46 protein-coding genes and 2 tRNA genes are annotated in these 57,671 nt (G+C 71.6%); 40 read left to right on the top strand and 8 right to left on the bottom strand.

Annotated features, from left to right (window positions below):
- The first annotated feature begins 23 nt into the window (after positions 1–23).
- From OCT49_RS10075 to OCT49_RS10050, 6 genes are all read left to right on the top strand, one after another.
- Positions 24–2,069, top strand: coding sequence for a hypothetical protein (locus OCT49_RS10075; RefSeq protein ID WP_283851544.1), 2,046 nt, complete (start codon positions 24–26; stop codon positions 2,067–2,069).
- A gap of 141 nt (positions 2,070–2,210) precedes the next feature.
- Positions 2,211–3,437: a glycosyltransferase family 2 protein gene (locus OCT49_RS10070; protein WP_283851543.1), complete on the top strand. Its 1,227-nt coding sequence runs from the start codon at positions 2,211–2,213 to the stop codon at positions 3,435–3,437.
- A gap of 147 nt (positions 3,438–3,584) precedes the next feature.
- Positions 3,585–4,655: a glucose-1-phosphate thymidylyltransferase gene (locus OCT49_RS10065; RefSeq protein WP_283851542.1), complete on the top strand. Its 1,071-nt coding sequence runs from the start codon at positions 3,585–3,587 to the stop codon at positions 4,653–4,655.
- Positions 4,652–5,638 carry a dTDP-glucose 4,6-dehydratase gene (gene rfbB, locus OCT49_RS10060; protein ID WP_148835122.1) on the top strand — a complete coding sequence of 329 codons (987 nt, stop codon included), beginning with the start codon at positions 4,652–4,654 and terminating at the stop codon, positions 5,636–5,638. The genes OCT49_RS10065 and rfbB overlap by 4 nt, the downstream gene beginning before the upstream one ends.
- 32 nt (positions 5,639–5,670) lie before the next feature.
- Positions 5,671–6,519, top strand: a complete 849-nt coding sequence (gene rfbD, locus OCT49_RS10055; RefSeq protein ID WP_502963457.1) for a dTDP-4-dehydrorhamnose reductase — start codon at positions 5,671–5,673, stop codon at positions 6,517–6,519.
- Between the two features lie 156 nt (positions 6,520–6,675).
- The gene (locus tag OCT49_RS10050) at positions 6,676–7,470 is read left to right on the top strand and encodes an O-methyltransferase (RefSeq protein WP_283851540.1); all 795 of its coding nucleotides are present in this window, start codon (positions 6,676–6,678) and stop codon (positions 7,468–7,470) included.
- 113 nt (positions 7,471–7,583) lie between these two features.
- Here the strand turns inward: OCT49_RS10050 and rfbC are convergent, their stop codons facing one another.
- Together rfbC and OCT49_RS10040 are read right to left on the bottom strand one after the other, a co-directional pair.
- Positions 7,584–8,183, bottom strand: coding sequence for a dTDP-4-dehydrorhamnose 3,5-epimerase (gene rfbC / locus OCT49_RS10045; protein ID WP_283851539.1), 600 nt, complete (start codon positions 8,181–8,183; stop codon positions 7,584–7,586).
- An 86-nt stretch (positions 8,184–8,269) separates the two neighbouring features.
- Positions 8,270–10,312 (bottom strand): glycosyltransferase family 2 protein, encoded by a 2,043-nt coding sequence (locus tag OCT49_RS10040; RefSeq protein WP_283851538.1) that lies wholly within the window; start codon positions 10,310–10,312, stop codon positions 8,270–8,272.
- Between the two features lie 440 nt (positions 10,313–10,752).
- On the opposite strand from OCT49_RS10040, the gene proB reads away from it, so the two are divergent.
- The 5 genes from proB (at position 10,753) to OCT49_RS10015 (ending at position 16,072) form a co-directional block, all read left to right on the top strand.
- The gene (gene proB, locus OCT49_RS10035; protein WP_283855742.1) at positions 10,753–11,838 is read left to right on the top strand and encodes a glutamate 5-kinase; all 1,086 of its coding nucleotides are present in this window, start codon (positions 10,753–10,755) and stop codon (positions 11,836–11,838) included.
- 142 nt (positions 11,839–11,980) lie between these two features.
- Entirely contained in the window at positions 11,981–12,505 is a 525-nt protein-coding gene (locus OCT49_RS10030; protein ID WP_283851537.1) for a DUF8830 family protein, read from the top strand.
- An 85-nt stretch (positions 12,506–12,590) separates the two neighbouring features.
- Positions 12,591–13,874 (top strand): glutamate-5-semialdehyde dehydrogenase, encoded by a 1,284-nt coding sequence (locus OCT49_RS10025; protein ID WP_283851536.1) that lies wholly within the window; start codon positions 12,591–12,593, stop codon positions 13,872–13,874.
- Positions 13,875–13,941: 67 nt separating this feature from the next.
- Positions 13,942–14,520, top strand: a complete 579-nt coding sequence (locus OCT49_RS10020; protein WP_283851535.1) for an SCO2584 family spore wall biosynthesis protein — start codon at positions 13,942–13,944, stop codon at positions 14,518–14,520.
- Between the two features lie 442 nt (positions 14,521–14,962).
- On the top strand, positions 14,963–16,072 hold the full coding sequence (locus tag OCT49_RS10015; protein ID WP_283851534.1) for an SCO2583 family membrane protein: 1,110 nt from the start codon (positions 14,963–14,965) through the stop codon (positions 16,070–16,072).
- On the opposite strand, the gene OCT49_RS10010 is transcribed toward OCT49_RS10015, so the two are convergent.
- Complete coding sequence (locus OCT49_RS10010) at positions 16,060–17,160, bottom strand: M48 family metallopeptidase (RefSeq protein WP_283851533.1); 1,101 nt, start codon at positions 17,158–17,160, stop codon at positions 16,060–16,062. The genes OCT49_RS10015 and OCT49_RS10010 overlap by 13 nt on opposite strands.
- Before the next feature lie 109 nt (positions 17,161–17,269).
- Here OCT49_RS10010 and OCT49_RS10005 point away from each other — a divergent pair, with 109 nt between their 5' ends.
- The 15 genes from OCT49_RS10005 to OCT49_RS09935 all read left to right on the top strand — a co-directional run bounded on the left by OCT49_RS10005 (position 17,270) and on the right by OCT49_RS09935 (position 33,233).
- A complete protein-coding gene (locus OCT49_RS10005; RefSeq protein ID WP_283851532.1) occupies positions 17,270–17,422 on the top strand; it encodes a hypothetical protein in 153 nt (50 codons plus the stop codon).
- Between the two features lie 84 nt (positions 17,423–17,506).
- Complete coding sequence (locus tag OCT49_RS10000) at positions 17,507–17,671, top strand: hypothetical protein (RefSeq protein ID WP_283851531.1); 165 nt, start codon at positions 17,507–17,509, stop codon at positions 17,669–17,671.
- Positions 17,672–17,709: 38 nt separating this feature from the next.
- On the top strand, positions 17,710–18,327 hold the full coding sequence (gene nadD / locus OCT49_RS09995) for a nicotinate-nucleotide adenylyltransferase (protein WP_283851530.1): 618 nt from the start codon (positions 17,710–17,712) through the stop codon (positions 18,325–18,327).
- Between the two features lie 19 nt (positions 18,328–18,346).
- On the top strand, positions 18,347–20,125 hold the full coding sequence (locus OCT49_RS09990) for an LCP family protein (RefSeq protein WP_283851529.1): 1,779 nt from the start codon (positions 18,347–18,349) through the stop codon (positions 20,123–20,125).
- A 114-nt stretch (positions 20,126–20,239) separates the two neighbouring features.
- Positions 20,240–20,671 (top strand): ribosome silencing factor, encoded by a 432-nt coding sequence (rsfS, locus tag OCT49_RS09985; RefSeq protein ID WP_283851528.1) that lies wholly within the window; start codon positions 20,240–20,242, stop codon positions 20,669–20,671.
- A complete protein-coding gene (locus tag OCT49_RS09980; protein ID WP_283855741.1) occupies positions 20,668–21,321 on the top strand; it encodes a histidine phosphatase family protein in 654 nt (217 codons plus the stop codon). The genes rsfS and OCT49_RS09980 overlap by 4 nt, the downstream gene beginning before the upstream one ends.
- A 309-nt stretch (positions 21,322–21,630) precedes the next feature.
- A tRNA-Ala gene (locus tag OCT49_RS09975) sits at positions 21,631–21,703 on the top strand.
- A 570-nt stretch (positions 21,704–22,273) separates the two neighbouring features.
- On the top strand, positions 22,274–22,507 hold the full coding sequence (locus OCT49_RS09970; protein WP_015608461.1) for a hypothetical protein: 234 nt from the start codon (positions 22,274–22,276) through the stop codon (positions 22,505–22,507).
- A gap of 162 nt (positions 22,508–22,669) precedes the next feature.
- Positions 22,670–22,742, top strand: a tRNA-Ala gene (locus OCT49_RS09965).
- Between the two features lie 424 nt (positions 22,743–23,166).
- Positions 23,167–26,040, top strand: a complete 2,874-nt coding sequence (gene leuS, locus OCT49_RS09960) for a leucine--tRNA ligase (RefSeq protein ID WP_283851527.1) — start codon at positions 23,167–23,169, stop codon at positions 26,038–26,040.
- Positions 26,041–26,250: 210 nt separating this feature from the next.
- Positions 26,251–26,976, top strand: a complete 726-nt coding sequence (locus tag OCT49_RS09955) for a hypothetical protein (RefSeq protein ID WP_283851526.1) — start codon at positions 26,251–26,253, stop codon at positions 26,974–26,976.
- 151 nt (positions 26,977–27,127) lie between these two features.
- The gene (locus OCT49_RS09950) at positions 27,128–27,973 is read left to right on the top strand and encodes a DegV family protein (RefSeq protein WP_283851525.1); all 846 of its coding nucleotides are present in this window, start codon (positions 27,128–27,130) and stop codon (positions 27,971–27,973) included.
- Between the two features lie 602 nt (positions 27,974–28,575).
- On the top strand, positions 28,576–29,346 hold the full coding sequence (locus tag OCT49_RS39820) for a helix-hairpin-helix domain-containing protein (protein WP_349632781.1): 771 nt from the start codon (positions 28,576–28,578) through the stop codon (positions 29,344–29,346).
- Positions 29,343–31,967 (top strand): ComEC/Rec2 family competence protein, encoded by a 2,625-nt coding sequence (locus OCT49_RS09940; RefSeq protein ID WP_283851523.1) that lies wholly within the window; start codon positions 29,343–29,345, stop codon positions 31,965–31,967. The genes OCT49_RS39820 and OCT49_RS09940 overlap by 4 nt, the downstream gene beginning before the upstream one ends.
- Positions 31,968–32,348: 381 nt before the next feature.
- The gene (locus OCT49_RS09935; protein WP_283851522.1) at positions 32,349–33,233 is read left to right on the top strand and encodes a YceI family protein; all 885 of its coding nucleotides are present in this window, start codon (positions 32,349–32,351) and stop codon (positions 33,231–33,233) included.
- A 52-nt stretch (positions 33,234–33,285) separates the two neighbouring features.
- Here the strand turns inward: OCT49_RS09935 and OCT49_RS09930 are convergent, their stop codons facing one another.
- A complete protein-coding gene (locus OCT49_RS09930; RefSeq protein ID WP_283851521.1) occupies positions 33,286–33,531 on the bottom strand; it encodes a hypothetical protein in 246 nt (81 codons plus the stop codon).
- Positions 33,532–33,634: 103 nt separating this feature from the next.
- Here OCT49_RS09930 and holA point away from each other — a divergent pair, with 103 nt between their 5' ends.
- Complete coding sequence (gene holA / locus OCT49_RS09925; protein ID WP_283851520.1) at positions 33,635–34,627, top strand: DNA polymerase III subunit delta; 993 nt, start codon at positions 33,635–33,637, stop codon at positions 34,625–34,627.
- Between the two features lie 392 nt (positions 34,628–35,019).
- On the opposite strand, the gene rpsT is transcribed toward holA, so the two are convergent.
- The gene (rpsT, locus tag OCT49_RS09920) at positions 35,020–35,286 is read right to left on the bottom strand and encodes a 30S ribosomal protein S20 (RefSeq protein WP_124717766.1); all 267 of its coding nucleotides are present in this window, start codon (positions 35,284–35,286) and stop codon (positions 35,020–35,022) included.
- A gap of 216 nt (positions 35,287–35,502) precedes the next feature.
- Between rpsT and lepA the strand changes: the two genes are divergently transcribed.
- The 4 genes from lepA to hemW all read left to right on the top strand — a co-directional run bounded on the left by lepA (position 35,503) and on the right by hemW (position 43,490).
- A complete protein-coding gene (gene lepA, locus OCT49_RS09915) occupies positions 35,503–37,377 on the top strand; it encodes a translation elongation factor 4 (RefSeq protein WP_283851519.1) in 1,875 nt (624 codons plus the stop codon).
- A gap of 509 nt (positions 37,378–37,886) precedes the next feature.
- Positions 37,887–39,776: an AMP-dependent synthetase/ligase gene (locus tag OCT49_RS09910; RefSeq protein ID WP_283851518.1), complete on the top strand. Its 1,890-nt coding sequence runs from the start codon at positions 37,887–37,889 to the stop codon at positions 39,774–39,776.
- A 293-nt stretch (positions 39,777–40,069) separates the two neighbouring features.
- A complete protein-coding gene (locus OCT49_RS09905; protein WP_283855740.1) occupies positions 40,070–42,001 on the top strand; it encodes an ATP-binding SpoIIE family protein phosphatase in 1,932 nt (643 codons plus the stop codon).
- Positions 42,002–42,248: 247 nt separating this feature from the next.
- The gene (hemW, locus tag OCT49_RS09900; protein ID WP_283851517.1) at positions 42,249–43,490 is read left to right on the top strand and encodes a radical SAM family heme chaperone HemW; all 1,242 of its coding nucleotides are present in this window, start codon (positions 42,249–42,251) and stop codon (positions 43,488–43,490) included.
- 30 nt (positions 43,491–43,520) lie between these two features.
- Here hemW and OCT49_RS09895 read toward each other — a convergent pair whose 3' ends face one another.
- Positions 43,521–44,357, bottom strand: coding sequence for a DUF3097 domain-containing protein (locus OCT49_RS09895; RefSeq protein WP_283851516.1), 837 nt, complete (start codon positions 44,355–44,357; stop codon positions 43,521–43,523).
- Between the two features lie 25 nt (positions 44,358–44,382).
- Entirely contained in the window at positions 44,383–45,105 is a 723-nt protein-coding gene (locus tag OCT49_RS09890) for an MBL fold metallo-hydrolase (RefSeq protein WP_283851515.1), read from the bottom strand.
- 198 nt (positions 45,106–45,303) lie between these two features.
- Between OCT49_RS09890 and hrcA the strand changes: the two genes are divergently transcribed.
- The 9 genes from hrcA (at position 45,304) to OCT49_RS09845 (ending at position 56,202) form a co-directional block, all read left to right on the top strand.
- On the top strand, positions 45,304–46,320 hold the full coding sequence (gene hrcA / locus OCT49_RS09885) for a heat-inducible transcriptional repressor HrcA (protein ID WP_283851514.1): 1,017 nt from the start codon (positions 45,304–45,306) through the stop codon (positions 46,318–46,320).
- Positions 46,321–47,463, top strand: coding sequence for a molecular chaperone DnaJ (gene dnaJ / locus OCT49_RS09880; protein ID WP_283851513.1), 1,143 nt, complete (start codon positions 46,321–46,323; stop codon positions 47,461–47,463).
- A gap of 249 nt (positions 47,464–47,712) precedes the next feature.
- A complete protein-coding gene (locus OCT49_RS09875) occupies positions 47,713–48,786 on the top strand; it encodes a nitronate monooxygenase (protein ID WP_283851512.1) in 1,074 nt (357 codons plus the stop codon).
- Positions 48,783–49,529 carry a 16S rRNA (uracil(1498)-N(3))-methyltransferase gene (locus tag OCT49_RS09870; protein ID WP_283851511.1) on the top strand — a complete coding sequence of 249 codons (747 nt, stop codon included), beginning with the start codon at positions 48,783–48,785 and terminating at the stop codon, positions 49,527–49,529. The genes OCT49_RS09875 and OCT49_RS09870 overlap by 4 nt, the downstream gene beginning before the upstream one ends.
- A 294-nt stretch (positions 49,530–49,823) precedes the next feature.
- Positions 49,824–50,306, top strand: coding sequence for a hypothetical protein (locus OCT49_RS09865; RefSeq protein ID WP_283851510.1), 483 nt, complete (start codon positions 49,824–49,826; stop codon positions 50,304–50,306).
- A 77-nt stretch (positions 50,307–50,383) separates the two neighbouring features.
- Complete coding sequence (locus OCT49_RS09860; RefSeq protein ID WP_283851509.1) at positions 50,384–53,623, top strand: S41 family peptidase; 3,240 nt, start codon at positions 50,384–50,386, stop codon at positions 53,621–53,623.
- Between the two features lie 92 nt (positions 53,624–53,715).
- Positions 53,716–54,075, top strand: a complete 360-nt coding sequence (locus tag OCT49_RS09855; RefSeq protein WP_148835059.1) for a histidine triad nucleotide-binding protein — start codon at positions 53,716–53,718, stop codon at positions 54,073–54,075.
- A 61-nt stretch (positions 54,076–54,136) separates the two neighbouring features.
- The gene (locus OCT49_RS09850; protein ID WP_283851508.1) at positions 54,137–55,045 is read left to right on the top strand and encodes a ribonuclease Z; all 909 of its coding nucleotides are present in this window, start codon (positions 54,137–54,139) and stop codon (positions 55,043–55,045) included.
- Between the two features lie 164 nt (positions 55,046–55,209).
- On the top strand, positions 55,210–56,202 hold the full coding sequence (locus OCT49_RS09845; protein WP_283855739.1) for an adenosine deaminase: 993 nt from the start codon (positions 55,210–55,212) through the stop codon (positions 56,200–56,202).
- Here the strand turns inward: OCT49_RS09845 and OCT49_RS09840 are convergent.
- Positions 56,166–57,518 carry an MFS transporter gene (locus tag OCT49_RS09840; protein WP_283851507.1) on the bottom strand — a complete coding sequence of 451 codons (1,353 nt, stop codon included), beginning with the start codon at positions 57,516–57,518 and terminating at the stop codon, positions 56,166–56,168. The genes OCT49_RS09845 and OCT49_RS09840 overlap by 37 nt on opposite strands.
- Positions 57,519–57,671 lie beyond the last annotated feature (153 nt).

Raw genomic sequence — 57,671 nt, 5'->3', positions numbered from 1 at the left:
GGCACCCTCGGGAGCGGTACTTCGTGATTTCGAAAGCCATGCGCTTGGCTCGGGTGGGCAGCGGTTCGGAGCTGGTCGCCGCGCTCCTGGTGGCTCTGGGGTTCCCGTGCATAATGCTCGCGGCAATACTCCCCAATCTCTGGTTCTTCGCCGCGGCCGCTGCGATCACCTATCTCGCGGACCGGTATCTGCACCATTGCGGCAGCTATCTGATCAACCGGCTCGCCGCGGTCCGGGCCGGGCTTTCGATCCGCTTCCTGGTCCGTCAGCTGCTGCTCATCCTGCTGCTCTCCCGCATGGGGTACGGCGAGGAGCCGCTCTTCTACGTGACGGTCGCCTGTCTGCTGGCGTTCTACGGACTCCAGGCGCCGCAGAGCACCATCGTCACGCTGATCAGGCTGCGGCGTAAGCTGCCGGTGGCCACCCGCAACATCGATCTCGCAGCGGTGCGGATCTCGGACGCCCCGCCGCAGAGCCTGATGAGCAGGCCCGCGGAGAAGATGCTGCACCTGGACGCCTTCTCCATGGTGGGCGTGCTGGTCGCGGTCGAGACCGGGGTGGACGGCATCGCCTATGCGGGCCTCGGCCTGACGCTGGCGCTGGCACTCGTCTACCTGCTGCTCCTCCTGCCGTACATCCGTCCGAAGCGGCTCGTGAGCTCCGCGGACAAGGTGCTGGAGGCGGTGGACGCCTGGCTGGGCGAGTACAAGCCGACCGTGGTCCTCTACTTCTCGGGGTCCAAGGAGTCGGCCTACCAGGCCAACATGTGGCTGGAGACCATGGCCCAGGTCGAGGGCCGACCGATGATCCTGCTGCGCGAGCGCAACATCCTGCCGCAGCTCGCCGAGACCTCGGTGCCGGTGCTCTGCGTTCCCGGTGGCGTGCACCTGATGAACCTGGACCTGTCGTCGGTGCGGGTCGCGCTCTACGCGGCCAATGTCGGCAAGAACATCCACCTGCTCCGGGTGCCGACCATGAAGCACGTCTTCATCGGCCACGGCGACAGCGACAAGATCGCCAGCGTCAACCCGTACAGCAAGGTCTACGACGAGGTGTGGACCGCGGGCCGGGCCGGCCGCGACCGTTACGCGCTGGCCGACGTCGGTGTGCGCGACGAGGACATCGTGGAGGTGGGCCGCCCGCAGCTGGCCACCATCCAGTCGTGGTCCGGTACACAGCGCAACCCGATCCCCACCGTGCTGTACGCCCCCACCTGGGAGGGCTGGGACGACAACCCGGGCAACACCTCCCTGCTGCTGGCCGGCGAGAACATCGTCAGGCGGCTGCTGGAGGCCGAGCGGCCGGTCCGGCTGCTGTACAAGCCGCACCCCTTCACCGGCACCCGCAGTGCCAGGGCCAAGGCGGTGCACCAGCGCATCACCGCGATGATCGAGCAGGCCGCCGCCGCACGCGTCACCGACCCCCGCTGGGCCGAGCAGGCGGCCGCCGGGCGGGGCGAGCGGGACGAGGCGCGGGCCGAGATGGCCCGTATCGAGGCACGGCTGGCCGAGCTGGCCGGTGGCGGGCGCGTCGCACGGGACGAGGCGGAGCTGTCCCGCGACTCGCTGGCCGACCCGGCCCGCGAGGCCGAGACCGCCCGGCTCAGGGACGAGTGGAACGCGGCGTCCTGGCGGTCGCAGGGCTGGTGGGAGCACCGGGTCATCACCGGTGCTCAGATGCGGCTGTACGACTGCTTCAACGAGTCGGACGCCATGGTCTCGGACATCTCCAGCGTGGTGTCCGACTTCATCGCGAGCGGCAAGCCCTACGCGGTCACGGACTCGGCCGAGCTGGGCGAGGAGGAGTTCCGCCGGCAGAACACCGCGGTGCGTGCCGCGGTGATCCTCTCCAACTCGGCGGCCGAGCTGGACGAGCTGCTCACCGCGGTGACGGATCCGGCCTCGGACGCGCTGGCGGATGCCCGCCTGGAGCTGAAGCAGTACCTCCTCGGTCCGGACGAGCCCACCTCGATCGTGCAGTTCAACACGGCGGTGAAGGCGCTGGCGGCCAGGTCGGAGGCGCGGAACGCCGGGGTGAACAAGAGCCTGGGCGAACCGGTGAGTGGCTGAAAGTCAACCATCTGCATTACATGATTGAGCAAGGCCCGGCATAGCCCTCGAAGGGTTGCGCCGGGCCTTTGTGATGAGTATCACCATTTGGCCGTGTGGCGTGGAACAACCAACGGGTGGGTCGGGCTGTCTTCTGTTTGTGTGAACGAGACGCAAATTCCTGACGTGACCGTCGTTGTCGGTGCATATGAGGCAATGCCCTACCTCATTCGCTGTCTCGAATCGGTGGAGGCACAGACCATCGGCGCCGACCGGATCGAAATCGTCGCGGTCGACGACGGCTCCACCGACGGCACAGGGGAGTACCTGGAGGAGTTCGCGGCCAGATCGAAGGTCCCGACCAGAGTGGTCAGGCAGAAGAATTCCGGTGGACCCAGCGGTCCGCGGAATGTGGGAATCGGTATGGCCCGGGGTCGTTACGTCTTCTTCCTGGACGCGGACGACTACTTCGGCGAAGAGGCCCTGGAGCGGATGGTGGCCATGGCGGACCGGGCCGGCACCGATGTGGTGCTCGGCAAGGTGGTCGGCGTGAACAGGGGGGCGCCCCAGTCCATGTGGCGGGCCACGAAGGAACGCGTCGACGTCTACAACTCCAAGGTCATTTACACCCTGAGCGCGCAGAAGCTCTTCCGGCGCGAACTCCTGGAACGTCTCTCCCTGCGGTTCGACGAGAATCTCAGGACCGGTGAGGACGCCCTCTTCACGATGGAGGCGTATCTGCGCGGATCCGGCGTCTCGGTGATCTCCAATTACGTCTGCTATTACCTGGTGGGCCGTGAGGACGGGAAGCATGTCACCAAGAGCGGCAACTACGAATGGCGTTTCGATGCGATGCGCGCCATGATGGCGCTCATCCACCGTCTCGAACCCGCGGGGCCGAAGCGGGATTTCCTGATGGTCCGGCCCTTCACGGTCGGAATGCTCCAGCAGTTCGGCCCCGTCGTGCTGCGGGAATCCGAGGAAGTTCGTCGGCACAAGATGGAACTCGCGGCTCCGCTGATGGCCACGTACTGGGACGACGGCGTGGCCCGGCTGATCAAGGTGTCGGAGCGGCTGCGTCTGGCCTGTGTGGCACTGGGCCGGACGGATCTGCTCGTCGAGATGGTGCGCTACCTCCGGGCGAAGACGATCCCGGAGGTGGTCGCCTCCCGCGACGGCCGGACGCTCTACCTCGCGTACCCGTACTTCCGCGACAAGTCGGCCGGTCTGGCCGATTCCAACTACGAGGTCACGGTGCCGGACTGGCACGACGGCAAGCGCATCGAGCAGCCGAAGGCCGCCGCCCGCCGGGCCTCGCTGTCCCGCCGGGTGGTCCGCAGAATGCGCCGCGACATGCGGCGCTGGAAGGAGCGGCTGCACGCGGGATGACGGCCGCTCGCGCCCTGCGCGGAGCCGACGGCCAGAACCGGCCGATCCGCCGGAGAACACGCGGAGAAGCAACAGGGAAGCATCAGTAAAATCGTTCGGACGTCGCGCCCGCGACAGGACCGACAGATCGTTATGGGGACTGCTCACGTGAAGGCTCTCGTACTATCCGGAGGGGCCGGCACCCGCCTGCGTCCCATCACACACACCTCGGCCAAGCAGCTGGTGCCCGTGGCGAACAAGCCCGTGCTGTTCTACGGGCTGGAAGCCATCGCGGAAGCGGGCATCACCGAGGTCGGCATCATCGTGGGCGACACCGCGCCCGAGATCCGCGAGGCGGTCGGTGACGGTTCCGCGCTCGGCATCGAGGTCACGTATATCCCGCAGGAGGAGCCGCTCGGCCTCGCCCACGCGGTGCTGATCGCCCGGGACTTCCTGGGCGACGACGACTTCGTCATGTACCTCGGCGACAACTTCATCGTCGGCGGGATCACCGGGCTGGTGGACGAGTTCCGCTCGGACCGGCCCGACGCGCAGATCCTGCTGACCCAGGTGCCCAACCCGACCTCCTTCGGCGTCGCGGAACTCGACGCCGCGGGCCGGGTGGTGGCCCTGGAGGAGAAGCCGAAGGAGCCCAAGAGCGATCTGGCGCTCGTCGGCGTCTACCTTTTCACCCCCGCCATCCACGAGGCCGTCCGCTCGATCGAGCCGTCCTGGCGCGGCGAGCTGGAGATCACGCACGCCATCCAGTGGCTGATCGACCAGAAGCGCGACGTGCGGTCCACCACGATCCGCGGCTACTGGAAGGACACCGGCAACGTCACCGACATGCTGGAGGTCAACCGGACCGTCCTGGAGGCCGTCGAGCCGTTCCAGGAGGGCGCCGAGGTCGACGCGGACAGCGAGATCATCGGCCGGGTCCGGATCGAGCCGGGCGCCAAGGTCAGCGGCAGCCGCATCGTCGGGCCCGCGATCATCGGCGCCCGTTCGGTGATCAGCGGCGCGTACGTGGGCCCGTTCACCTCGGTCTCGGAGGACGTCCGCATCGAGGACAGCGAGATCGAGTACTCCATCGTCCTGCGGGGCGCCTCCATCGCGGGTGTCCGTCGCGTCGAGGCGTCGCTCATCGGCCGCGACGTCGAGGTGACCCCCGCCCCCCGTTCCCCGTCCGCCCACCGACTCGTGCTCGGCGACCACAGCAAGGTGCAGATCTCCTCATGACCACCAACATCCTGGTGACCGGCGGCGCCGGCTTCATCGGCTCGCACTACGTCCGTACGGTGCTCGGCCCCCAGGGCCCCGGCGACGTCGCCGTCACCGTGCTCGACAAGCTCACCTACGCGGGCAACCCGGCCAACCTCGACGAGGTGCGCGACCACCCCGGCTTCAGGTTCGTCCAGGGCGACATCTGCGACCCGGAGCTGGTCGCCAAGCTGATGGCCGAGCACGACCAGGTGGTGCACTTCGCCGCCGAGTCCCACGTGGACCGTTCCATCGACGGCGGCGCCGAGTTCGTCCGCACCAACGTCGTGGGCACCCACACCCTGATCCACGCCGCGCACCTGGCCGGCATCAAGACCTTCGTGCACATCTCCACCGACGAGGTCTACGGCTCGATCGACGAGGGTTCCTGGCCCGAGACCCACCCGCTCGCGCCCAACTCGCCGTACTCCGCGGCCAAGGCGTCCAGCGACCTGATCGCGCTCTCGTACCACCGCACCCACGGCCTCGACGTGCGGGTGACCCGCTGCTCCAACAACTACGGGCACCACCACTTCCCCGAGAAGGTCATTCCGCTCTTCGTCACCAACCTGCTGGACGGCGGGACCGTCCCGCTCTACGGCGACGGCGCCAACGTCCGCGACTGGCTGCACATCGACGACCACGTCCAGGGCATCGAGCTGGTCCGCACCAAGGGCCGGGCCGGCGAGGTCTACAACATCGGCGGCGGCACCGAGCTCTCCAACAAGGAGCTCACCCAGCTGCTGCTGGACGCCTGCGGTGCCGACTGGGACACCAGCGTCACCTACGTCGAGGACCGCAAGGGCCACGACCGCCGCTACTCGGTCGACTGCACCAAGATCCGTGAGGAGCTCGGCTACGAGCCCCGCAAGGACTTCCGCACCGGCCTCGCCGAGACCGTGCAGTGGTACCGCGACAACCGCGCCTGGTGGGAGCCGCTGAAGGAGAGGGCCGCCCTGTGAGCGCCGTCTGGCTGGTCACCGGGGCCGGCGGGATGCTGGGCCGGGACGTCCTGGCCCGGCTCGCCGCCGAGGACGTCACCGCGGTCGCCGCGGACCGGGCGGCCGTCGACGTCGCCGACCCCGCGTCGGTGCGCGCTGCCTTCGAGGAGCACCGCCCCGCCGTCGTGGTGAACTGCGCCGCCTGGACCGCGGTCGACGACGCCGAGTCCCAGGAGGACGCCGCGCTGCGGGTCAACGGCACGGGTCCGGCCGTCCTCGCCGAGGCGTGCCGCGAGTACGGTGCCGTGCTCCTCCAGGTCTCCACCGACTACGTCTTCGCCGGCGACGGCGAGAAGCCGTACGCCGAGGACGACCCGACCGCACCGCGCAGCGCCTACGGCCGCACCAAGCTGGTCGGCGAGCAGGCCGTGCTGAGCACCCTGCCGGACACCGGCTACGTGGTCCGCACCGCCTGGCTGTACGGCGCGGGCGGCGGCAACTTCGTCCGTACGATGATCAAGCTGGAGGGCGTCAAGGACACCCTCGACGTGGTGGACGACCAGCGCGGTCAGCCCACCTGGACCGTCGACCTGGCCGACCGACTGGTCCGGCTCGGACTGGCCGCCCTCGCGGGCACCGCCCCCGCCGGTGTCTACCACGGCACCAGCGGCGGCGAGACGACCTGGTACGGCTTCACCCGGGAGATCTTCCGGCTCCTGGGCACCGACCCGGCCCGCGTCCGCCCCACGACCAGCGAGGCCTTCGTGCGGCCGGCGCCCCGGCCCGCGTACAGCGTGCTGGGCCACGACGGCTGGGCACGGGCCGGGATCGAACCGGTCCGGGACTGGCGGGCGGCATTGGAGGAGGCGTTCCCGGCGCTCCTTGCCGCCGAGCGGCCATGATCACGAATTGGTCCGGCAGACGGTCGAATCCCGTCAAATTTCAAAGATGTTCGCAACGAGGGTTTGCATAAGGGAGAACGCTTACATCGCAGGATGGTCATAAGGTAACTTCGCCGGGAACCGGACCAGTTGGTTTCCTTCGAAGGGCTGCTCCCCGTGAACCGCCACGAGTTCCTGCGCCATCTGCACCGCATCTACCGTCCTCGGAACTATCTGGAGATCGGGGTCAACGACGGCAGAAGCCTGGCCCTCTCGCGGGTCCCTTCCGTCGCCGTCGACCCCGCCTTCCGGGTCGTGACGGACATCAGCTGCGACGTCCACCTGGTCAGGGCGACGAGTGACGCCTTCTTCGCCCGCAAGGACCCGCTGCTGCACCTGCGCAACGGCCGCAACCCGTTCCGCGCGCTCGCCCGCCGGGACCCGCTCAACCTGATGGGCGGGGACCCGAAGCTGGAGCTCTCCTTCATCGACGGCATGCACCTCTTCGAGTACGCGCTGCGCGACTTCATGAACGTGGAGAAGCACTCCCGCTGGTCGAGCGTGATCGTGCTGGACGACATGCTGCCCCGCGACGTCGACGAGGCGGCCCGCGACCGGCACACCAAGTACTGGACCGGCGACGTGTACAAGGTGGCGCAGGTGCTGCGCCGCTACCGCCCCGACCTGGTGGTCGTCGAGGTGGACACGGAACCGACCGGGGTGGTCGTGGTGTTCGGCGCCGACCCGGGGAACACCGTCCTGAAGAACGCGTACGACAAGATCATCGAGGAGTACGTCGTACCCGACCCGCAGGACGTGCCCGAGGAGGTGCTGGTGCGCAAGAACGCCGTCCGGCCCGAGGCGCTGCTCCGCGCCGACTTCTGGCCGGCCCTGACCCGCGCCCGCAACCTGCACCGCCCGCGCTCGGCCTTCGCCCCGGTGCGCTCGCGCATCAAGAGGGTGACGGGCTGACCGCAGAGTGACGGGCCGGCCGCGGAGTGAGGGGCCGGCCGCCCCTCTCCGACAGCACGGAGCCCCTGCGACCCGTACGGATCGCAGGGGCTCCGGCGTTCTCCCGCCCGGGCTCAGCCGCGGGCGCGCAGCTGCGCGTAGTACTCCTGGCACGCCTCGTACGAGGGCAGCAGGCCCTGCGCCTCCGCCTCGGCCAGCGAGGGCGCCGCGGCGTCCTTGTCGGACAGCAGCGGGGTGAGGCCCTGCGGCCACTCGATGCCCAGCTCGGGGTCGAGCGGGTTGATGCCGTGCTCGCGGCCGGGCGAGTAGCCCTCGGAGCACAGGTAGGCGACCGAGGCGTCGTCCGTCAGCGCCATGAAGGCGTGGCCGAGCCCCTCGGCGAGGTAGACGGAGTGGTGGTCGACGTCGTCGAGCCGGACGGCCTCCCACTGCTTGTACGTGGGGGAGCCGACCCGGATGTCCACGATCACGTCGAGCACCGCGCCGCGCACGCACTTGACGTACTTGGCCTGGCTCGGCGGCACGTCGGCGAAGTGCACGCCGCGCAGCGTCCCCCGGCTGGAGACGGAGAAGTTCGCCTGCGCGAGCCGCAGCGTGTGCCCGACGGCCTCGCTGAGCTCCGAGGCCTTGAACCACTCGTGGAAGCTGCCGCGGCTGTCCGGGAAGACCTTGGGTTCATGCACCCAGGCTCCTGCGATGGAGAGCTGCCGCATGCGATCACGTCCTTGTTCTGTGGCCGGTGGCCGAGGTGTTCGGCCGGTGTCTGCTGGTGGGAAGCGTACGGCGGTACGCGGTGGGGTCAGCCGGTGATCCGGGCGGCGAGGCGCCGCGCCCGCTTGCGGCCCTTGGCCGGAAGCCTGCGGACGATCGGGCCGCCGACGGCACGCAGCGCCCGGCGCAGCTTCGCCTTCCTGCGCTTGGCGGTGATCCCGTGCATGACCCCGGCATCGATCGCGGGCAGGCTCTGGGGAACGGTGATCCGGCCGCCCTTGCCCACGGTGACGTCGCAGAGGTGGAACGCGGGGTTCTTCTCGCCGTCCAGCCGGACCGAGAGCTTCCAGGTGCCGGGCGCGACGCCCGGGGCGTGCTCGGGCACCGTGAGGTGGGCCCGTCCCGCGGTGGGGCGCAGGGTGGTGCGGAGCTGGTGGGTGGGCCCCTCCGCCCCGTCCGCCGGGCTCAGAACGAGCACGGTCGCGGAGGGTGCGGTGTTGGACCCGGTGAAGAGGTCCAGGCGCAGATCGGTGGGGCCGTTGCCGGGGGATCGCCGGACCGGGCGGCCTTCGAGGTAATCGGCCAGCTTCTTGGAGCGGCGGGCGACATCGAGGGTGATGTTGCCGTGCGGGTCGGTGAAGTACGGGATGACGGCGCGGGCCGGCGAGCCGAGCGAGGCGGGCAGGCAGTCGGCGTCCACCGCAGGGTCGCGGTCGGCGCCGAGCCGTGCCTTGCGGACCAGGCCCAGACCGCGCAGCGGTACCCAGACGTCCCAGAAACCGCGGGAGACCCGGCCGCGGCCCCCGGCCGCCTCCGAGCCGATCTGGCCGCTGCCGTGCAGGACGACCTCGCAGACGTCGTCGCCGAGTTCCTCGACCCGCGCGGTGAACTGCGCGGGGCAGGACCACTCGACGGCCGTCTCGCGGTTGCGCAGCGCCAGCTCGGCGGAGAACCCGTTCATGTCGTCGGTGACGTCCAGGAGCTCACCCTCCGGCAGCAGCCCCTCGGTGATCTCGGGGTGCAGGAAGTAGCGCCCGTCGCGACGGAGCAGGGTCAGCGGAGCCTGGTCGTCGCCGTGGACGAGCCGGCCGCTGATGGTGAGGTCGATCTTGCCGTCCGGACGCCAGGCGAAGCCCTCCAGGCGGGCCGCGGCCTTGACCGAGGCGGCGAACCGGGAGATCCGGACGAGGCCCTGACGGTCGTTGTTGCGCAGCAGGGTCGAGCGCAGCCGCAGCACGGGGCCGAGCCCGTCGTGCACCCCGTCGTCCATGAAGTCGGACGCCAGGTCCTGGACGGCGTCGCACATCTCGTCCAGATACTCAGGGGCGTACTTGAGGACCGCGGGCTCGCTGAGGCGGCCGAGCATCTCGACGCGGTAGAAGCGCCGCAGCAGCATGTCGCGGAAGGCACCGGGCTCGGTGTTCTCCACGACGACGTCGAGGACCTCGCGGAGGTTGCCGTAGTAGCCGGACGGGACGATCTTCGCGGAGCCGGCGTTCTGGCCGTCGTCCCGGCGGGAGTAGTAGTAGCAGGTGTAGTTGCCGAGGATCGATACGACCTTGGCGGGGAAGTATGCCTGCATCATGTAGAGCTGGTCCTCCAGGCGCCGCTTGCCCTCGGGGTAGGCGATGCCGTTCTCGCGGAGGAACTCCGTGCGGAACATTTTGTGTGGCGTGAGGCTGTCGTACAGCGGGGCGTCACGCAACGTGCACTTCTCGCGGTTCTTCTTGAACACGCCGTGGGGAACACCGCGGAAGTTGCTCGCCACCTTCCCGATGACGATGTCCGAGCCGTTGCGGTGACCCATGGCGTACAGACGTTCCAACGCGCCGGAAGCGAGGTAGTCGTCCTGGTCGACGAACTGGACGTACTCACCCTTCGCCTCGTCCACGCCGATGTTGCGGGGCTTCCCCGGCCAGCCGGAATTGGGGATGGTGATCACGCGGAAATGCGGGTGCTCACCAGCCAGCTTCTCGAGCCGCTCGCGAGTGTCGTCCGTCGAGCCATCGTTGACGAAGAGGACTTCGAACTCCCCTGCCGGAAGGGTCTGCCGCAGAAGCGAGTCGATGCAGGGGTCGATGTACTTGCCCGGGTTGTACACAGGAATGACGACACTTACTTTGACTGGCATTGCTGCTGTCCCACTGTCTGTAGAAGTCCCTCTGGCGGCGGCTGACGCGGGCCCGTGCCGCTGAAAACGGGCATGGTGAGCCGCCCGCCGTGCACCCTATCGACTGTTAGATGATCCAGGCGCCTCGATGGTTGCCCACCCGGACCGCCATGATTCCGCCAATCATGACCGGATGCCCTCACGAGTTTCGGAGGAGTGTTCCGTATTACATGACTCCTTTGTGCGGCGGGCCGGGGAAGTGTGGAAGCGGAGGACGCCGATCCGCTCTTCCGGAACCGGGATCAGGCCCTCCCGCAGCCGGACCGGGCAGGTCCAGGGAGCGGAACGCCCGAGCGCCGTCGCCGCCGCTCGCGTAGATTGCGGGGGCCGGGCGAGAGGCCGAATCATTGGGGATGGACGTGTCAGGGGCAAGGCAGGGCGTTGCAGAGGCCCGCAGGATCGTGGTCAAGGTCGGTTCCTCCTCCCTCACCACCGCGGCGGGCGGCCTCGACGCGGACCGGGTCGACGCGCTCGTCGACGTACTGGCCAAGGTGCGCAGCGGCGGGGAACGCGAGATCGTGCTCGTCTCCAGCGGCGCCATCGCGGCCGGGCTCGCCCCCCTCGGGCTGGTCCGCCGGCCCAAGGACCTGGCCCGCCAGCAGGCCGCCGCCAGCGTCGGCCAGGGGCTGCTCGTCGCCCGCTACACCGCCTCCTTCGCACGGTACGGCGTACGCGTCGGCCAGGTGCTGCTGACCAGCAACGACACCAGCCGCCGCGCCCACTACCGCAATGCCTGCCGCACCCTCGACCAACTGCTGGACATGGGCGCGTTCCCGATCGTCAACGAGAACGACACCGTCGCCACCGACGAGATCCGGTTCGGCGACAACGACCGGCTCGCCGCGCTCGTCGCCCACCTCGTCCGCGCCGACCTGCTGGTCCTCCTCTCGGACGTCGACGGCCTCTACGACGGCGACCCCAGCACCCCGGGCACCGCCCGGGTCGCCGAGGTGACCGGCCCGGCGGACCTCGCGGGCGTCACCATCGGCAGCGCCGGGAAGGCCGGCGTCGGCACCGGCGGCATGGTCACCAAGGTCGAGGCCGCCCGGATCGCCACGGCCGCCGGGGTCCCGGTCGTCCTCACCTCGACGAGCCGGGCCGCGGACGCCCTGGCCGGACGGGACACCGGCACGTACTTCCACCGCACCGGACGCCGCTCGGCCGACCGGCTGCTCTGGCTCGCCCACGCCTCCACCCCGCAGGGCTCGCTGACCCTCGACGACGGGGCGGTGCGCGCGGTCGTCGAGCGTCACAGCTCGCTGCTGCCCGCCGGGATCGCCGGGGTCGAGGGAGAGTTCACGGCCGGTGACCCGGTAGAGCTGCGCGACCTGGGGGGCAGGCCGGTGGCGCGCGGACTCGTCAACTTCGACGCCAAGGAGATCCCGCAGCTGCTCGGCCGGTCCACCCGCGACCTGGCGCGGGAACTCGGCCCGGCCTACGAGCGCGAGATCGTACACAGGGACGATCTGGTCGTACTGCACCCCTGACGGCCCCTGAAACGGCTGAAAGTCCGGTCCCGCACCGGAGACCTTCCCGAAAACCACCCCATCCCCGGCCGAGGACTGGTCAACTTTGTAGCGGGACACAAACGGGGTACAGCACAGCGAACGCATTCACAGGAGGCCGCCGGTGAGACGAGCGCGCCCGGGGGCGCCGCCCCGAGGAACGGCCGGCCGGGCCCTGACCAGCGTCGGAGCGGGAGCCGATTTCGAGGGCGGCGGGTCCGCGGATCCCGAGGAGAACCGGCCCGCCGGCCCCGGACCGACGGCGGTGAAGGAACCCGCGCCCGAGACGGCGAGGACGGAACGCACCCCGTCGAAGCTGTGGCACATCACGCTCAGCGTCTCGGGCGGGGCCGTGCCCCTGGAGGAGGTCAGACGCGGGCTCGAACAGCTCGCGCACGACCACCCCTTCCTGCTGACCAGCAGGTACGCCGACGACCACGCGGAGATCCGCTACTGGGAAGAGGCCCGCGACCTGCACGACGCGGCGGCCGTCGCACTGCGGCTGTGGGGAGAGCACCGGTCCACCGCCCGGCTGCCGCCCTGGGAGATCGTCGGCCTGGAGGTCATCGACCGCGAGACGTACCACCAGCGCGTCGCGGAGGGATACGGGCCGCCCCCGGCCGCCCCGGTGGGAGTGCACCCCTACTGACCCCGCCGCGACGGGCGGCGGGGGAGTTGTCTCGCATCACGGGATACGGGCCGGATGCCCGCAGTGTGCGCACTACCCTGCGGGCATGACCACGCTCTCGCCGTACGACAACATGTCCCCGGTCGCCCAGGCCGCCTACCGGGCCCGCTCCGCCGCCGCCGACATCGCGCCGCTGCCCCGCGCGGCGAAGGACGACGCGCTGCTGGCCGTCGCGGACGCGCTGGAGGTGCGGACGGGCGAGATCGTCGCCGCCAACGCCGAGGACGTCGCCCGCGCCCGCGAGGCCGGGACCAGCGAGTCGATCATCGACCGGCTCACCCTCACCCCCGAGCGGATCCGCGCCATCGCCGCCGACGTGCGGCAGGTGGCGGCGCTGCCCGACCCGGTCGGCGAGGTCGTCCGCGGCTCGACGCTCCCCAACGGCATCGACCTGCGCCAGGTCCGGGTGCCGCTCGGCGTGGTCGGCATCATCTACGAGGCCCGGCCCAACGTGACGGTCGACGCCGCTGCCCTCTGCCTGAAGTCCGGCAACGCCGTCCTGCTGCGCGGCTCGTCCTCCGCGTACTCCTCCAACGCCGCACTCGTCCGGGTGCTGCGGGACGCGGTCGGCGGCTCGGGCCTGCCTGCCGACGCGGTGCAGCTGGTACCGGGCGAGAGCCGCGACTCGGTACGGGAACTGATGCGGGCCCGCGGCCTCGTCGATGTCCTCATCCCGCGCGGCGGCGCCTCGCTGATCCGCACGGTGGTCGAGGAGTCCACCGTGCCCGTCATCGAGACCGGCACCGGCAACTGCCACGTCTACGTGGACGCGGAGACCGACCTCGACATGGCCGTGGAGATCCTGATCAACTCCAAGGCGCAGCGCCCGAGCGTCTGCAACGCCGCCGAGACCCTCCTGGTGCACCGGGACGTCGCCGACCGGTTCCTGCCCAGGGCCCTGGACGCGCTGGCCGACGCGGGCGTGACCGTGCACGGCGACGAGCAGGTGCTCGCGCACGCCGGGGGGACCAGAGCCACCGTGGTGGCGGCGACGCCGGAGGACTGGGAGACCGAGTACCTCTCCTACGACATCGCCGCGGCCGTCGTGGACTCGCTGGACGCGGCCGTCGCCCACATCCGGCTCTGGTCCTCCGGCCACACCGAGGCGATCGTGACCACCTCCCAGGCGGCGGCCCGCCGCTTCACCCAGTTGGTGGACTCCACGACGGTGGCCGTGAACGCGTCCACCCGCTTCACCGACGGCGGCCAGTTCGGCTTCGGCGCCGAGATCGGCATCTCCACGCAGAAGCTGCACGCCAGGGGCCCGATGGGGCTGCCGGAGCTCACCTCGACGAAGTACATCGTCACGGGCGACGGCCACGTGCGGTGACCTTCCGGAGCCGGTGAATGTTGCGGGCTCCCTGCCCAGAACGACCCGGCGGGGCTAGTCTGGAGCCGTGCCGGACGACGTGGGGGGCAGGCCGTTCCCGGACGGCTGGGAGCCCGACGACGACCGCGGGGGCGCGGACGAGGACTTCGCCTCCGTGGTGTTCGACGAGGACTTCGTACGGGCCGCCGAGATCCATGAACCGACTGCCGTGGAGCGGCTGCTGGCAGCCGCCCAGGCCCGCGCCGAGGCCGAGGCTTCCCGGGCCCGCGCGGGCGGCGCCCCGCTGGACGAGGACCTCCACGACGAGGGATACGGTCCGGGCGGCACATACGGCCGCCACGGTCCCCACGACGACTTCCCGGACCCCGACGACCCCTACGGGCGGCACGGCGGCACCCTGCGCCCCTACCGGAGTTCCGCGCGCTGGCACCGGCCGGTGGCCTGGCTGCTCGCGGTGCTGATGGGCCTCGGCATGATCGCGCTCGCCTTCAGCGCCGTCTACCGCAACGCCTCGGGCAGCCGCCAGGACCCCGCCCCGCCGCCCGCCACGACCGGGGTGGACAGCGCCCCGGGCCCCGGAGCCGCCCCCTCCGCCGTCACGGACCACCCCCGGCCCACAGCCTCCGCGGCGCCCCGCACGGGCTGACGGGCCCGTACCCCCTCCCGGGGCACCGAGGACGCTTGCGCACCTCGTACGGGATCACACACCGCGAGCGGCCGGACGCACACATTCCGGAGTGATGCCCCCTCGGAGGCGACTGCGCCCCCTGCGCCCGGGCCGTTCCCCTTGGTCGTGAATCCGGTGGCGTGCCCGAAGATCCCGGGGAAGCCCACAGCCGGTTCTTCGCCACTGGGCGTTTACCCCGGCCCCGATCGACCTACCCTGAAAGTGTGACCCCTCTCACCGAGGGGGCTTCTCGCTCGTCCGCATATGCGCAACCCGCGCACCATGCGTAGCTGTGCGACACCCGCCGTGCAGCCGTGCGACGTCATGCGAACCCATGACGGGCAGGCCCTGTCCGAAGCCGTTCGGCCGAAGCAGAGCGAAGCGTTCCGGCCCGCCCGGTGACGTGGAGTCGGGAGAAGCCATGGCAGGCCACGGAGAACCGCCAGAAGGTCCGCCCGAGAACCCGGCGGGCGGAAGTGAGGACGAGTACCGGTCACTCGTCTTCGACGAATCGTTCGTGCGCGCTGCCCGGCTGCAGGAATTCTCCGCCCAGGAGCGTCTGACCGATCACGCCCCCGCCGTGCGCAGCCTGCCGTCCCGCCGCTTCCGCGCCGGTTCCAGGGCCCTCGTCGCCCTGCTCCTCCTGATCGCCCTGGCCTTCGGGACGGCCGTGTACATGGGCCTTCGCCACCCCTACCAGCCCCCTGCCGGCAGGCGGGCCGAGCCCATGAGGTCGACCGTCGTGCCCTTGGCGCCCCAGGGCGCCGTACCCGGCGGAACGGCTGCCGGGCTTCTCGCGAAGAGCCCCGCGGCGCAGTTCGAGAAGGGGGCCGCGGGCATCAACCTGCCGGTGCTCAGGCGGACGGACAACTTCTCGGTCAACCAGGTGGAGGTGGCCCTGGACACGGCCAAGGACTACCTGGTGGCGTCCTCGCTCGACCCCGACGTGCTCACCGGCGGTGTCGTGCGCCCGGTGCAGATGCTGCTCGACCCCGACCAGACCACCCAGTTCGAGCAGAGCGTCGACCACCCGGTCGACGACGGCCGGCACGCCGCGACCGGGTGGCTGGTGCGGTTCGACCCGGCGAAGGTGGCGCTCGCCGGTCCGGACATACGCGTCCGGGGCACCCTGAGCTACGCCGAGGAGGGGTCCGACACACTGGAGGTGGTGTCGGACCACACCTTCACCTACACGCTCCGCCCGGCCGGTGCGGGCCCCCGGGCGGCGGACGACGCCTCACTCTTCACCGTGCGACGCGAGCTGCACTTCCGCTTCGACCGGGAGGACCTGCGACTGCACCGGCTGGAGGTGCGCACCAGCTACGTCCAGGCCGGGCCGCAGTCGTGCCCCACGGACAACACCGGTGCGCTGCAGCCCCTGCTCGCCGGGCAGCACGCCTCCCATCGCGGCCCCGCGGGCACCGACCCGTACGCGACGGGCCGCCCCGCGGCGGCGCTCTGCGGCACCCTGAAGGCCGACGTCCTCCAGCAGCAGCCCCCGGCCCGGTCCGCGGCCCCTCAGGACCCCTGAGCCCCTTCCGGCCCCGCCGACCCGTTGGTGTCGTCGTTCCCGGCGCTCCTGCCGGCCGTGCCCCCGCCCTGGCCGGTGAACTTGTCGCGGAGCTTGCCGCCCAGGTCCCCGGCACCGCCCGCTATGTCGCCGACCAGCTTCATCAGAGGGTCCTTGCTGGTGCGCACCGTGTCCGCGTAGTGGGTCGCGGACTCGCGGAAGGAGTCCGTCACCGAGGTGTCCTTGTCCTCGTCGCGCCGCGGGTAGTGGCCGTCCATGATCCGCTGGTAGTCGCGGGTCTCGGACCACTTCTTCAGCTCGGCCGCGCGGACCGTGGTGAACGGGTGGGAGCGGGGCAGCAGGTTGAGGATCTTGAGCACCGAGTCGCGCAGGTCGCCGCCCTTCTCGTACTCGTCGGCCTGGGCGAGGAAGGCGTCCACGTTCATCTCGTGCAGGTGGTTGCCTCCCGCGATCTTCATCAGACCGCGCATCGAGGCCTGAAGATCCTGGCCGACGAGCAGTCCGGCCCGGTCGGCCGACAGCTCCGACTTGCGGAACCATTCGCGCAGCGCCGTCACGAGCGCCATGATCGCGACGTTGCCCAGCGGGATCCAGGCGACCTTCAGGGCGATGCTGGTGAGGAAGAGCAGGATCGTGCGGTAAACGGCGTGGCCGGAGAGGGCGTGCCCCACCTCGTGGCCGATGACGGCCCGCATCTCCTCCTCGTCGAGCAGCTCCACCAACCCCGTCGTCACCACGATGATCGGCTCGTCGAGGCCGATGCACATGGCATTGGGCTGCGGGTCCTGATTGACGTACATCGGAGGGACCTTCTCCAGGTCCAGGATGTAACAGGCATCCCGCAACATGTCGTTGAGGTGGGCGAACTGGGCGTCGCTCACCCGGACGGAGTCGGAGAGGAAGAGGAGTCGAAGGCTGCGTTCGGGCAGCAGACCGCTCAGCGTCTTGAAGACGGTGTCGAAACCGCTCAGCTTGCGCAGGGCCACCAGGGCCGAGCGGTCCGCCGGGTGTTCGTAGGCCCGGGACGAGATGCCCGTGAAGCGCCTGCGCTGCCTGCTGGGCACGTTCTCGTGGCTGTGTTCGGTCATGGATGGCCCCCTGTTCGTACGAGACGTCGCTCGCCCCCTGACACACCCCAGCGTAGGTGCTGGGGCTACGGTGTGCGGGGGGCTGTGGATAACAGAGGAGACGCCCGACATGCCGCAAACCGTTGCTCTGCTCGCCGCCGCATCCGAGGAGCATGGACCTGGCAACACGCTCCGTGTCGTGCTGCTCGTCTCGCTCGTCGGAGCCGCTCTGCTCGGCTGGTTCCTGCTGCGCGGGTACCGCAACGACGACAACAACGACTGAGTCGGCGTGAGCGTGCCCGGGGCCCCCGCATACGATGTGCGCGACGTCTTCCTTCCGACTCCCGATCGATAGGTCCTGCCGAAGATGAGCCTCACGAGCACCGCACACCAGCTGGTCACTCTCGCCTCCGAGGGCGGCGAACTCGGTGGCAACCACGAAAGCCTCAACCCGTACCTCACCGGAGGCGGCGCGTTCGTCGTGCTGATGCTCCTGTTGTGGATCACCACACGCTTCAACCGCGACCGCTGAGACAGAGGCGTACAGCTGTGCCAGTAGGCTCTGCACGCATGGGAGAGCAGGAAGTGCCTACCGGCCGCGAAAAGCGCCGACTCGGCGTGATGGGCGGGACGTTCGACCCGATCCATCATGGACACCTGGTGGCGGCCAGCGAGGTGGCCGCCCAGTTCCACCTCGACGAGGTGATCTTCGTCCCGACCGGGCAGCCGTGGCAGAAGAGCCACAAGCACGTCTCCCCGGCCGAGGACCGCTATCTGATGACGGTCATCGCTACGGCGTCCAACCCGCAGTTCTCCGTCAGCCGGATCGACGTCGACCGCAGCGGCCCCACGTACACCATCGACACGCTGCGGGACCTGCGCGCGATCCATGGTGACGCCGACCTCTTCTTCATCACCGGTGCCGACGCGCTCTCCCAGATCCTCACCTGGCGCGACGCCGACGAACTGTTCTCGCTCGCCCACTTCATCGGTGTGACCCGGCCGGGGCACGTGCTCACGGACGTGGGCCTGCCGGAGGGCGGCGTCTCCCTCGTGGAGGTTCCCGCGCTCGCCATCTCCTCCACGGACTGCCGTGAGAGAGTCGCGCAGGGGGACCCGGTCTGGTATCTGGTGCCGGACGGCGTGGTCCGCTACATCGACAAGCGCCAGCTGTACCGCGGCGAATGAGCGACGCAGAGGGGCACCGGTGAACGACCAGCAGAACCCGTACGACCCGTACTACCAGCAGCCGCAGGTCATCGGCTACGACGAGTACGGGCAGCCGGTGTACCAGCAGGCGGGTCAGCAGGCGTACGACCCGTACGCCTCCCAGCAGCCCCACCAGCAGGCGCAGCAGCCCCACCTGCAGAACGGTCAGCAGACCGACCCGGGGTACGGGTACGACCCGTACGCCCAGCTCCAGGCCCCGCAGCAGTACTTCCAGCAGCAGCCGTACGACCCGTACGCCTCCCAGCAGCCCCAGCAACCGGGTTACGACGGCTATGACGGTTACGGCTACGACACCGGCCGGCAGCCCGCCGCGGTCGACACCACCCAGCAGTGGAACGTTCCGCAGCAGGCGAGCGCGCAACCGGTCCCGCCGGCGCAGGCACCGCCCATGCCGCCCGCGCCCGCCCCGGCCCCGCGGGAACCCGAGCCCGAGCCGGAGTCCGAGCCCCGCTTCGACGCCGGGCCGGAAGCGGCCGTCCCCGGGCAGCGCCGCGCCGACCACGACTACCGCACCGAGCAGTTCTCCTTCATCGAGGAGCCCGACGAGGACTCCGAAGACGTCATCGACTGGCTGAAGTTCACCGAGAGCCGCAGCGAGCGGCGCGAGGAGGCGCGGCGCCGCGGCCGCAACCGCATGGTCGCGCTGATAGTCGTGGTGGCCCTGGTCGTGGTCGGCGGCGTCGGCTATCTCTGGTCCGCCGGAAAGATTCCCGGTCTGTCCGACTCGGAGAAGGACAACACGGCGTCGGCGGGCCCGCAGCAGCGGGACGTCATCGTGGTCCACCTGCACAACACCAAGAAGGGCGGCACCTCCACGGCACTGCTCGTCGACAACGTGACGACCAAGCAGGGAACCACGGTCCTGCTGCCCAACTCGCTCATGGTCGCCAACGAGGAGGGCGCCACGACCACCCTCGGCAAGTCGGTCGAGGACGACGGCGCCACCGGTACCCGCGACTCCATCGACGGGTTGCTCGGCACCGACATCGGCGGTACGTGGCGACTCGACACCCCTTACCTGGAGACCCTCGTCGACCTGGTCGGCAACATCGAGATCGACACCGACACCGATGTGCCCGACTCCAAGAAGGGTGCTTCACCTCTGGTGAAGAAGGGCGAGTCACAGACCCTGAGCGGCCGGATGGCCGTCGCGTACGCCACCTACCAGGGGCCCGGCGAGACCGAGGCGAAGCAGCTCATGCGGTTCGGGGAGGTCATGCGGAGCGTGCTGCGGAAGATCTCGGGCGACCCGAAGGCCGCCACGGTCACCGTGCAGACGCTCGCGCAGATCCTCGACCCCTCGCTCCCCGAGAAGGACCTCGGGGCCTCCCTGGCGAAGCTCGCCCAGCACGCCAAGGTCGGCGACTACAAGACGACCGTGCTGCCGGTCCAGCCGGACGGCACGCTCACCGACGAGGCCACCGAGAACGTCGTCAAGGACGTTCTGGGCGGCACGGTGAAGGCCCCGGCCGCGGGTGCCGTGGTACGGGTCGACGTCAAGAACGCCACCGGTGACAAGGAGGGCGTGGCATCCGCCCGGATCAAGCTGGTCAACGGCGGCTACGCCTTCGTCGACGGTGGTACGACCGGGACCATGCCGTCGTCCGAGGTCATCCACAGGACCGCCCAGGACAAGGAGAAGGCGGTGCAGGTCGCCAAGACCCTGGGTCTGCCGGCGGAGGCGGTGAAGCAGGGCAAGCCCGCCGCCAACGTGGACGTGTCCGTCGTGCTCGGCCAGGACTACAAGATCAAATGACCCGGACCTCGCCGTCCGGGCGGTGCTGATCCGGCACTCGAACGTTCATTGCGTGGGCTGTCGGCGGTCCGTGAGACCCTAGAGGTTGATCTGACCGCCGACGAAAGCCTGCTTGTGACCGCCACGGACCGCTCCATCGAGCTCATCAACGCCGCCGCCCAGGCGGCCGCCGACCGGCTCGCGCACGACATCATCGCGTACGACGTCAGCGACGTGCTGTCGATCACGGACGCCTTCCTGCTGGCCTCGGCCCCCAACGACCGCCAGGTCAAGTCGATCGTCGACGAGATCGAGGAGCGGCTCCAGAAGGAGCTCGGCGCCAAGCCGGTGCGCCGCGAGGGCGACCGGGACGCGCGCTGGATCCTCCTCGACTACGTCGACATCGTCATCCACGTCCAGCACAGCGAGGAGCGCGTCTTCTACGCGCTGGAGCGCCTGTGGAAGGACTGCCCCGAGATCGCGCTCCCCGAGGACGCGGTCAAGACCCGCGGCAAGGCCGAGGAGCACGCCAAGCTCACCGGCGGCACGGAAGGTGAGCAGAGCTGAGCGGCGGCAAGAAGGGCCGGGGGCGCAGGATCGTCCTCTGGCGGCACGGCCAGACGGCCTGGAACCTGGAGCGCCGGTTCCAGGGCTCCACGGACATCGCGCTCACCGAGGTCGGAGTCGGGCAGGCCCGGCGGGCCGCCCGGCTGCTCGCCTCGCTGAAGCCGGACGCGATCGTCGCCTCCGACCTCCAGCGTGCGGCGGCCACGGCCGCCGAGCTCGCCGCGCTCACCGGCCTCGGAGTCGCGCACGACGCGGGACTGCGCGAGACCTACGCGGGCGCCTGGCAGGGCCTCACGCACGAGGAGATCGTCGGGCAGTACGGCGAGCAGTACGCCGCGTGGAAGCGCGGCGAGCCCGTGCGGCGGGGCGGCGGCGAACTGGAGACCGAGGTCGCCGACCGGGCCGCTCCGGTCGTGCTCGAACACGCCGAGAAACTGCCCGAGAACGGCACGCTCGTCGTGGTCAGCCACGGTGGCACCATCCGTACCACCATCGGTCGGCTGCTGGGGCTGGAGGCGCACCACTGGGAAGGACTCGGCGGGCTCTCCAACTGCTGCTGGTCGGTGCTGGGCGAGGGCGCGCGCGGCTGGCGCCTGCTGGAGCACAACGCCGGCACGCTGCCGGAGCCGGTGCTCGGCGACGACACCTAGGTGCCTGTGACTCCGGACCCGGTACCTGGGACCCGGTACCTGGGACTCGGCACCCGGGAACCGGATGGCCGGGGACCGGCCGGGAGGTCGTCCGCCCCGGTTCGGTTCATCCGGGGGCGGTCCGCGCCGATTCCGGTCCGGGCCTCATTCCGGTTCCGGGGCGCCGATGCCCCGCTCCCGGAGCCGAGGCGGGGCGGCGGACGGAGGCCCGCCCCGGCCCCCGTCGGCCGGATTTCACTTTCTGGCAGGTCACAGGCTAGAGTTCTTCTTGTTCGCGGCGCGGAAACGCAGAGAAACACAGCGAGCAGCGGGGCTATAGCTCAGTTGGTAGAGCGCCTGCATGGCATGCAGGAGGTCAGGAGTTCAATTCTCCTTAGCTCCACAATCAAGATCCCGTCCCTGTCAGGGGCGGGATCTTCTCGTTCTTCCACCGCTCGACGCCTCCGGCGGCCTTCCGTCGGCCGGGCGCGCTTCCCGGTCCGCCGCCTGACCGATCGTCACCCTTGCCGTGTCCCTCCACGGCCGTTTCTGCGCACGGGAGTTGCCGGGTGCTGCCGGTACCGGTGTCGGCGGACGTGTGTTCCGAGGGCGCCGTTGCGCTCTCCGGGGCGGGCGCGGGTACGGGGTTCCCGCCTCGTCGTCGACCCGCCGGATCCTCGACGGGCTGTCCCTCTTGCGGGGTCATGGCAGAATCGGAACGCCGGAGGGGGCGACGGACCGAACGGGAGGGAGCGCGATGCCTGCGAGCCGCCAAGAGGTCCCGGACCTGCTCCTTGTCCCCGAAGCCCCTGCGGCCCCCCCGACCCCCGAAGCATCTGTCGCCCCCGGACGTCGCGTCCGCGTCCGGGCCCGCCGCCGTGCCGTCGGTCCGCCCCGTGCGGTCCGGGTGCGCGGGGGTACCGCCGGCGCTCGTCGTGCGTGTACCGCCCGCGGCCGGACCCGGAGCTGACCCATGGGTGCACACAGGCGGAAATGTGACTGGTGCGGCAGTGGCACACCCATCGTCAGGGACATGGATCCGATCAATCCGGAGTACCAGTACTGGTGCGAGGAGTGTGCGCGGGCGCTGATCATAAAAGGCGACCCGATCGAGACCTACCGGGAGCTGGAAGGGGAGCCGATCTACGGACGGCTGCTGGAGGAGCACTGCACCCTCAAGCGCTTCTACTCCTTCGCCACGGCGTGACCCCTCCGGTGGCGCCGATCGGCCCCGATCGGCCCCGATCGGCGCCGACCCGGGTACCGCAGAACCGGTCAAATCCATGCGACCGGGAAACGATTTGGTGGAGTGGCGGGGTCACCGGTAATGTTCTCGATGTCGCCGGGGAAACCGGGCGGCACACAGCAAGGGGCTATAGCTCAGTTGGTAGAGCGCCTGCATGGCATGCAGGAGGTCAGGAGTTCAATTCTCCTTAGCTCCACAGTGAAGAAGAAGCGGGTCACTCACAAGAGTGGCCCGCTTCTTCGTTTCCCTGAACAGGTGTGTCCGGGGGGCGTTCTCCGGTTTTCCCGGTGCCCACCCCCTTCGGGGGTGCAGGAGGGCGGGTGGCTCTTCCGGACGCTCCGTCGCGTCTTCCCGGTGGCCCTCCGTCGCGCGGACGTCTCTGTTCCGGTCTCACGGTTCGGTTGTGCCCGGCCCGGTTCCGGACCCGTGCGGTACCCTGGCGCCATGCGTGCCGTACGCCTTCTGCTTAGCGAGCCGCGCTGATCAGTCCCGACCGGTGAGAATGCCTGGCCGGAATCAGCGCGGCGTCCCCTCCTGTGCGAGGGGATTTTTCGTTTCCGTGGACGAGGGTCCGTGAACGTGGACGCCGGCAGATGACGATCGATGGAGCTTTGAGGATCATGAGCGAGACGAATTCCGCAGCCGAGACGGCTGCGCCGCACCGCTACACGGCGGCGATGGCCGCCGACATCGAGGCACGCTGGCAGGACTTCTGGGACGCCGAGGGCACGTACGAGGCGCCGAACCCGACCGGTGACCTGGCGGGCGATCCGGCACAGGTCGCCAAGCCGAAGAAATTCATCATGGACATGTTCCCGTACCCCTCGGGTGCGGGCCTGCACGTGGGTCACCCCCTGGGCTACATCGCCACCGATGTTTTCGCCCGCTACCAGCGGATGACCGGGCACAACGTGCTGCACACCCTGGGCTTCGACGCCTTCGGCCTGCCCGCGGAGCAGTACGCCGTCCAGACCGGCACGCACCCGCGGGTCTCCACCGAGGCCAACATCGAGAACATGACCGCCCAGCTGCGCCGACTGGGTCTGGGCCACGACAAGCGCCGCTCGTTCGCCACGATCGAGTCGGAGTACTACAAGTGGACCCAGTGGATCTTCCTGCAGATCTTCAACTCCTGGTACGACACCGAGGCCGACCGGGCCCGCCCGATCGCCGAGCTGGTCGAACAGTTCGAGAACGGTTCGCGCCCCACCCCGGACGGCCGTGACTGGAGCGCCCTGAACGCCGTCGAGCGCGCGGACGTCCTGGGCGAGTACCGCCTGGCGTACGCCTCCGACGCGCCCGTCAACTGGTCGCCGGGCCTGGGCACCGTACTGGCCAACGAAGAGGTGACGGCCGACGGCCGTTCCGAGCGCGGCAACTTCCCCGTCTTCAAGGCCAAGCTGCGCCAGTGGAACATGCGCATCACCGCCTACGCCGACCGGCTGCTGAACGACCTGGACGGCCTGGACTGGCCCGAGGCCATCAAGCTGCAGCAGCGCAACTGGATCGGGCGCTCCGAGGGCGCGCGCGTCGACTTCCCGGTCGACGGTGCCGACAGCATCACCGTCTTCACCACCCGCCAGGACACCCTGTTCGGTGCCACCTACATGGTGCTGGCGCCCGAGCACGAGCTGGTCGAGCGGATCACCCCGGTCGCCTGGCCCGAGGGCACCCACCCGGTGTGGACCGGCGGTCACGCGACCCCGATCGAGGCCGTCACGGCATACCGCAAGCTGGCCGCCGCCAAGTCCGACGTGGAGCGGCAGGCCGAGGCCAAGGACAAGACCGGCGTCTTCACCGGCGCGTACGCGACCAACCCGGTCAGCGGCGAGAAGGTGCCCGTCTTCATCGCCGACTACGTGCTGATGGGCTACGGCACCGGCGCGATCATGGCCGTACCGGCGCACGATGCGCGCGACTTCGCCTTCGCGCGCGCCTTCGAACTGCCGATGCGCTGTGTCGTCGAGCCGTCGGACGACCGCGGTACGGACCCCTCGACGTGGGAGGACGCCTTCGCCTCGTACGAGGCGAAGCTGGTCAACTCCGCCAACGACGAGATCTCGCTGAACGGTCTGGGCGTCGTCGAGGCCAAGGCGAAGATCACCGAATGGCTGACGGAGCACGGCGTCGGCGAGGGCACCGTCAACTTCCGGCTGCGCGACTGGCTGTTCAGCCGCCAGCGCTACTGGGGCGAGCCCTTCCCGATCGTGTACGACGAGGACGGCATCGCCCACCCGCTCCCTGAGTCGATGCTGCCGTTGGAACTGCCGGAGGTCGACGACTACTCGCCGCGCACCTTCGACCCGGACGACGCCGACACCCAGCCCGAGACCCCGCTGTCCCGGAACGCCGACTGGGTCGACGTGACCCTGGACCTGGGCGACGGCAACGGCCCGAAGAAGTACCGCCGCGAGACCAACACCATGCCCAACTGGGCGGGTTCCTGCTGGTACGAGCTGCGCTACCTGGACCCGAACAACTCCTCGCAGCTGGTCGACCCGGCGATCGAGCAGTACTGGATGGGCCCGCGCGAGGGCCGGCCGGCCGGTGGTGTCGACCTGTACATCGGCGGTTCCGAGCACGCCGTCCTGCACCTGCTGTACGCCCGTTTCTGGTCCAAGGTGCTGTACGACCTGGGGCACATCTCGTCCGCCGAGCCGTTCCACAAGCTGTACAACCAGGGCATGATCCAGGCGTTCGTCTATCGGGACAGCCGCGGCATCGCGGTCCCGGCGGCCGAGGTCGAGGAGCGCGACGGAAAATTCTACTACCAGGGCGAGAAGGTCAGCCGGGTCCTGGGCAAGATGGGCAAGTCCCTGAAGAACGCCGTCACCCCGGACGAGATCTGCGCCGAGTACGGGGCGGACACGCTGCGCCTGTACGAGATGGCGATGGGCCCGCTGGACGTCTCGCGGCCGTGGGACACGCGCGCCGTCGTCGGCCAGTACCGGCTGCTGCAGCGGCTGTGGCGCAATGTCGTCGACGAGGAGACCGGCGAGGTCACCGTCGTGGACGCGGAGCCCGGCGAGGAGACGCTGCGCGCGCTGCACAAGGCGATCGACGGGGTCGGCCAGGACATGGCCGGAATGCGCTTCAACACGGCCATCGCCAAGGTCACCGAGCTGAACAACCACCTGACCAAGGCGGGCGGCCCGCTGCCTCGGTCCGTCGCCGAGTCGCTGGTGCTGCTGGTGGCCCCGCTGGCGCCGCACATCGCCGAGGAGCTGTGGCGCCGACTGGGCCACACCGAGTCGGTCGTGCACCAGGACTTCCCGGTCGCCGACCCCGCGTACGTCGTGGACGAGACCGTGACCTGCGTCGTCCAGGTCAAGGGCAAGGTCAAGGCCCGTCTGGAGATCTCCCCGTCGATCACGGACGAGGAGCTGGAGGCGCTGGCCCTGGCCGACCCGGCCGTGGTCGCGGCGCTGAACGGGGCGGGCATCCGCAAGGTGATCGTGCGGGCGCCGAAGCTGGTCAACATCGTCCCTGCGTGACGTGGGGTGGGTGACGCGTGACGTGTCCGATGTGTGTGGAGTGACGGTACGGACGCCCCTCGGGGGGCGCTGACCGGAGCACGGAGAGAGTGGGGGCGTTCCCCTACGGGCAGGTTGGGGGTTCCGAAGGAACCCTCGGCCTGCCCTTTCCGTTTACGGTGGAGGGGCCGGGACTGCTCCGGCAGCCGAGACGACATCCGAGGGGCGCTCATGGAAGCCGTGATCCTGATTCTGGGATTGCTCTTTTTCGCGTTCGTGGCCCTCGGGGTGTACGCGGGCATCAAGGCCGTCGGTGCGGCGAAGCGCGGTGTGGACCGCACGATCACCCAGGCGCGCCGCACCGTGGAGGAGACCACGCTGCGGGCGAAGAGCTACGGCCAGTCGGGCGTGGGCGCGGAGCTCGCGCAGCTGCGGCTGGCGCTGCGCACCTCCATGCGGGCCACGCAGGAGGCGCTGCAGCGAGGAGCCGTCGAGGACGCCTCGCTCGCGGAGTCACTGAGCCTCTTCCAGCGGCTGAGCGCGCACGGGCGGGAGCTGGACGAAGAGCTGAAGAGGCTGGAGCGCGAGCCCGACCGGGCGACCGTCGCCTCGCTGCTGCCCGGCCTGAAGCAGCGCACGGAACGGATCACGCACTCCGCGGATTCGCTGCGGTGGGCCGCGCGGGACCGGGCGCGGCGGTTCGTCGACGACGATCTCGACGCGCTGAACGCGCAGATCGACATGGAGGCGGGAGCGCTTCGGCACTGGACGACGGAGGACGACGAACCGGCCCGGCAACAGGAACGGTCCCGGGACGAGGCGGGCCCGCAAGGCCCGCAGGACCCGCAGCGGAAGAGCGGCCCGGCCGACGGCACGGCCCAGGCGATCACGGGCCCGGACCCGCGGCGGGCGGAGTATCCGTGGCAGAAGACGGCACGGCCCGAGACGACGAACTGAGCCGTTCGACGACCCGCAGTGTCAGGACACGCTGACCCGCAGTGTCAGGACATGCTCCTGAACGATCCGGAACGATGCGAAATGATCCTGAGCGATCATTCGGCCGGGGTCGGACTGCCGGGACCGGGGCTCGCCGGGTAACCTCCGGCTCATGTCCCGCCATGTCGCGATCGTCACCGATTCCACGGCCTACCTGCCGCCCGAGACGATGGAGCGGCACGGCATCGCCGCGGTGCCGCTGACCGTCGTTCTCGGGGACCAGGCTCTGGAGGACGGCACCGAGGCCTCGGCCCGTGCCCTCGCGACAGCGCTGCAGAAGCGCCGCCCCGTGACCACTTCCCGGCCCAGCCCGGAGGTCTTCGCCGCCACGTACCGCGCCGCGGCCGAGGCCGGAGCCGCCGGCATCGTCTCGCTGCACCTCTCGGCCGAGATCTCGGGCACGTACGACGCCGCTCTGCTCGCGGCGAAGGAAGCGCCGGTTCCGGTGCGGGTGGTGGACACCGGGATGGTCGCCATGGCCCTGGGATTCTGTGCCCTGGCGGCGGCGGAGACGACGGAGGCGGGCGGGAATCTGGACGAGGCCGTCGCAGTGGCGGAGAAGCGGGCCGAGGGCACCTGCGCGTACTTCTACGTCGACACCCTCGACTATCTGCGCCGAGGGGGCCGGATCGGGGCCGCGCAGGCGCTGCTGGGCTCGGCGCTCGCCGTGAAGCCGCTGCTTCAGCTGGACGACGGCCGCATCGAGCTGCTGGAGAAGGTGCGGACCGCCTCGAAGGCGATCGCCCGGCTGGAGGAGATCGCCGCGGAACGGGCGGGCAGTGCTCGGGTGGACATCGCCGTGCACCACCTGGGGGCACCCGAGCGTGCCGAGCGGCTCGCCGAGCGGTTGTGCGAGCGGGTGCCGGGACTGGTCGATCTGCATGTGAGCGAGGTGGGCGCGGTGATCGGTGCGCACACCGGGCCCGGACTGCTCGGGGCAGTGGTTTCGCCGCGCTGATCGGGGCAGGCCGTCCGGCCCGTCGGCCTCGGGTCCTCACTCCCCGTTTTCACTCCTCGGAGTGGCCGGGATATCCACAACTGGCCGGTTGTCCACCGAAATCAAGGGCGCTCAGCAGGTTCGGGGCGATGTGCCTACCGTCGTGAGGCATGGCTCCTCGATCACATCGTGCAAGCAGTGGAAGCGGCAGCGGCCCCGGCCGTGCCCCGGCAACGGACGGCCGCGCCCGCAGCCGCCCCGGCCGGATGCTCGGCGTCGGCGCCGGGCGAGGCACAGGCCCGGGGCCCGGCCGACGGCGGTTCTCGCGCGGGCGGGACGGTGACGCGGCCGAGGCCGCGCGGCGTCGGGCGGAGGCGCTCATGGGAGGGGCGTACGGCGGGCGGGTCGCGCGCCCCGTACTGGGCGTCGCTCCCGCGCGGGCTCCGGTGGCGGCCGAGGATCCGGCCCCACCGCCGGTGCCGGACCCGCCCCCGCCCCCGGTGCCGGACCCGGATTCGGCACCGGAGACGTTCCGGGGGCCAGGACCCGTCCCGATGCCACCCTCGGCTCCGGCTCCGGTATCGGCGGCGGCGTCGGTTTCGGGCGCGACCACGGCCGGGGGCGTGCCCCCGGTCTCCGGCGGGTCGGGGCGGTGGCGGGAGCGGGTGGTTCCCGCGCTGCGGGAGCGGGTTCCGGTGTGGTTGCAGCTCAGGTGCGGTCTGGAGCCCAAGGCTCTCGCCGCGCTCGCCGTCGTCCTGGTCGCCGCCGGGGTCTTCGCCGCGATGCATTTCTGGTCCGCGCGTCCCCAGGCCGTACGGGCTCCCCGGACGGTCGACGAGGCGGCGGCGCACACCCGGACACCGGCCCCCGCGCAGGGGAACGGCGCAGAGCCCGAGCCGTCACCGGGCCTGCCACCCGCGACAGGTCAGGGCGGGCGCATCGTCGTCGATGTCAGCGGAAAGGTGCGGCGGCCGGGGATCCATGAACTGCCGTCCGGGGCACGGGTCGCCGACGCGCTGCGTGCGGCGGGCGGTGCCCGGGCCGGGACCGATCTCGCCGGGCTCAACCGGGCGCGGTTCCTCATGGACGGGGAGCAGATCGTGGTGGGCGTTCCACCGGGGGCTTCAGCTCCCGGCTCCACCGGACCCTCCACCACCAGTGGTGCGGGAGGAACCGCGGCGGACGGCGGGAACTCCGCGGCCGGACCGGTCAGCCTCAACAACGCCAGCGCCGAACAGCTGGAGACCCTGCCCGGCGTCGGCCCGGTCCTCGCCCGGCACATCGTCGACTACCGCACCCGGCACGGCGGTTTCCGTTCCATCGACGAACTGCGCGAGGTCAATGGGATCGGCGACCGCCGGTTCGCCGATCTCCGGCCGTTGGTGGGGCCATGAGCGATCTGGACGTGCACGCGGCGTCGAGCAGCCGGCTCGGCGCCTCGGAACCCCGGCAGGAGGGGCCGGTCGATCTTCGTCTGGTTCCTCCGGCGGTGGCGGCCTGGGGCGGGGCGGCCCTCGCGCTGAGCGCGCCGGGGAAGTGGACGGTGGCGGGCGTACTGCTCTGCGCCGGCGCGGCGATGGTGCTCCTGGCGGTGTCGGGCCGGTCGGCCACCCGTGCGCTGAGCGGACGGCGAAGGCCGGACAGTGCCGGAGCGCGCGCGGACACCGCACCGGGCGGGCGATCCGCAGGAGCCGGAGGAGGGACGTCGGAGGATGGTGGCGCGGTACGCGACCGGTGGCGGTCGTCCGTCACGGCGACCGCCACCGCTGCGGCGCTGCTCTGCGCGGCGGCCGGTGCCGCATCGGCCGGGCTGCACGGCGCGGACGTACGGCAGGGGCCGGTCCGGACACTGGCCCAGCGGTTCGTGAGGATCGAGGCGGACGTGACGATCACGTCCGATGCCCGGCAGACCGTGCCCAAGGTGCGCGGCGACCACAGCACACCCGCCTCCCTCCTCGTGGATGCCGAGATCACCCGCCTGACCGGACCCGACGGGGCAGTCACCCGGCTGGGCACACCGGTCCTGCTGATCGTTCCGCCTGGCGGACCGACGGGGCAGTGGCAGCAATTGCTCCCCTCCACCCGGCTGCGCGTCACCGGTCGGCTGGCACCACCGCTGCACGAGGGGGAACGCAGTGCCGCCGCCCTGCGGCTGGAGGGCAAGGGCCCGCCGCGCATCACTGGCCCTCCGACCCTTCCGCAGCGCACGGCGGGCGCCCTGCGCGACGGTCTGCGACGGGCGACCGAGCGGCTCGAACCCGATGCGCGGGCGCTGCTGCCGGGACTGGTGGTCGGCGACACCTCCCGGGTCACCCCCGAGCTGCGGGAGGCGTTCAAGGCGGCCGACCTCACCCACCTGACGGCGGTGTCCGGCGCCAACCTGGCGATCCTGCTCGTTCTCCTCATCGGGCCGCCCGGAACGGCACTGCGGGCCGAACGGCGGGGACTGGCACCCCGGTTGGGAATCTCGTTGCGGATGACGGCGTTGCTCGGCGGCGCGCTCACCCTCGCCTTCGTCATCGTCTGCCGCCCCGAGCCGAGCGTCCTGCGGGCGGCGGCCTGCGGATCGATCACGCTGCTCGCCATCGGCACGGGACGCCGCAGATCGCTGATCCCCGCGCTGGCCGCCGCGGTCCTGCTGTTGGTGCTCCACGATCCGTGGCTGGCACGGAGTTACGGCTTCGTCCTCTCCGTCCTGGCCACCGGAGCCCTGCTGACCATCGCCCCGAGGTGGAGCGACGCGTTGCAACGACGCGGGGTCCCGCCGCGGCCGGCCGAGGCGCTGGCCGCGGCCGCCGCGGCGCAGGCGGTGTGCGCGCCGGTCGTCGTGCTGCTCGCCTCCCGGGTCAGCCTGGTGGCGGTCCCGTGCAACCTGCTGGCCGAGTTCGCGGTGGCACCCGCCACCGTCCTCGGGTTCGCCGTGCTCGCCCTGGCGCCGGTGTGCATGCCGGTGGCGGAGCTGCTTGCCCGGGTCGCGGGATGGCCGGCCGGGTGGATCGCCACGGTGGCCCGCACCGGGGCGTCCCTGCCCGGGGCGGAGATCGACTGGCCCGACGGCGCGAAGGGCGCGGTGCTGCTCGCCGGGCTGACGGCCCTGATGGTGCTCCTCGCCCGCCGGTTCGCCCACCATCCCTGGGTCTGTTCGGCCGCCGCGCTGCTGCTGGTCCTCGCGGTGCTGCGTCCGGTGCCGCTCACCCGGGTGCTGACCGGGTGGCCGCCGCCGGGGTGGGCGTTCGCGATGTGCGACGTGGGTCAGGGGGACGCCCTGGTGCTGGCGGCGGGGAACGGTGCCGGGGTGGTCGTCGACGCCGGTCCCGACCCCCGGCCCGTCGACCGGTGCCTGCGGGATCTCGGGGTCACCGAGGTGCCGCTCCTGATCCTGACGCACTTCCACGCGGACCACGTGCGGGGGCTGCCCGGTGTGCTGCGGGGCAGAGCGGTGGGGGCGATCCAGACGACGAGCCTGGACGAACCGCCGGACCAGGTGGCGTTCGTACGGAGAACAGCGGCGGGGGCGGGCGTTCCCCTGGTGCGGGCCGCGCCCGGTGAGCGCCGCCGGATCGGTCCGCTCGACTGGCGGGTCCTGTGGCCCGCGGGCGGCGCCGGCCCCGGTGGGCTGCCGTCGGGCCCGGGAATCGACCCCGTGCCGCGGGAGCCGAACGACGCCAGCGTCACCCTGTACGTCCGGACCGGCGGAGTGTCCCTGTTGCTCCTCGGGGACCTCGAACCCCCGGCCCAGCAGGGGCTGCTGCGCAGACATCCCGCCCTGCCCGAAGCGGATGTGCTCAAGGTCGCCCACCACGGCTCCGCATACCAGGACCCCGCCCTGCTGCGCGGCGTGCATCCGAGGATCGCCCTGGTGAGCGTGGGCCGGGACAACCCCTACGGCCATCCGGCCGCACGTACCCTCGACACGCTCAGAGCCGGTGGTGCGGTGGTGCTGCGTACGGACACCGACGGGGCGATCGCCGTGGCGGGAGCCGGGGCCGGGTTGCGGGCAGTGGGCCGGTCGTGAGCACCGTCCCGCCGGGCGGACGCGCCCGATCGGGGGCGTGGGCGGTCGCCCCTGGATCCGGTCGCCGCCGCGCCCGGTCGGTGTCGTGCCCGGTCGGTTTTGTGCCCGATCGGTGTTGGGGGCGGTGAACGTCACAAGGTGGGGTTGGACACCGGGGCCGGAAGGGGGGTTCGTCGGCGAGGGGCGGGCACGGCGGGGGAGCGGGGAACGGAGTACTCAATTCGGATCTTCGGTAACACCTCGCCCCAAGCCCCTGCGAGCTGCTCTGTTTGCCTCGAACGCCGCAATGGTGGTCGAATGCATGGTCGTCGGTGGGCCGCTGCTCCGACAGAGACGTCCAGCCGCCAGGCCCCAAGGTGAATCACCCGGGGAAGGTGGAAGATGTTCGGTCGTTGGCTGGGGAAGAGGCGGGCGCTGGGTGCGGGGCAGGGCAACGCCCTCGCCGGACTGGAGGTGCCGCACACCGCGGGACTGCTCAGCTGCCGGGTGCTCGACCCCGTCAACGAGATCGTGCCGCAGGCCGAGTTCGTGGTCACGGACGGCTCGGGCCGCAAGGTGTTCCGGGGCGAGACGGACCCGTTCGGCAACGTCCTCGCCACCGTCCCGGCCGGTGAGTACCGACTGGCCGTCACGGCCGAGGGCTTCACCCCGTTCCAGGCCTCGGCCACGGTCGTCGAGAGCGGCCACGCGAGCCTGGGCGACGTGACCCTGCAACTGGCCACGCCTCCGCAGCTGCCCGCGCCGGGGGACTGGGAGGTCGAGCCGATGCACTCGCAGATCGGCTTCACGGCCCGGCACATCGGCCTGGCGCGCATCCACGGCCGGTTCAACACCTTCGCGGGCGCCGTCCGGATCGCCGACCGCATGGAGGACTCGGCCATGCACGTGGTCATCGACGCCTCGTCGATCGACACGAACGTCCAGATGCGCGACGACCACCTGCGGTCCAGCGACTTCCTCGACGTCGGGCGCTATCCGACGATGGAGTTCTACAGCGACCGCTTCGTCCACCGGGGCGGCACCCGCTGGGGCGTGACCGGCGCGCTCACCCTGCACGGCGTCAGCCGTACCGTCACGCTGGACACCCAGTACCTCGGCGTGGGCAACGGCCTGGAGGGCGAGACCCGGGCCGCCTGCCGGGCCACCACGGAGCTGCACCGCGAGGACTTCACGCTCACCTGGCAGACCATGCTGGCCCGCGGCATCGCGGCCATCGGTTCCAGCATCTCCATCGACATGGACATCCAGATCGTCCCCAAGGACTGAGCCCGCCTCCCCGCCCCATGGCTTTCAGGGACCGGGTCCGCGGGCCCACCCGTCAGGGCGCTTCGAGCCAGCCCTCGTACTCCGCGGCGAAGGCGTCGAGCGCCGAGGCGTCCAGCCGCCCCGAGGGGTCCTCCACGACCACCAGCCACTGGGCGTCCTCGGCGTCGTCCTCACCGGCCAGCGCGTCGCGCACGAGCTGAGGCTCCTCCGCGATCCCGAAACGGTCGGCGAGCTCTTCGGCCACCTCCTCCGCGGCGTCGCGGTCGGGCAGCACCAGCACATGTCTCACATCGCTCACCGGCCCATTCTCCCGTACCTCGAGGGCGGTGTTCCCGGGGGAGAGACCCGTCATCCGCCGGTCGTTCCCGGGGCTGTCAGTGGTGCATGGGATGCTGGAGGCGATGGCCACCAGAAAGAACTCCACCGACGACCCGCTCGCTCCCGTCACGCTCGCCGTGGGACAGGAGGACCTGCTCCTGGACCGTGCCGTGCAGCAGGTGGTGGCGGCCGCCCGCGCCTCCGACGCCGACACGGACGTCCGCGACCTCACCTCCGACCAGCTCCAGCCCGGCACCCTCGCCGAGCTGACGAGCCCCTCGCTCTTCGCCGAGCGCAAGGTGGTGATCGTGCGCAATGCGCAGGACCTCTCCGCCGACTCGGTCAAGGACGTCAAGGCGTACCTCGGCGACCCGGTCGAGGAGATCATCCTCGTGCTGCTGCACGCGGGCGGTGCCAAGGGGAAGGGGCTGCTGGACGCGGCGCGCAAGGCAGGGGCGCGGGAGGTCCCCTGCCCGAAGACGACCAAGCCGGCCGAGCGGCTCTCGTTCGTCCGGTCGGAGTTCCGGGCCCTGGGGCGTTCGGCGACGCCCGAGGCGTGCCAGGCGCTGGTCGACGCCATCGGCAGCGATCTGCGGGAGCTGGCGAGCGCGGTCTCGCAGCTCGTCGCGGACGTCGAGGGCACGATCGACGAGGCGGTCGTCGCCCGTTACTACACGGGCCGTGCGGAGGCGTCGAGTTTCACGGTCGCCGACCGTGCCGTGGAAGGGCGGGCTGCGGAGGCGCTCGAAGCGTTGCGCTGGTCGCTGTCGACCGGGGTGGCGCCCGTGCTGATCACCAGCGCGCTGGCCCAGGGGGTCCGGGCCATCGGCAAGCTGTCCTCGGCCCGCGGGGGGCGCCCTGCGGACCTCGCCCGTGAGCTGGGCATGCCGCCGTGGAAGATCGACCGGGTGCGCCAGCAGATGCGCGGGTGGACGCCCGACGGGGTGGCGCTGGCGCTGCGGGCCGTCGCGGACGCCGACGCGGGGGTCAAGGGCGGCGGCGACGATCCGGAGTACGCGCTGGAGAAGGCCGTGGTCGCGGTGGCGAGAGCGGCACGGTCGGGGCGCCAGCGGTAGCGTCAGCGGAAGCGGAGCCGCATCCGTACCGGACGGACCGACGCCGTGCCGGGGCCGGCCGGGTGAACCGTGGCCCCGGCTCATTGACGGCCCGACGGTCCGACAGCCCCACAAGTTCCACAGGCCGACAGCCCGACAGGCCCGGCCCGTACGTCCCGAAGCACAGCGTGGCCCGTACGCCCTGAAGCACAGCGTCCAGCGTGCGGCGTGCAGCGTGCGGGCATGCCGAAGGCCCCGGTCTCGCGCTGGGGAGGGCGGGGCCGGGGCCTTCGGTTCACGCTTGGTGCGCCGCACCCGCGTGGCGAACGCAGGTTCGGTGTGCGGCGCGGGGTGCCGGTCGGGAACGGGAGAGAGGGCCCGCTTGGTCCGTTCCGGCGATCAGGTCAGAATGCTCAGCCCTGGAGGGAGGCCACCTTGGAAGCCAGCGCCGACTTCTTGTTGGCGGCGGCGTTCTTGTGGATGACACCCTTCGAGACGGCCTTGTCCAGCGCGCGGGAGGCGTCGCGAGCGGCCGTGGTGGCCTTCTCGACGTCACCGGCGGCGGCAGCCTCACGGGCCTTGCGGATAGCGGTCTTGAGCGAGGACTTGACGGCCTTGTTGCGCAGGCGCGCCTTCTCGTTCGTCTTGTTCCGCTTGATCTGGGACTTGATGTTCGCCACGAAAAGAGCCTTTTCAGGTTCGTTGGATCTTCGATGTGCGCCTCCCGGCCCGGCAGGGTCGCGAGACACAGCTGTCAACGGTACCAGCCCGGCTCCGACCGGCCCAAACCGGTCTCCGCCCCGCAACCATGGGACGATGGAGGCTACGTATCGATCCGACCGAACCGACATCGACCCGAGACACGGCGTTCGGCGTCTCAAGAATCAGGACCCTGCGTGCCCGCGACTCCTACCAACGTGCCCGAGCCGAGCCGTACCGACCCGGCGCTGATCCGCAACTTCTGCATCATCGCGCACATCGACCACGGCAAGTCGACCCTCGCCGACCGGATGCTCCAGCTGACCGGCGTGGTCGACCAGCGGCAGATGCGTGCTCAGTACCTCGACCGGATGGACATCGAGCGCGAGCGCGGCATCACCATCAAGTCCCAGGCGGTGCGTCTGCCCTGGGCCCCCACCACGGGCGAGGACCAGGGCCGCACCCACGTCCTCAACATGATCGACACTCCGGGCCACGTGGACTTCACCTACGAGGTCTCCCGTTCGCTCGCCGCCTGCGAGGGCACGATCCTGCTGGTGGACGCCGCACAGGGCATCGAGGCCCAGACCCTGGCCAACCTCTACCTGGCGATGGAGAACGACCTCACCATCGTCCCGGTGCTCAACAAGATCGATCTGCCGGCCGCGCAGCCCGAGAAGTTCTCCGAGGAGCTGGCGAACCTCATCGGCTGCCAGCCGGAGGACGTGCTCAAGGTCTCCGCGAAGACCGGCGTGGGCGTGGACGCGCTGCTCGACCGGGTGGTCAAGGACGTTCCGGCCCCGGTCGGGGTGGCGGACGCCCCGGCCCGCGCGATGATCTTCGACTCGGTCTACGACTCGTACCGCGGCGTCGTCACGTACGTCCGTGTCGTCGACGGACAGCTCAACAAGCGTGAGCGCATCAGGATGATGTCCACCGGCGCCGCCCACGAGCTGCTGGAGATCGGGGTGTCCTCCCCGGAGATGACCCCGGCCGACGGCCTCGGCGTGGGCGAGGTCGGCTACATCATCACCGGTGTGAAGGACGTCCGGCAGTCCAAGGTCGGTGACACCATCACCTCCCTGAACAAGGGCGCGACCGAGGCGCTGGGCGGCTACAAGGACCCCAAGCCGATGGTGTTCTCGGGGCTGTACCCGCTGGACGGGTCGGACTATCCGGACCTGCGCGAGGCGCTCGACAAGCTCCAGCTCAACGACGCCGCCCTGGTGTACGAGCCGGAGACCTCCGCGGCCCTCGGCTTCGGCTTCCGCGTCGGCTTCCTCGGCCTGCTCCACCTCGACGTGATCCGGGAGCGCCTGGAGCGCGAGTTCGGTCTCGACCTGATCGCCACCGCCCCCAACGTGGTCTACCGCGTCGACATGGAGGACGGCACCGAACACACGGTCACGAACCCGAGCGAGTTCCCCGAGGGCAAGATCGACAAGGTGCACGAGCCCGTCGTGCGCGCCACGATCCTGGCCCCCAGCGAGTTCATCGGCGCGATCATGGAGCTCTGCCAGAACCGGCGCGGCACCCTGCTCGGCATGGACTACCTCTCCGAGGACCGGGTCGAGATCCGCTACACCCTGCCGCTCGCCGAGATCGTCTTCGACTTCTTCGACCAGCTGAAGTCCAAGACCCGGGGCTACGCCTCCCTCGACTACGAGCCCACCGGCGAGCAGACCGCCCAGCTCGTCAAGGTCGACATCCTGCTGCACGGCGACAAGGTCGACGCCTTCTCCGCGGTCACGCACAAGGACAAGGCGTACGCATACGGCGTGCGGCTCGTCGCCAAGCTGCGCGAACTGATCCCGCGGCAGAACTTCGAGGTGCCGATCCAGGCCGCCATCGGGTCCCGGGTCATCGCCCGTGAGACCGTCCGCGCCATCCGCAAGGACGTCCTCGCCAAGTGCTACGGCGGTGACATCTCCCGCAAGCGGAAGCTGCTGGAGAAGCAGAAGGAAGGCAAGAAGCGGATGAAGATGGTCGGCAACGTGGAGGTGCCGCAGGAGGCCTTCATCGCCGTGCTGTCGACGGACGAGTCGGCCGGGGACGGCAAGGGCAAGAAGTAGCCCGCCCGCTCCCGCCGGGTGACGGCCGAAGGGCCCCTGTGCCGCAGCGTGCTGCGGCACAGGGGCCTGTTCGTTATGAAGCGGCGGCCCCTTGCCCCTTACGCGGCGGACGCGGGCGCTCTACCCTGATCACGGCTTCGTAGTTACTCGCCAGTTAAACAAGGGGGCCGGGCGCAGTCGGGACCGGCCCCGCGGGATCGGGCAGGAACGCACGGGATCCAGCAGGAAGCAGACGTACGCAGAAACAGGGGCGTGCGCGGGAACGCAGGAACGCAGAAGTACGTAGGAACACAGACGCACGTAGGAACGCGGACGTACGCAGGAACGTGGACATCGGCAGGAACGCGGACGTACGCAGGAACGTGGACGTGATGCGGGAACGCAGACGTGCACAGGAGCACACGTAGGAACAAGAACAAGAGCAAGCAACAGCAGTCAGCAGCAATCCGTAGTAATCAGCGGTAATCAGCAGCCGGTCGTGAAGTACTGCCGCAGGCCCGGAGGACGTCGTGAGCGACACACTGACCTTGATCGAGAACCGACCGCCCTCCGTGGCGAATCTCTTCGCCGACCGTGTGGCGGCCACCCCGGACGCGGAGGCGTACCGCTACCCCGTCCCCTCGGCCACCGGCCAGGGTCCCGATGAGTGGAAGTCGCTGAGCTGGGCGCAGGCCGCCGAGCGGGTCCACGCCATCGCGGCCGGGCTCATCGGGCTGGGCGTGCGGCCGGAGGAGCGGGTCGCGCTCGCCTCCAGCACGCGGGTGGAGTGGATCCTCGTCGACCTCGGTGTGATGTGCGCGGGCGCCGCCACCACCACGGTCTACCCGTCGACCAACGCCGAGGAGTCGGCGTTCATCCTCTCCGACTCCGAGAGCCGGGTGCTGATCGCCGAGGACGCCGGCCAGCTGGCCAAGGCCCGTGAGCGCCGCGCCGAGCTGCCGAACCTCGCCCACGTCGTCGTCATCGACCCCGAGGGGGCCGAACCCGTCGACGACGACCCCGAGGGCTGGGTGCTCACCCTGGCCGCCCTGGAGGCCCTCGGCCGGGACCACCTGGCGAAGAACCCCGAGGCGATCAAGGAACGCGTCGCCGCCATCACCTCCGACCAACTGGCCACCCTGATCTACACCTCGGGCACCACCGGCCGCCCCAAGGGCGTGCGCCTGCCGCACGACAGCTGGTCGTACATGGCCAAGGCCACCGTCTCGACCGGCCTGATCACCAAGGACGACGTCCAGTACCTCTGGCTGCCGCTCGCGCACGTCTTCGGCAAGGTCCTCACCTCCGGCCAGATCGAGGTCGGCCACGTCACCGCGGTCGACGGCCGGGTCGACAAGATCATCGAGAACCTGCCGGTGGTCCAGCCGACGTACATGGCCGCCGTCCCCCGCATCTTCGAGAAGGTCTACAACGGGGTCGCCGCCAAGGCACGGGCCGGCGGCGGGGCCAAGTACAAGATCTTCCAGTGGGCGGCCGGAGTCGCCCGCGAGTACGCCACGGTCTCGCAGGACAACTTCCGGCGCACCGGCAAGTCCTCCGTCCCGTTCGCGCTCGGCGCCAAGCACAAGGTCGCCGACACCCTCGTCTTCGCCAAGATCCGCGAGGCGTTCGGCGGCCGGCTGCGCGCCTGCATCTCCGGCTCCGCCGCGCTCGCCCCCGACATCGGCTTCTTCTTCGCGGGCGCCGGCATCCACATCCTGGAGGGCTACGGCCTCACCGAGTCCAGCGCCGCCTCCTTCGTCAACCCGGGCGAGGCCTACCGCACCGGCACCGTCGGCAAGCCGCTCCCCGGCACCGAGGTCCGGATCGCCGACGACGGCGAGATCCTGCTGCGCGGCCCCGGCATCATGCAGGGCTACCACGGGCAGCCGGAGAAGACCACCGAGGTGCTGGAGCCGGACGGCTGGTTCCACACCGGTGACATCGGCGAGCTGTCCGTGGACGGCTACCTGCGGATCACCGACCGCAAGAAGGACCTGATCAAGACGTCCGTCGGCAAGTACATCGCCCCGGCGGAGGTCGAGGGGCAGTTCAAGGCGGTCTGCCCGTTCGTCTCCAACATCCTGGTGCACGGCGCGGACCGAAACTTCTGCACCGCCCTGATCGCGCTCGACGAGCCCACCATCCTCGGCTGGGCCGCCGAGAACGGCCTGGGCGGGAAGAGCTACGCCGAAGTGGTGGCCTCCCCGCAGGTCGTCGCGCTCATCGAGGGCTACGTGAAGCGGCTCAACGAGGGGCTGCAGCGCTGGCAGACCATCAAGAAGTTCCGGCTGCTGCCGCGCGACCTCGACATCGAGCACGGCGAGCTGACGCCCAGTCTGAAGCTGAAGCGACCGGTCGTCGAGCGCACGTACAAGGACCTCATCGACGACATGTACGCCGGGGCCCGCGAGGCGTAGGACCGCGGGCGCGGGGCCCCGAGGCACGGGGCCGCGCGTGCGCGGGGCCCGCGAGGGGCAGGACGGCCCTCGCGGGCCGGCCGCACGGTGCGGTCGGCTTCCGTTCCGACACGCTCACTTTCTCTGCTCACTTCGGCAACTCGTTGCTTATGGGCATGGTCCATCTGTCACTCTGTCGGTGGCGTCAGCGCCGCCCGGCGAGAACAGACAACCAACCCGACGAGAACAGACAGCCAGAACGAGAACAGACAGAGCGAGAACAGGTCAGGAGCTGCACCGTGGGGTCAATTCCCTTGCAGCGGGACATCGTCCAGCGTCCCGGAACCCCCGTCGGCCATGCGGATGCGCAGCCGGTCGCCCATACGTCCCTGCCCGGAAACCTCCTCGCGCCCTCCGCCGCCCGCAGGTTCGTCCGGGCCGCGCTCGACGAGTGGGCCGGACTCGGGCTGCCGGCGGCCGTGGGCTGCAGCGAGCGCCTGGCCGACGACGCCGAGGTCGTCGTCAGCGAACTGGTCACCAACGCCGTCGTGCACGCCGGAACCAACGTGGAGCTGCTCGCCCGGCTGGAGGAGGCCGTCGAGGGCGAATCCGCGGCCCTGGTGCTGGAGGTGTCGGACCACCACCCGGCCCGCGCCGTGCGCAGCGACCGGCCGGAGTCCGGCAGCGTGGCGGAGGCGGCGCAGAGCGCCACGGTCCTCGGCTTCGACGAACCCGCCGACCACGGCCGCGGGCTCCAGCTCGTGGGCACCCTCGCCGAACGCTGGGGCATCACCTACCGCACCGGCCTCAAGACCGTCTGGGCCCGGCTCCCGGTGGACGACTGGAGCCCGTTCCCGGAGCCGTCCACCGACCCCGGCCCGGGGTTCCAGCAGGGACTGCGCGACGCCGAACTGCTCGCCCCCACCGCCCGCCGCGCCCTGCGCGACGACGCGGACTGGGCCGGCCGCGGCGCGCTCTCGTTCCTCGCCGAGGCGTCGGACCTGCTCGCCGGCCAGCTCGACGAGGACATCGTCGCCGCGCTCTCCGGACAGTTACTGGTACCCAGACTCGCCGACTGGTGCGCGATCTGGCTGGAACCCGAGAACGGCGGCCCCTCGGCCGTGCCCCGGCTCGCCAGCGTCTGGCACCGCGACGAGGCCGAGACCGCACAGCTGCGCGCACTGCTGGAACAGGACCCGATCCGGCTCCCCGAACGAGTCGGCACCGGGCCCGTCTCCATGCCCTGGCCCGGAGGGGAGGAGGACGCCGAGAAGCCCGAGGAGCCCGAGGCGAGCGCCCTCGCCTACCGGATCACCTCCGGCGGCCGGACGCTCGGCGCCGTGCTCCTGGGGCGGGAGGGCCTCGTCCGCGTCCCCGACGAGGTGGCCGCGCTGATCGAGGACTTCGTGCGCCGGGTCGGCCTCGCCGTCGGCGCCGCCCGCGAGTACACCCGGCAGGCCACCATCAGCCGCATCCTGCAGCGCGCCCTGCTGCCCGGCAAGGTCGCCGACATACCCGGCGTCACCAGCTCGCTGGTGTACGAACCCAGCGACGACGGCGTGGTCGGCGGCGACTTCTACGACATCTTCCCGTGCCCCGGCGACCGCTGGTGCTTCGTCCTCGGCGACGTCCAGGGCAGCGGGCCCGAGGCCGCCGTGGTCACCGGCCTCGCCCGGCCCTGGCTGCGGCTGCTGGCCCGCGAGGGCTTCGGCGTCGGCGAGGTCCTGGACCGGCTCAACCGGCTGCTCCTCGACGACGCGATGGAGGCGGCCGAGGCCGCCGCGCTCATGGTGGCCGCGGCGGGCGGCCAGCAGACGGCGGACACCGGACAGTCCCGCTTCCTGTCCCTGCTGTACGGGGAGCTGGTGCCGCTGCCCGACGGCGGGGTGCGCTGCACCGTCGCCAGCGCCGGCCACCCGCTGCCGCTGCTGCTGCGGCCCGACGGCGAGGTGCGCCCGGCCGCCGAGCCGCAGATGCTGCTCGGACTCTTCGACGACGTCGCGTACGAGAGCCAGAGCTTCGAGCTGGCACCGGGCGACAGCCTGCTGTGCGTCACGGACGGGGTGACGGAGCGGCGCTGCGGGCCGCTGATGTTCGACGACGGGGACGGGCTGGCCCGGGCCCTGTCCGGCTGCTCCGGCCTGTCGGCGGACGGCATAGCGGACCGGATCAAGCGGGCCGTGCACGAGTTCGCCGAGCGGCCGCCCGACGACGACCTGGCCCTGCTGGTGCTCCAGGCGGGGTGAGGTCCTCGTCGGGCGGGCGCGGGCTTCGTACGGCCGGGGCCGGGCCGGCTCCGGTACGGCTTCGACCGGCTTCGGTACGCCCCTACCGGCCCCGGCGCGGGCGGCGGCCGGTACCGGGGCTCGTGGTCGCGGCCGGCACCGGGGCCCGGCGGCCGTGACCCGTGGTCCAGCGACCGTGGCCCAGCGATCATGGCCCGGGGCCCAGTGATCATGGCCATGGCCCGGATGCCCCGGGCGGCGAGTGACAATGGGCGGTATGCCTTCCGTACTTCCCGATGGTGAACCCGTACCCGACGACGGGGCGCTGCCCCGCCATGCCCTGGAAGGCGCCGCCGACCGGCCGCTCGGCTTCTACCTGCACGTCCCGTACTGCGCGACCCGCTGCGGCTACTGCGACTTCAACACCTACACCGCGACCGAGCTGCGCGGCTCCGGCGGGGCGCTGGCCTCCCGGGACAACTACGCCGAGCACCTGATCGGCGAGGTCCGCCAGGCCCGCAAGGTCCTCGGCGACGACCCGCGCCCGGTCCGCACGGTCTTCGTCGGCGGCGGGACGCCGACCCTGCTGGCCGCCGCCGACCTGGTCCGGATGCTGGGGGCGATCCGGGAGGAGTTCGGGTTCGCGGACGACGCCGAGATCACCACCGAGGCCAATCCGGAGTCCGTCGGTCCGGCCTATCTCGCCGAACTCCGCGAGGGCGGCTTCAACCGGATCTCGTTCGGGATGCAGAGCGCACGGCAGCACGTGCTGAAGATCCTGGACCGCACGCACACGCCGGGACGGCCCGAGGCGTGCGTGGCCGAGGCCCGGGAGGCCGGCTTCGAGCACGTCAACCTCGACCTGATCTACGGCACGCCGGGGGAGTCCGACGACGACTGGCGGGCCTCGCTGGACGCGGCGATCGGGGCGGGGCCGGACCACGTGTCGGCGTACGCGCTGATCGTCGAGGAGGGCACGCAGCTCGCCCGCCGCATCCGGCGCGGCGAGGTCCCCATGACCGACGACGACGTCCATGCCGACCGGTACCTGATCGCGGACGAGGCGATGGCCGCGGCCGGCTTCTCCTGGTACGAGGTGTCGAACTGGGCCCGCACGCCCGAGGGCCGGTGCCTGCACAACGAGCTGTACTGGCGCGGGGCCGACTGGTGGGGCGCCGGGCCCGGGGCGCACAGCCACGTCGGCGGGGTGCGCTGGTGGAACGTGAAGCACCCCGGGGCGTACGCGCAGGCCCTGGCCGAGGGCCGCTCGCCCGGGGCCGGGCGCGAGATCCTCTCCGCGGAGGACCGCCGGGTCGAACGGATCCTGCTGGAGCTGCGGCTCGCGGACGGCTGCCCGCTGTCCCTGCTGGCCCCGGCGGGACTGGCCGCCTCCCGGCGCGCCCTGGCGGACGGCCTCCTGGAGCCCGGCCCGTACGAGCGGGGGAGCGCGGTGCTCACGTTGCGGGGGCGGTTGCTGGCGGACGCGGTGGTGCGGGACCTGGTGGACTGAGGGGGCCGGGACGGGGCGGCCCCCCGCCCCTCAGCCGCCGGAGGGGCCCGTGGCGGGCGCCGTCACGAAGTCGATCAGGTGCTCCACCGAGCCCAGCAGGGACGGTTCCAGGTCCCGGTACGAGCGGACCGCGGACAGGATGTGCCGCCAGGCCGCGCCGGTGTTCTCCGGCCAGCCGAGCGCGCGGCACACACCGGTCTTCCAGTCCTGGCCGCGCGGCACCACCGGCCAGGCCGGGATGCCCACGGAGGACGGCTTCACCGCCTCCCACACGTCGATGTAGGGGTGCCCCACCACCAGGACGTCCGCGCCGGACACCCGCTCGGCGATCCGGGACTCCTTGGAGCCGGGCACCAGGTGGTCGACCAGGACGCCCAGCCTGGCGTCCGGGCCGGGGGAGAACTCGCGCACGAGGGCCGGGAGGTCGTCGACGCCCTCCAGGTACTCGACGACCACGCCCTCGATCCGCAGATCGTCGCCCCAGACCCGCTCGACCAGCTCCGCGTCGTGCCGGCCCTCCACGTAGATCCGGCCCGCCCGTGCGACCCGGGCGCGGGCCCCCGGGACCGCGATCGAGCCCGAGGCGGTGCGCGCGGGGCGCGCCGGGGCGGCGGCCGAGGGGCGCACGAGCGTGACCACCTCACCCTCCAGCAGGAAGCCGCACGGCTCCATCGGGAACACCCGGTGCTTGCCGAACCGGTCCTCCAGGGTCACCGTCGGCCCCTGGGCGGTCTTCTCGCAGCGGATCACCGCCCCGCAGAATCCGGTCGAGACCTCCTCCACGACCAGATCGGGCTCGGCGGGGACCTCGGGAACGGGGGCGGACCTCTTCCACGGCGGGGTCAGGTCCGGCTGGTAGCTGCGCATCGAACGACGATAGGACGAGCCCGGGTCACGACACGCCGAAGCGCCCGGCCAGTTGCCCGCGCTGCTCCCGTACGAACGCCGCGTCCACCACCGCCCCGTGCCCCGGTACGTACACGGCGTCCTCGCCGCCCAGCTCCAGCAGCCGGTCCAGGGCGGCCGGCCAGCGGGCCGGGAACGCGTCCGAGCCCGCCTGCGGCTCGCCGGACTCCTCGACCAGGTCCCCGCAGAGCACGATCGCGGGGGAGCCGGGCACCACCGCCACCAGGTCGTGGCCGCTGTGCGCGCGGCCGATGTCGACCAGCAGCACCTCGCGCCCGCCGCCCAGATCGAGCGTCCGCTCCCCGCACACCCGGTGCCGCGGCACCACCAGCGCGTCGACCGCCTCCGTCGCCTCGTGCTCGGAGACCCCCTGACGCACCGCGGAGAGGCGCAGGTCCTCCGCCTCGCGCCGCATCGTCTCCGCCGCGCCGGCCGCCCCGTACACCTCGGCGCCGGAGAACGCGGCGGTGCCCAGCACATGATCGAAGTGGGGGTGGCTGAGTGCGATATGCGTCACCCTCCGGCCCAGCAGGGCCTGCGCCTGGGCCCGCAGTTCCGCGCCCTCGCGGAGCGACGAACCGGTGTCGTACAGCAGCACTCCGTCCGCTCCGGCCACCAGCGCGACCGTCGCGTCCCAGCCGGGAAGGCGCCGCCTTCCCACTCCGTGACCGAGTCGCTCCCAGCCGAACTCTTCCCAAGAGACGTTCATACCGCGACGCTATCGGCAGCCACCTGCGAAAGTCTCGCAGTGGTGTGGCCGGTCGCCCTTGCTAGGTCCCCACTCGGCCGCCGTACACTGACCGGGGGATTGCTGGCACTCGCGATGACAGAGTGCCAGGGGGATTCCCGGGAAAGAACCGGGAGCGCCCGGAGACCGACCGAGGAAACACAGCTGGAGGTGTGCGCGATGCTCAGCGAACGCAGACTCGAAGTGCTTCGTGCCATCGTCCAGGACTACGTCGGCACCGAGGAGCCCGTCGGCTCCAAGGCGCTCACCGAGCGGCACAAGCTGGGCGTCTCCCCGGCGACCGTCCGCAACGACATGGCGGTGCTGGAGGACGAGGGCTTCATCGCCCAGCCCCACACCAGCGCGGGGCGCATCCCGACGGACAAGGGCTACCGGCTCTTCGTCGACAGGCTCGCGGGGGTCAAGCCCCTCTCGTCGCCGGAGCGCCGCGCCATCCAGAACTTCCTCGACGGCGCGGTCGACCTCGACGACGTCGTGGGCCGCACCGTACGGCTGCTCGCGCAGCTGACCCGGCAGGTCGCCATCGTGCAGTACCCCTCGCTGACCCGGTCGACGGTGCGGCACGTGGAACTGCTCTCGCTGGCGCCCGCCCGGCTGATGCTCGTGCTCATCACGGACACCGGCCGGGTGGAGCAGCGGATGATCGACTGCCCCGCTCCGTTCGGCGAGGCCTCCCTCGCCGATCTGCGGGCCCGGCTCAACAGCCGGGTCGTGGGACGCCGGTTCACGGACGTCCCGCAGCTGGTGCAGGACCTGCCGGAATCCTTCGAGAGCGAGGACCGGGGAACCGTGTCCACCGTGCTCTCCACCCTGCTCGAAACCCTCGTCGAGGAGACGGAGGAGCGGCTGATGATCGGCGGCACCTCCAACCTCACCCGCTTCGGGCACGACTTCCCCGTGATGATCCGGCCGGTGCTGGAGGCACTGGAGGAACAGGTCGTGCTGCTGAAGCTGCTCGGCGAGGCCAAGGACTCGGGCATGACCGTACGCATCGGGCACGAGAACGCCCATGAAGGGCTGAACTCCACGTCCGTCGTCGCGGTCGGCTACGGTTCGGGCGACGAGGCAGTCGCCAAACTCGGCGTGGTCGGACCGACCCGCATGGACTACCCCGGAACGATGGGAGCGGTACGCGCAGTGGCACGTTACGTCGGACAGATCCTGGCGGAGTCGTAAGTGGCCACGGACTACTACGCCGTACTCGGCGTGCGCCGCGACGCATCTCAGGACGAGATCAAGAAGGCATTCCGCAGGCTCGCCCGCGAGCTGCATCCGGATGTCAACCCCGATCCGAAGACCCAGGAGCGGTTCAAGGAGATCAACGCCGCCTACGAGGTGCTGTCGGACCCGCAGAAGAAGCAGGTCTACGACCTCGGCGGCGACCCGTTGTCCGCCTCCGGCGGCGCAGGCGCGGGCGCGGGCGGGTTCGGGCAGGGGGGCTTCGGCAACTTCTCCGACATCATGGACGCGTTCTTCGGCACGTCGTCGCAGCGCGGGCCCCGTTCGCGCACCCGGCGCGGCCAGGACGCGATGATCCGGCTGGAGATCGATCTCGCCGAGGCGGCGTTCGGCACCACCAAGGACATCCAGGTCGACACGGCCGTCGTCTGCACCACGTGCAGCGGCGAGGGCGCCGCGCCCGGCACCTCCGCGCAGACCTGTGACATGTGCCGCGGCCGCGGTGAGGTCTCCCAGGTCACCCGGTCGTTCCTCGGCCAGGTCATGACCTCGCGGCCCTGCCCGCAGTGCCAGGGCTTCGGCACGGTCGTGCCGACGCCGTGCCCGGAGTGCGCCGGTGACGGCCGCATCCGGTCCCGGCGCACGCTCACCGTGAAGATCCCCGCCGGTGTCGACAACGGCACCCGCATCCAGCTCGCGGGCGAGGGCGAGGTCGGCCCCGGCGGCGGCCCGGCCGGCGATCTGTACGTGGAGATCCACGAGTTGCCGCACGCGGTGTTCCAGCGCCGCGGCGACGACCTGCACTGCACGGTCACCATCCCCATGACGGCGGGCGCGCTCGGCACGAAGGTGCCGCTGGAGACGCTCGACGGCCTGGAGGAGGTCGACATCCGGCCCGGCACCCAGTCCGGCCAGTCGGTGCCGCTGCACGGCCGCGGCGTCACGCACCTGCGCGGCGGCGGGCGCGGCGACCTGATCGTGCACGTCGAGGTGATGACGCCGACGAAGCTGGACCCGGAGCAGGAGCGCCTGTTGCGGGAGCTGGCGAAGATGCGCAACGAGGAGCGGCCCACCGGCCAGTTCCAGCCCGGCCAGCAGGGGCTGTTCTCCCGGCTGAAGGACGCCTTCAACGGGCGCTGACGGCTCTTCCGGCCCTCCGTCCGGACCGGGACACCGGGACGGGCCCGCTCGACGGGTCCGTCCCGCGCTCGCGTCCGGAGCGGAGCCGGGGCGGGGCGGGGCGCGTCCGGAGGGGCGTGTGGCCGTCCCGCGCGTTCGTGTGCCGGAGGCGTCCGCGGCCGTCCCGTGTCCGGGTCCGGAGGCGTGCGCGGCCGGGGCGGGGCGCGGGCCGTGCGCGACGGGGCGTGCCGGACATGGCACGATGCGGTCATGCCATCCGCGTTGACCGATCTCTGCCGGTATCCGATCGTGCAGGCCCCGATGGCGGGCGGTACGTCCTGCCCGCAGCTCGTCGCGGCCGTCGCCGAGGCGGGCGGGCTCGGCTTCCTCGCCGCCGGTTACAAGACGGCGGACGGCATGTACAACGAGATCAAACAGCTGCGCGGACTGACCGGCAGGGCCTTCGGCGTCAACCTCTTCATGCCGCAGCCGGGACTCGCCGACCCCAGCGCCGTCGAGGTGTACCGGCAGCAGCTCGCGGGCGAGGCCGCCTGGTACGAGACCCCGCTCGGCGACCCGGACTCCGACGGCGACGACGGCTACGAGGCCAAGCTCGCCATCCTCCTGGACGACCCGGTCCCGGCCGTCTCGTTCACCTTCGGCTGCCCCACGCGCGACACCCTCGACGCGTTCGCCGGGGTCGGCACGTACACCGTCGTGACGGTCACCACGCCCGAGGAGGCCCAGGCCGCCCAGTGGGCGGGCGCGGACGCGGTCTGCGTCCAGGGCGTCGAGGCGGGCGGCCACCAGTCCACCCACCACGACGACCCGCAGACCGACGGCACCGGGATCGGGCTGCTCTCGCTGGTGGCCCAGGTCCGCGAGACCGTGCAGATACCGATCGTCGCCGCCGGCGGGCTGATGCGCGGCTCCCAGATCGCCGCCGTGCTCGCGGCGGGCGCCGAGGCGGCGCAGTTCGGCACGGCGTTCCTCATCTGCCCCGAATCCGGGGCGAGTCCGCTGCACAAACGGGCGCTGACCAACCCGCTGTTCGTACGCACCGCCCTGACCCGGGCGTTCTCGGGCCGCCCGGCCCGCGGCCTGGTCAACCGGTTCATGCGGGAGCACGGACCGTACGCCCCCGCCGCCTATCCGCAGGTCCACCACCTGACCGTCGGGCTGCGCCGGGCGGCGGCCAGGGCGGGGGACGCCCAGGGCATGGCGCTGTGGGCGGGGCAGGGCCACCGGATGGCCCGCGAGCTGCCGGCCGGCCGGCTGGTCAGGCTGCTCGCCGAAGAACTGGACGCCGCACGGACGGCAGTGAGCACAGGGAGTACGCAGTGACCGCACCGGTCTTCGTCGTCGAACAGGTCCCCGAGGGGCCCGAGTTCGTCCTGGAAGGACCCGAGGGCAGGCACGCCGTGTCGGTGAAGCGGCTGCGCGCCGGCGAGGACGTCGTCCTGACGGACGGGCGTGGGCACTGGGCCGAGGGCGTCGTCGGGGCCGCCGAGGGCAAGGACCAGCTCGTGGTCACCCGCCTCACCGGGGTCCGCGAGGAGGCCGGGCCCGCGCCCCGCATCACCGTCGTCCAGGCGCTGCCCAAGGGCGACCGGGGCGAGGTCGCCGTGGAGACGATGACGGAGACCGGCGTCGACGGGATCGTGCCCTGGCAGGCGTCGCGCTGCATCACCCAGTGGAAGGGCGAACGCGGCCTCAAGTCCCTGGCGAAATGGCGCAACACCGCCCGGGAGGCGGGCAAGCAGTCCCGCCGGGTGCGCTTCCCCGACGTGGCGGACGCGATGACGACCAAGCAGGTCGCCGCGCTGCTGGCCGCGGCGGACTTCGCCGCCGTCCTGCACGAGGACCGGGACCACGACAGCGAGCCGCTGGCCACCGTCCCGCTCCCGGAGAGCGGCGAGATCGTGCTGGTCGTCGGCCCGGAGGGCGGTGTGTCGCCGGACGAACTGGCGGTCTTCACCGGGGCGGGCGCCCGGACCTGCCGGCTCGGGACGAGCGTCCTGCGCACCTCGACCGCGGGCACGGCGGCGACGGCACTGCTGCTGGGGCGCACCGGCCGCTGGTCGTGAACCCGCCCGGCACCCGGCCCGCCCCCGGGGCGGAGGGCCGGGGCACGGGACGCCGGGGCGGAGGATCGAGACATGGGGAGGCCGGGGCGACCGGCGCCGCCGCCGCGGGTGCGTGGCCCGATTCCGCGACGCCACACCGCATGTGACGGTCGGTCCGTGCCCCGGCGCACGCCCCGGAGGCGCCCCCGATTGTGGCCACAAGCCGTCTACCGTTCCACGGGTGAACGGTGGGAAGCTGCCCGTATGGGGACAACAAGGGCATGGGGTCGGCGGAGGCCCCGACGTTTTCTGGCCGTGTCCGCGCTCGCGGGCGCGGCGGTCGCGGGACTCGCCGCCTGCCAACCCGCCGACGGGCTGAACTCCGCGTCCATCGCCGTGACCACCGACCAGGTCGGCACCAGCGCGCTGGAGCGCAACGGCGTCGACGTGCAGTGGCTGAGCTGCACGGCCGGGATCGACCGGGGCCGTGCCGGCGCCTCGTCACCCTCCGCCTCCGCGCGCCGGGTCGCGGAGGTCGACTGCACCGGCAAGACCGGCGGCGGCAAGGACATCACGCTCACCGGCCGGGTGACCCAGGAGCTCGGCGGGCGGTGCGTGCGGGGGGACCTGAGTGCGAAGGAGGGCGACCGGTCCGTGTTCCGGGCGAACGTGCTCGGCAACTGCGACGCCACTTCGACGACCGGCGTGGTGAATCCGCCCCCACCGGCCGGCGGCAGCGGGGCCCGGCCCACGGTCACCGTGACCGTCACGGTCACCGAGGGGTTCCGGGGCAAGTAGGAGCACCCGGTCCGCCGGTCCGTCGGACTCCGGCCAACCCGGTTACGCGGAGCACGCCCGCGGCCTAGGGTGATCGTGTGACACAGCCTGCCTACCTCCGATACCCCCATGTCCACGGCGATCTGATCGCCTTCACCGCCGAGGACGACGTCTGGCTGGCGCCGCTGGACGGCGGCCGGGCCTGGCGCGTCAGCGCCGACAACCGGCCTGTCACCCACCCTCGGATATCACCCGACGGGACACGGGTCGCGTGGACCTCCACCCGGGACGGGGCGCCCGAGGTGCACATCGCGCCGGTCGACGGCGGCCCCTCCGTCCGGCTCACCCACTGGGGGAACGCCCGGACCTCCGTGCGCGGCTGGACGCCCGAGGGCGACGTACTGGTCATCACCACCCACGGGCAGGCCTCGCACCGGCGCAGCTGGGCCTGGGCGGTCCCGGTCGACGGCGGACCCGCGCGGACCCTGCCGTACGGCCCGGTCGGTTCGGTCGCGTACGGGCCGGGCGGGCGGGCCCTGCTCCTGTCGGCCACCATGGGCCGCGAGGCCGCCGCCTGGAAGCGCTACCGGGGCGGCACGGCGGGCAAGTTGTGGATCGAGGCGGAGGAACCGGCCGACGGCGCCGCGGAGTTCGTCCGGCTCCACGACGGCCTCGACGGGAACATCGAGGACCCGATGTGGACCGGTACGGGGACGGGGACCGGCGCACGCGTCGCCTTCCTCTCCGACCACGAAGGCGTCGGCGCCCTCTACTCCTCGCTCCCCGACGGCTCCGACCTGCGCCGTCACACCGGCATCGAGGGCTTCTACGCCCGCCACGCGACCACCGACGGCACCCGCGTCTGCTACGCGTCGGCCGGCGAACTGTGGCTCCTGGACGGCCTCGACGGCGACGGGCCCCGCCGCCTCGACATCCGGCTCGGCGGCCAGCGCGCCGACCTCCAGCCGCACCCCGTGCACGCCGCCGGACACCTCGACGCCGCCTCCCCCGACCGCACGGGCCGGGGCAGCGCCGTCGCCACCCGCGGCGCCGTCCACTGGGTCACCCACCGCGAGGGCCCGGCCCGCGCGCTCGCCGCCGAACAGGGCGTACGGGCCAGGCTGCCCCGCACCTTCCAGGCCGACGGCGACCAGCACGTCGTCTGGGTCACGGACGCCGAGGGCGACGACGCCCTGGAGTGCGCACCGGCCACCGGCACCACGCCGGGGACCGAGCCCCGCCGCCTCGCCGCGGGGCGTCTGGGCCGGGTCCTCGACCTCGTCCCGTCCCCGGACGGCAGCCGGTTCGCCGCCGCCGCGCACGACGGGCGGGTACTGATCGTCGAGCGGGAGAGCGGCGAGGTCCACGAGGTGGACCGCAGCGAGCACGGCGACGCCTCCGGCCTGGTCTTCTCGCCCGACTCCGCCTGGCTCGCCTGGTCGCACCCCGGCCCCGAACCGCTCCGGCAGCTCAAGCTCGCCCACCTCGCGGACCTGTCGGTCGCCGAGGCCACCCCGCTGCGCTTCCGGGACTTCTCGCCCGCGTTCACCGCCGACGGCAAGCACCTCGCGTTCCTCTCCGAGCGGTCCTTCGACCCGGTCTACGACGCCCACGTCTTCGACCTGGCGTTCATCGGCAGCTGCCGCCCGCACCTGCTGACGCTCGCCGCCACCACCCCCTCCCCGTTCGGCCCGCAGCGGCACGGCCTGCCGACCGAGCGGGAGAAGGGCGGCGAGGGCGAACCGGACAACCCGACCGCGCTGCCCGTCACCCGGATCGACCTCGAAGGGCTCGCCGACCGGATCGTCCCGCTGCCCGTCGAGGCCGCCAGCTACTCCACGCTGCGCGCCGCGAAGGACGGGCTGCTGTGGCTGAACCACCCGGTGACCGGGGTGCTCGGCACGAGCGGCCCCACCCCCGACGCCCGGCGGCCCGAGACGGTCCTGGAGCGGTACGACCTGGAGAAGCTGCGCTGCGAGGAACTCGCCTCGGACGTCGGCGACTTCGCGGTCAGCGGCGACGGCAGGCGGATCGCCCTGCAGACCCGGGGCAAGCTGCGCGTCGTACCGTCCGACAGCCGGGTCCCGGCCGACGACCACGACGGCGACGGCGTCACCGTCGACCTCTCCCGCATCCGGCGGATCCTCGAACCGGCCGCCGAATGGCGCCAGATGTACGACGAGGCCGGACGCATCATGCGGGACAACTTCTGGCGCCCCGACATGAACGGCATCGACTGGGACGGGGTCCTGGACCGCTACCGCCCGGTGCTGGAACGGGTCGCCACCCACGACGACCTGATGGACCTGCTGTGGGAGGTGCAGGGGGAACTCGGTACCTCGCATGCCTATGTCCGGCCCCCCGGCGGATGGCGCGACGAGTCGGTCCGCCAGGGCCTGCTCGGCGCGGACCTCTCCCGTACCGAGGAGGGCACCTGGCGGATCGACCGGATCCTGCCGTCCGAGACCTCCGACCCGGCGGCCCGCTCGCCGCTCGCCGCGCCCGGGGTGGCCGTGCGCGTCGGGGACACGATCCGCGCCGTCGACGGCCGGCCGGTCGACCCGGTGACCGGCCCCGGGCCGCTGCTCACCGGCTCGGCGGGCAAACCGGTCGAGCTGGCCGTCTCGCCGGCCGGCGGCGGCGGGACGCGCCACGTCGTCGTCGTACCGACCGACGACGAGCAGGCGCTGCGCTACCACGCGTGGGTCGCCGACCGGCGGGCCCATGTGCACGAGCGCTCCGGCGGACGGCTGGGCTACCTCCACATCCCCGACATGGTCGGCTCGGGCTGGGCGCAGCTCCACCGGGACCTGCGGGTCGAAGTGGCCCGCGAGGGACTGGTGGTGGACGTCCGGGAGAACAGCGGCGGCCACACCTCGCAGCTCATCGTGGAGAAGCTCGCCCGCCGCATCGTCGGCTGGGACGTGCCGCGCGACATGCGGCCGTACAGCTATCCGCTGGACGCGCCCCGCGGTCCGGTGGTGGCCGTGGCCAACGAGTTCTCCGGCTCGGACGGCGACATCGTGAACGCAGCGATCAAGGCGCTGGGCATCGGCCCGGTGGTCGGCACGCGGACCTGGGGCGGGGTGATCGGCATCGACAGCCGCTACGAGCTGGTGGACGGAACGGCGGTCACCCAGCCCAAGTACGCCTTCTGGTTCGAGGGTTACGGCTGGGACGTGGAGAACCACGGCGTCGACCCCGACGTCGAGGTCGTGATGGCGCCCCAGGACCACGCGGCGGGCCGGGACCCGCAGTTGGACGAGGCGATCCGGATCGCCCTGGAGGCGCTGGAACAGACCCCGGCGAAGCGGGCCCCGCAGCGGCCGGGGGCGTAGGGGCACGGGTGCGGGGCGCCCGCGACGGGTCCGTCGCGGGCGCCCCGATACCATGCCGTACAACGATCACCACCTACCCGAGGAGCCGACCCATGGCGGGAGAACCGCAGCCCGACTGCCTGTTCTGCAAGATCGTCTCGGGTGAGATCCCGGCGACGATCGTCCGGGAGACCGAGACCACCGTCGCCTTCCGGGACATCAACCCGCAGGCCCCCACGCACGTGCTCGTCATCCCCCGCGTCCACCACCCGGACGCCGCCTCCCTCGCCGCCGCCGAGCCGGGCGTCGCCGCCGACGTGCTGCGCGAGGCCGGGCAGGTCGCCGCCGACGAGAAGATCGTGGACAGCGGCTACCGGATCGTCCTCAACACCGGCTCCGGCGCGGGCCAGACCGTGTTCCACGCGCACGCCCACGTCCTGGGCGGCCGCGGAATGCAGTGGCCCCCCGGCTGAGGTCCTTCGTCCGGATCAGAAGATCAGAAGAACCGATCGACCGGAACGGAACGACGTCACCGTGTCCCCACGCGAACTCGTGGTCCTCGGCACCGCGAGCCAGGTACCGACCCGGCACCGCAACCACAACGGCTACCTGCTGCGCTGGGACGGCGACGGCATCCTCTTCGACCCCGGCGAGGGCACCCAGCGCCAGATGCTGCGGGCCGGGGTCGCCGCGCACGACATCGACCGGATCTGCGTCACGCACTTCCACGGCGACCACTCGCTCGGCCTGGCCGGGGTGATCCAGCGGATCAACCTCGACCAGGTCCCGCACCCGGTCACCGCGCACTACCCGGCGAGCGGACAGCGCTTCTTCGAACGGCTGCGGTACGCCACCGCCTACCGCGAGTCCGTCGAGCTGACCGAGGCCCCGGTCGCCGCCGACGGGGTGCTCGCCACCACCGACGCGTACACGCTCAGCGGCCACCGGCTCTCGCACCCCGTCGAGTCGTACGGCTACCGGCTCGTCGAACCCGACCGGCGCCGCATGCTGCCGGAGAAGCTCGCCGAGCACGGCATCAAGGGGCCCGACGTCGGCCGGATCCAGCGCGAGGGCGCCCTCGGGGACGTCACGCTCGACGACGTCTCCGAGCACAGGCGGGGCCAGCGTTTCGCGTTCATCATGGACACGAGGCTCTGCGACGGCGTGCACGTCCTCGCCGAGGGCTGCGACCTGCTGGTCATCGAGTCGACCTTCCTCGACGAGGACGAGCGGCTCGCCGCCGACCACGGCCATCTGACCGCCGGACAGGCGGCCCGGGCGGCCCGGGACGCGGGCGTGCGGCACCTCGTGCTGACGCACTTCTCGCAGCGGTACGGAGATCCGGCCGTCTTCGAGGAGCAGGCCCGCGCCGCGGGGTTCGCGGGCGAACTGACCGTCGCCCGGGACCTCGACCGGATCCCCGTGCCCTCCCGGCACGTCTGAGAACCGCCCGTGCCCTCCCGGCACGTGCGAAGAACCTTTGAAGAGAACCTTCCGTGTCCTCCCGGGCACGGCCGAAGAGCCTTCCGTGCCCGCCCGGCACGTCTGAGAACCTGTCGGGTGTCCCCCGGAACACACCGGCACCACCATCTGCGAGCGTGAGACCCGTGCACCTGCCCAAAGCCGAACTCCACCTGCACATCGAGGGCACCCTCGAACCCGAGCTGGCCTTCGCCCTCGCCGAGCGCAACGGCGTGCGCCTGCCGTACGCCGACACCGAGGAACTGCGCACCGCCTACCGCTTCGAGGACCTGCAGAGCTTCCTCGACCTGTACTACGCGCTGATGGCGGTGCTGCGCACCGAGGAGGACTTCGAGCAGCTCGCCGACGCCTACCTCGCCCGCGCCGCCGCGCAGGGCGTCCGGCACGCGGAGATCTTCTTCGACCCGCAGGCGCACACCGCCCGCGGCGTCCCGGTCCGCACCGTCGTCGAGGGGCTCGGCCGGGCGCTGGACCGCAGCGAGGAGAAGCACGGCATCTCCACCCAGCTGATCATGTGCTTCCTGCGCGACGAGTCGGCCGAATCGGCGCTGGAGACCCTGGAGGAGGCGAAGCCGTACCTGCACCGGATCAGCGCGGTCGGCCTCGACTCGGCGGAGGTCGGCCACCCGCCCGCCAAGTTCCGCGAGGTGTACGAGGCGGCCGCCGCGCTCGGGCTGCGCCGGGTCGCGCACGCCGGTGAGGAGGGCCCGCCCGCGTACATCCGCGAGGCGCTGGACGTCCTCGGCGTCGAGCGGATCGACCACGGGCTGCGCTGCATGGAGGACCCGGAGCTGGTGGAGCGGCTGGTCGCCGACCGGGTGCCGCTCACCCTCTGCCCGCTGTCCAACGTGCGGCTGCGCGCCGTCGACACCCTGGAGGAGCACCCGCTGCGGGACATGATGGCCGCCGGGCTGCTCTGCACGGTGAACTCCGACGACCCCGCCTACTTCGGCGGGTACGTCGGGGACACCTTCCAGGCCGTCCACGAGGCGCTCGGCCTGGACCGCGAGCAGCTGCGCACCCTGGCCCGCAACTCCTTCGAGGCGGCCTTCCTCGACCACGACGAGGAGCGCCGGGCGCGCTACCTGTCCGAGGTCGAGGCGTACGCGTTCGACTGACCGGCCCCGGGCCCGGCCGTCCGGAACGCGTTCCTGGCCGGGCGCCGGCGCAGCGCGGGCGGGCTGATCTCCGTGACGGCCTGCTCGGGCGCGCCCAGCCTGGGCACCGCGCCGGGCACCGCCCCGGTGGTGACGGCGAGCAGCGCGGCCGGGGCACCGCCCCGGCGCCGCACCGATCCCGGCACCAGCGGACGGCCGCCGGTGTGCAGCGCCACGGCCGTGACCGGGGCCGCGACCAGGAGCGTGACGACGCCCAGGACCAGGCCCATGACCGGGTACCCGGCCTGCTCGGACAGCACGCTGCCCAGGACCGGCCCGCAGGCCACGCCGACGGACGAGGCGGAGCCCGCGAGGACCGCCCAGCGCCCCCGCACGTCCAGTGAGGCGGCCAGGCCGATCAGGTACGACAGGACCACGGGGTAGACCGTGTTCCAGAGGATCTCGCCGGTCGCGAACGAGCCGAGGCTTTCGGCCGACGAGCTGAGCACGATGGAGCCCGCGATGATCACGGTCCCCAGGCCGATCGGCACGGCCCGGCCGAGCCTGGCGCCCAGCACCCCGGCGCCCATCACCCCGAGCAGCCCCGCGCCGAGGGCGGCGGCGAACACCGCGCCGACGGTGACCTCGGAGAGCCCCGCCTGACCCACGCCGATCCGGCCGCTGACGCCCCACAGCGCGTTCTGCGCCATGGACCAGACGAGCATGCCGCCCGCCAGCACCAGGCCGGACCGGCGGTGCGGCAGCCGGCCGGTGGCCGGGGCGGCGGTACCGGTGCGTGCGGCGCCGTCGCCGAGCCGTGCGGTGGCGGGCCAGACGAGCAGGGCGACCAGCGCGATCGAGGCGAACGGCAGCCGGTGGCCGCCGCCGAGGTGCGGGATCGTCAGGTAGAGGGCGCCGGCCGTCGCGGAGACGCTGAGCAGGCCGAGCGACGAGGTCCGGTGCGGGTCGCGCTGCGCGGCGATGCCCGAGGCGGCCACCGCGGTCGCGGTCCCGGAGCCGAAGCCGCCGAGCACCGCCCCCGCGACCACCAGCGGCACGGAACCGGCCAGGGCGGCGCAGCCGTACCCCACCGCGGCCAGGACCAGTCCGGCCCGGGCCGGCCGGCGCGGACCGAACCGCTCGACCCGGCCCGCCAGGACGAACCCCGCGGTCGCCGAACTCAGCAGCAGGGCACTGCCCACCAGCCCGGCCCGGGCCGTTCCCAGGCCGAGATGGACGGAGAGCCGCCCGACGATGGTGGGGAGCAGGTAGGCGGCGAGGTAACCGGCGGTGAACACGGCGACCAGGGGCCACGCGGCGCGAGGGCGCGAGGACATGGGCGTTCCTGAAGACATGCCAGAGGAGGCGGAGAAGGCAGGGGAGGGCAATGCGGGAAAAGCTGAGGAATGCAATGAATGCGGGGAGATGGGGCACTCGTCGGCAACTGTCGCCAACGGGGCTCGCGGCCCAATTTGTATCAACTGCTTCCA

The sequence above is a fragment of the Streptomyces sp. ML-6 genome (assembly GCF_030116705.1).
Lineage (GTDB): Bacteria > Actinomycetota > Actinomycetes > Streptomycetales > Streptomycetaceae > Streptomyces.
Note: the sequence above shows the minus strand (reverse complement) of the source record. Positions and strands in the feature narration are given on the sequence as shown.

Excerpts from the sequence above, each read along its gene's own strand:
- rfbB (WP_148835122.1), top strand. The coding sequence starts at position 4,652 with ATGACCACCAACATCCTGGTGACCGGCGGCGCCGGCTTCATCGGCTCG.
- rfbD (WP_502963457.1), top strand. The coding sequence starts at position 5,671 with ATGCTGGGCCGGGACGTCCTGGCCCGGCTCGCCGCCGAGGACGTCACC.
- rfbC (WP_283851539.1), bottom strand. The coding sequence starts at position 8,183 with ATGCGGCAGCTCTCCATCGCAGGAGCCTGGGTGCATGAACCCAAGGTC.
- OCT49_RS10040 (WP_283851538.1), bottom strand. The coding sequence starts at position 10,312 with ATGCCAGTCAAAGTAAGTGTCGTCATTCCTGTGTACAACCCGGGCAAG.
- OCT49_RS10025 (WP_283851536.1), top strand. The coding sequence starts at position 12,591 with ATGACCACGCTCTCGCCGTACGACAACATGTCCCCGGTCGCCCAGGCC.
- OCT49_RS10015 (WP_283851534.1), top strand. The coding sequence starts at position 14,963 with ATGGCAGGCCACGGAGAACCGCCAGAAGGTCCGCCCGAGAACCCGGCG.
- OCT49_RS10010 (WP_283851533.1), bottom strand. The coding sequence starts at position 17,160 with ATGACCGAACACAGCCACGAGAACGTGCCCAGCAGGCAGCGCAGGCGC.
- OCT49_RS10005 (WP_283851532.1), top strand. The coding sequence starts at position 17,270 with ATGCCGCAAACCGTTGCTCTGCTCGCCGCCGCATCCGAGGAGCATGGA.
- OCT49_RS10000 (WP_283851531.1), top strand. The coding sequence starts at position 17,507 with ATGAGCCTCACGAGCACCGCACACCAGCTGGTCACTCTCGCCTCCGAG.
- nadD (WP_283851530.1), top strand. The coding sequence starts at position 17,710 with ATGGGAGAGCAGGAAGTGCCTACCGGCCGCGAAAAGCGCCGACTCGGC.
- OCT49_RS09970 (WP_015608461.1), top strand. The coding sequence starts at position 22,274 with ATGGGTGCACACAGGCGGAAATGTGACTGGTGCGGCAGTGGCACACCC.
- leuS (WP_283851527.1), top strand. The coding sequence starts at position 23,167 with ATGAGCGAGACGAATTCCGCAGCCGAGACGGCTGCGCCGCACCGCTAC.
- OCT49_RS09955 (WP_283851526.1), top strand. The coding sequence starts at position 26,251 with ATGGAAGCCGTGATCCTGATTCTGGGATTGCTCTTTTTCGCGTTCGTG.
- OCT49_RS09950 (WP_283851525.1), top strand. The coding sequence starts at position 27,128 with ATGTCCCGCCATGTCGCGATCGTCACCGATTCCACGGCCTACCTGCCG.
- OCT49_RS09940 (WP_283851523.1), top strand. The coding sequence starts at position 29,343 with ATGAGCGATCTGGACGTGCACGCGGCGTCGAGCAGCCGGCTCGGCGCC.
- OCT49_RS09935 (WP_283851522.1), top strand. The coding sequence starts at position 32,349 with ATGTTCGGTCGTTGGCTGGGGAAGAGGCGGGCGCTGGGTGCGGGGCAG.
- holA (WP_283851520.1), top strand. The coding sequence starts at position 33,635 with ATGGCCACCAGAAAGAACTCCACCGACGACCCGCTCGCTCCCGTCACG.
- hemW (WP_283851517.1), top strand. The coding sequence starts at position 42,249 with ATGGGCGGTATGCCTTCCGTACTTCCCGATGGTGAACCCGTACCCGAC.
- OCT49_RS09895 (WP_283851516.1), bottom strand. The coding sequence starts at position 44,357 with ATGCGCAGCTACCAGCCGGACCTGACCCCGCCGTGGAAGAGGTCCGCC.
- OCT49_RS09890 (WP_283851515.1), bottom strand. The coding sequence starts at position 45,105 with ATGAACGTCTCTTGGGAAGAGTTCGGCTGGGAGCGACTCGGTCACGGA.
- hrcA (WP_283851514.1), top strand. The coding sequence starts at position 45,304 with ATGCTCAGCGAACGCAGACTCGAAGTGCTTCGTGCCATCGTCCAGGAC.
- OCT49_RS09875 (WP_283851512.1), top strand. The coding sequence starts at position 47,713 with ATGCCATCCGCGTTGACCGATCTCTGCCGGTATCCGATCGTGCAGGCC.
- OCT49_RS09855 (WP_148835059.1), top strand. The coding sequence starts at position 53,716 with ATGGCGGGAGAACCGCAGCCCGACTGCCTGTTCTGCAAGATCGTCTCG.
- OCT49_RS09840 (WP_283851507.1), bottom strand. The coding sequence starts at position 57,518 with ATGTCCTCGCGCCCTCGCGCCGCGTGGCCCCTGGTCGCCGTGTTCACC.